General features: G+C 61.3%; 30 protein-coding genes and 3 rRNA genes (1 of these 33 cut by a window edge). 7 read left to right on the top strand and 26 right to left on the bottom strand.

Features of this window, described 5'->3' with window-relative positions; genetic code table 11:
- Both ACEN83_RS00180 and ACEN83_RS00175 read left to right on the top strand, forming a co-directional pair.
- Nucleotides 1-107, top strand: partial view of an antitoxin of toxin-antitoxin stability system gene (locus ACEN83_RS00180; protein WP_102702591.1) — the 3' end only. The gene continues 172 nt to the left of window position 1, outside the view; only the last 107 of its 279 coding nucleotides appear in the window; its start codon lies off the left edge, out of view; the stop codon is at nucleotides 105-107.
- Nucleotides 104-385 carry a type II toxin-antitoxin system RelE/ParE family toxin gene (locus tag ACEN83_RS00175; RefSeq protein ID WP_495579187.1) on the top strand — a complete coding sequence of 94 codons (282 nt, stop codon included), beginning with the start codon at nucleotides 104-106 and terminating at the stop codon, nucleotides 383-385. Before ACEN83_RS00180 ends, ACEN83_RS00175 begins: the two co-directional genes overlap by 4 nt.
- 4 nt (nucleotides 386-389) lie before the next feature.
- Here the strand turns inward: ACEN83_RS00175 and ACEN83_RS00170 are convergent, their stop codons facing one another.
- Nucleotides 390-635: a DUF2789 domain-containing protein gene (locus ACEN83_RS00170; protein ID WP_007975644.1), complete on the bottom strand. Its 246-nt coding sequence runs from the start codon at nucleotides 633-635 to the stop codon at nucleotides 390-392.
- A gap of 138 nt (nucleotides 636-773) precedes the next feature.
- Nucleotides 774-1,235 carry an aminoacyl-tRNA deacylase gene (locus ACEN83_RS00165; protein WP_104451600.1) on the bottom strand — a complete coding sequence of 154 codons (462 nt, stop codon included), beginning with the start codon at nucleotides 1,233-1,235 and terminating at the stop codon, nucleotides 774-776.
- A gap of 199 nt (nucleotides 1,236-1,434) precedes the next feature.
- Here ACEN83_RS00165 and ACEN83_RS00160 point away from each other — a divergent pair, with 199 nt between their 5' ends.
- Both ACEN83_RS00160 and ACEN83_RS00155 read left to right on the top strand, forming a co-directional pair.
- Nucleotides 1,435-1,968 (top strand): NfeD family protein, encoded by a 534-nt coding sequence (locus ACEN83_RS00160; RefSeq protein WP_116582505.1) that lies wholly within the window; start codon nucleotides 1,435-1,437, stop codon nucleotides 1,966-1,968.
- A gap of 2 nt (nucleotides 1,969-1,970) precedes the next feature.
- On the top strand, nucleotides 1,971-2,729 hold the full coding sequence (locus ACEN83_RS00155; RefSeq protein ID WP_116582504.1) for a slipin family protein: 759 nt from the start codon (nucleotides 1,971-1,973) through the stop codon (nucleotides 2,727-2,729).
- Between the two features lie 11 nt (nucleotides 2,730-2,740).
- Here ACEN83_RS00155 and cysC read toward each other — a convergent pair whose 3' ends face one another.
- From cysC to ACEN83_RS00060, 19 genes are all read right to left on the bottom strand, one after another.
- Nucleotides 2,741-3,346: an adenylyl-sulfate kinase gene (cysC, locus tag ACEN83_RS00150; RefSeq protein WP_116582503.1), complete on the bottom strand. Its 606-nt coding sequence runs from the start codon at nucleotides 3,344-3,346 to the stop codon at nucleotides 2,741-2,743.
- Nucleotides 3,330-4,844: a TolC family protein gene (locus ACEN83_RS00145; protein WP_116582502.1), complete on the bottom strand. Its 1,515-nt coding sequence runs from the start codon at nucleotides 4,842-4,844 to the stop codon at nucleotides 3,330-3,332. The genes cysC and ACEN83_RS00145 overlap by 17 nt, the downstream gene beginning before the upstream one ends.
- A 44-nt stretch (nucleotides 4,845-4,888) precedes the next feature.
- A complete protein-coding gene (locus ACEN83_RS00140) occupies nucleotides 4,889-14,044 on the bottom strand; it encodes an Ig-like domain-containing protein (RefSeq protein WP_495579186.1) in 9,156 nt (3,051 codons plus the stop codon).
- A gap of 56 nt (nucleotides 14,045-14,100) precedes the next feature.
- On the bottom strand, nucleotides 14,101-14,946 hold the full coding sequence (locus ACEN83_RS00135) for a sulfotransferase family protein (RefSeq protein WP_495580831.1): 846 nt from the start codon (nucleotides 14,944-14,946) through the stop codon (nucleotides 14,101-14,103).
- A 152-nt stretch (nucleotides 14,947-15,098) separates the two neighbouring features.
- Nucleotides 15,099-16,682 carry a glycosyltransferase family 39 protein gene (locus ACEN83_RS00130; protein WP_495579185.1) on the bottom strand — a complete coding sequence of 528 codons (1,584 nt, stop codon included), beginning with the start codon at nucleotides 16,680-16,682 and terminating at the stop codon, nucleotides 15,099-15,101.
- A gap of 119 nt (nucleotides 16,683-16,801) precedes the next feature.
- A complete protein-coding gene (locus tag ACEN83_RS00125; RefSeq protein WP_495579184.1) occupies nucleotides 16,802-18,898 on the bottom strand; it encodes an efflux RND transporter periplasmic adaptor subunit in 2,097 nt (698 codons plus the stop codon).
- Nucleotides 18,899-20,218, bottom strand: coding sequence for an efflux RND transporter periplasmic adaptor subunit (locus tag ACEN83_RS00120; RefSeq protein ID WP_495579183.1), 1,320 nt, complete (start codon nucleotides 20,216-20,218; stop codon nucleotides 18,899-18,901).
- The gene (locus ACEN83_RS00115) at nucleotides 20,215-20,994 is read right to left on the bottom strand and encodes an efflux RND transporter periplasmic adaptor subunit (RefSeq protein ID WP_495579182.1); all 780 of its coding nucleotides are present in this window, start codon (nucleotides 20,992-20,994) and stop codon (nucleotides 20,215-20,217) included. The genes ACEN83_RS00120 and ACEN83_RS00115 overlap by 4 nt, the downstream gene beginning before the upstream one ends.
- A 79-nt stretch (nucleotides 20,995-21,073) precedes the next feature.
- Nucleotides 21,074-22,621 carry an efflux transporter outer membrane subunit gene (locus ACEN83_RS00110; RefSeq protein WP_495579181.1) on the bottom strand — a complete coding sequence of 516 codons (1,548 nt, stop codon included), beginning with the start codon at nucleotides 22,619-22,621 and terminating at the stop codon, nucleotides 21,074-21,076.
- Entirely contained in the window at nucleotides 22,618-23,682 is a 1,065-nt protein-coding gene (locus ACEN83_RS00105) for an HlyD family secretion protein (RefSeq protein WP_495579180.1), read from the bottom strand. The genes ACEN83_RS00110 and ACEN83_RS00105 overlap by 4 nt, the downstream gene beginning before the upstream one ends.
- Nucleotides 23,683-23,708: 26 nt before the next feature.
- Nucleotides 23,709-25,229: an MFS transporter gene (locus ACEN83_RS00100; protein WP_495579179.1), complete on the bottom strand. Its 1,521-nt coding sequence runs from the start codon at nucleotides 25,227-25,229 to the stop codon at nucleotides 23,709-23,711.
- Nucleotides 25,230-25,453: 224 nt separating this feature from the next.
- Nucleotides 25,454-26,383: a LysR family transcriptional regulator gene (locus tag ACEN83_RS00095; RefSeq protein WP_007977618.1), complete on the bottom strand. Its 930-nt coding sequence runs from the start codon at nucleotides 26,381-26,383 to the stop codon at nucleotides 25,454-25,456.
- Nucleotides 26,384-26,491: 108 nt separating this feature from the next.
- Nucleotides 26,492-27,358, bottom strand: coding sequence for an ABC transporter permease (locus tag ACEN83_RS00090; protein ID WP_495579178.1), 867 nt, complete (start codon nucleotides 27,356-27,358; stop codon nucleotides 26,492-26,494).
- A 21-nt stretch (nucleotides 27,359-27,379) separates the two neighbouring features.
- Nucleotides 27,380-28,240 (bottom strand): ABC transporter ATP-binding protein, encoded by an 861-nt coding sequence (locus tag ACEN83_RS00085; protein ID WP_102675794.1) that lies wholly within the window; start codon nucleotides 28,238-28,240, stop codon nucleotides 27,380-27,382.
- A 5-nt stretch (nucleotides 28,241-28,245) separates the two neighbouring features.
- Nucleotides 28,246-29,271, bottom strand: coding sequence for an ABC transporter substrate-binding protein (locus ACEN83_RS00080; protein ID WP_015092949.1), 1,026 nt, complete (start codon nucleotides 29,269-29,271; stop codon nucleotides 28,246-28,248).
- A gap of 18 nt (nucleotides 29,272-29,289) precedes the next feature.
- Nucleotides 29,290-30,177, bottom strand: a complete 888-nt coding sequence (locus ACEN83_RS00075) for a TauD/TfdA dioxygenase family protein (RefSeq protein WP_104451591.1) — start codon at nucleotides 30,175-30,177, stop codon at nucleotides 29,290-29,292.
- Between the two features lie 395 nt (nucleotides 30,178-30,572).
- Nucleotides 30,573-31,937: an HlyD family type I secretion periplasmic adaptor subunit gene (locus ACEN83_RS00070; RefSeq protein WP_116582491.1), complete on the bottom strand. Its 1,365-nt coding sequence runs from the start codon at nucleotides 31,935-31,937 to the stop codon at nucleotides 30,573-30,575.
- Nucleotides 31,927-34,083 (bottom strand): type I secretion system permease/ATPase, encoded by a 2,157-nt coding sequence (locus tag ACEN83_RS00065; RefSeq protein WP_116582490.1) that lies wholly within the window; start codon nucleotides 34,081-34,083, stop codon nucleotides 31,927-31,929. The genes ACEN83_RS00070 and ACEN83_RS00065 overlap by 11 nt, the downstream gene beginning before the upstream one ends.
- A gap of 42 nt (nucleotides 34,084-34,125) precedes the next feature.
- Nucleotides 34,126-35,478: a TolC family outer membrane protein gene (locus ACEN83_RS00060; protein ID WP_116582489.1), complete on the bottom strand. Its 1,353-nt coding sequence runs from the start codon at nucleotides 35,476-35,478 to the stop codon at nucleotides 34,126-34,128.
- Between the two features lie 357 nt (nucleotides 35,479-35,835).
- Here ACEN83_RS00060 and ACEN83_RS00055 point away from each other — a divergent pair, with 357 nt between their 5' ends.
- Entirely contained in the window at nucleotides 35,836-50,040 is a 14,205-nt protein-coding gene (locus ACEN83_RS00055; RefSeq protein ID WP_495579177.1) for a retention module-containing protein, read from the top strand.
- Between the two features lie 146 nt (nucleotides 50,041-50,186).
- Nucleotides 50,187-50,525, top strand: a complete 339-nt coding sequence (locus ACEN83_RS00050) for a hypothetical protein (protein ID WP_015092944.1) — start codon at nucleotides 50,187-50,189, stop codon at nucleotides 50,523-50,525.
- A gap of 44 nt (nucleotides 50,526-50,569) precedes the next feature.
- On the opposite strand, the gene lapD is transcribed toward ACEN83_RS00050, so the two are convergent.
- Both lapD and lapG read right to left on the bottom strand, forming a co-directional pair.
- Entirely contained in the window at nucleotides 50,570-52,516 is a 1,947-nt protein-coding gene (lapD, locus tag ACEN83_RS00045; RefSeq protein ID WP_495579176.1) for a cyclic di-GMP receptor LapD, read from the bottom strand.
- Nucleotides 52,517-52,530: 14 nt separating this feature from the next.
- Nucleotides 52,531-53,223 (bottom strand): cysteine protease LapG, encoded by a 693-nt coding sequence (gene lapG, locus ACEN83_RS00040; protein ID WP_007978958.1) that lies wholly within the window; start codon nucleotides 53,221-53,223, stop codon nucleotides 52,531-52,533.
- Between the two features lie 194 nt (nucleotides 53,224-53,417).
- On the opposite strand from lapG, the gene ACEN83_RS00035 reads away from it, so the two are divergent.
- A complete protein-coding gene (locus tag ACEN83_RS00035) occupies nucleotides 53,418-54,128 on the top strand; it encodes a GntR family transcriptional regulator (protein WP_495579175.1) in 711 nt (236 codons plus the stop codon).
- Nucleotides 54,129-54,253: 125 nt separating this feature from the next.
- On the opposite strand, the gene rrf (ACEN83_RS00030) is transcribed toward ACEN83_RS00035, so the two are convergent.
- The 3 genes from rrf (ACEN83_RS00030) to ACEN83_RS00020 form a co-directional block, all read right to left on the bottom strand.
- Nucleotides 54,254-54,369 (bottom strand): 5S ribosomal RNA (gene rrf / locus ACEN83_RS00030).
- Between the two features lie 107 nt (nucleotides 54,370-54,476).
- Nucleotides 54,477-54,592, bottom strand: a 5S ribosomal RNA gene (gene rrf / locus ACEN83_RS00025).
- A gap of 156 nt (nucleotides 54,593-54,748) precedes the next feature.
- Nucleotides 54,749-57,642: ribosomal RNA gene (locus ACEN83_RS00020) — 23S ribosomal RNA — on the bottom strand.
- Between the last annotated feature and the right edge of the window lie 29 nt (nucleotides 57,643-57,671).

The following is a 57,671-nucleotide window of genomic DNA, read 5'->3' as shown; positions in this document are numbered from 1 at the left end:
AGGTCGACACCGCACGTGCTTCGATGCGCGCCGGCGACGGGCTGACAAATGATGAAATCGAGGCAGAGTTCGCTGCCAGGCGCAGGCGGGCCGAGCGACAAGAATGAAAATAATATGGACGAAAGAAGCAGCACAGGACCGTGCAGACATTTGGGATTACCTGCATGACGTTAACCCGAAGGCAGCCATCGACATGGACAACCGGTTCAGTGTTGCACTATCCCGACTGGCCCAACACCCGGAAAGCGGCCCTGCCGGGATCATTTCAGGCACTCGCGAGCTGATTCCACATCAGAGTTACCGCATTGTTTATGAACAGGGACTGGACGCCATCTGGATACTCGCCCTGGTCCATACCTCCCGGCAGTGGCCGCCCGGACGATGACGGCTCACACCCCCCGCCCCTTCCTCAACATCACATCCAGTTGATCCACCACCTCCGCCCAATCCGCGTCATCGAGAATCTCGTCTCGCAGAAGCTCCGCCTGGCTCGGGCTCCAGAAAAATGCATCCGCAAGGTGCAGTTCCGGTTTGAGCGGTGAATGGGTGGCGATGAATTTATCGATGCTTTCGGCGTCGTCCGGTAGGCCGAGTTGTTTGAACAGGGATGGCAGGTTGTGGGTCGGGCTTTCCATGTTGAACTCCGGTGAGTTTATTAGGGGACCGCTGCGCGGTCATCGCGAGCAAGCCCGCTCCCACAAGTATCTGTGTCGATCACAAAACCTGTGGGAGCGAGCCTGCTCGCGAAGACGTCAGCATTGACGAAACAAAACTCAATGACTCAACTCCCGCACCTCCGCATGCGGCACCATTTTCAGGAACTCGGGCATGTCCATGCGCACCAGGTTGACGTGGTTGCCCGCCTCCAGATAGATGTCTTTTTGCCGGGTCAGCAGCGGGTCGATGATCACCTCCAACCCATAGGACTCACCCAGCGCCGGTACGGCACCGCGTTCGCAATCGTCGAACAGGTGCGCCAGGTTGCTTTCCCGGGAAACCTGCCACTCACCGCTGCTGCGGACCTTGCTCAGGTCAAGGTGACGGCTGGCGGGCAGCACGGCCATCAGGTAGTGCCCATGGTGATCGTCGAGGATCACCGATTTGGCCACCCGTTCGGCAGGAATACCGGCGACCCGCGCCGTTTCGAGGCTGCTGGCCGAGTGGGGGTGGCTGACGATGTCATATTCGCATTGAGCCTTTTCCAGGCTTCGCTGCACGGTTCTTGCCATACGCATGATGCACCTCGGTGTCCGCCGTGATCGCTGGCAGACGATGGTTAACGCGTTGCTTGCGTAGTAAAAGTCTAGGCCCGCCGGCGTGATCCGGCGGGAAATCCGCCCATCGGCCGACGACGACAATTGAGCAAAATTCATACAGGCCGAGGCTCAACTAAACTGTACTCAGAGCCACTCCACGACTCTCCCGGAGGGTCAAGTGAACACGCGTTGTTGTGCAGTTGCGTTGCTGTTGGCGTTGAGCGGATCGATCTTCGCTGCCGACACGGTGGTGTTGCTGGTGCCCAACCCCGTGGGGATCTGGCTGATCACCTTCGGCATCGCGTTCCTGATCGCCGAGGCGGCCCTGCCCAATTACGGCGTGATCGGCCTGGGCGGCATCGTGATGTTCGTGATCGGCGCGGTGATCCTGTCCAACACCGAAGTGCCCGTGCCGTTGATGATCGGCCTGGCAGTGGTCAGCGCGCTGCTACTGATCTACCTGGTGATTCACGCCTTGAAAACCCGACCCCGCCACACGGTCAGCGGTGATGCCGGGCTGCTCGGCAGCGTGACGGCAGTGACGTCATTGCAGGCCGGCAACGCCTATGGCGGCTGGGTGCATCTGCAAGGAGAACAATGGCAGGTACTCAGCGCGACGCCGCTGCAACCCGGGCAACGGGTGCGGGTGGTGGGGCGCAAGGGCTTGCTGCTGCAAGTGGCCGCGGCTGACGCGGCGCCGGGCGGAGAATAGTCATGGGTTTGCAATTGGGTCTTGTCGCGCTGCTGCTGTTGCTCATCGCACTGGCGGGGTCGACGTTCCGCATCCTGCGCGAGTACGAGCGCGGGGTGGTATTCCAGCTCGGACGCTTCTGGCAGGTCAAGGGCCCCGGCCTGATCCTGCTGATTCCGGTGGTCCAGCAAATGGTCAGGGTCGACTTGAGGACCGTGGTGCTGGACGTGCCGCCGCAAGACGTGATCACCCGCGACAACGTGTCGGTCAAGGTCAACGCGGTGCTGTATTTCCGCGTGCTCGATCCGCAGAAGGCCATCATCCAGGTCGAGGATTTCCTGGCCGCCACCAGCCAATTGGCGCAAACCACGTTGCGGGCGGTGCTGGGCAAACACGAACTGGACGAACTGCTGGCCGAACGCGAACGGTTGAACCTGGACATCCAGCAAGTGCTCGACGCCCAGACCGACGCCTGGGGCATCAAGGTCGCCAACGTCGAGATCAAGCACGTGGACCTCAACGAATCGATGGTCCGTGCCATCGCCAAGCAGGCCGAAGCCGAGCGGGAACGGCGCGCCAAGGTGATCCACGCCGAAGGCGAATTGCAGGCCTCGGAAAAACTCATGCAGGCCGCCGAAATGCTGGGCCGCCAACCGGGGGCCATGCAACTGCGCTACATGCAGACCCTGAGTTCGATTGCCGGCGACAAGAGCTCGACCATCGTCTTTCCGTTGCCGATCGAGTTGCTCAAGGGCATGGCTGACTTGTCGCCAAAACCCTGAACGCCGATCGGTCAGGACCTGGGCAGCACTTCGGATTCAGCGAGCCAGGTCAGCAGTCGATCAAGGCAGGCCTCGACCGTTTGTACCCCGGTGTCGAGCACCAGCGCCGCATCGACCGGCGCCTGATACGGCGCAGAGACCCCGGTAAAGCCGGTCAACTCACCCCGTCGGGCACGGGCATAGTGACCTTTCGGATCGCGTTGCTCGCACACCGCCAGGGCCGCGCTGCACCAGACTTCCCGGTAGTCGTCACCGAGTCGCCGGGCGAACACATCACGCAACTCCACCAAGGGCGCGATCATCGCCAGGATCACGATGTGTCCGTTCTCCACCAGCAACGATGCCAGTTCGCTGGCGCGGCGGATGTTCTCTTGACGATCGCTGTCGCCAAAGCCCAGGTCTCGGTTGAGCCCCACCCGCAGCCCGTCACCATCGAGCACCACGCTTTGCAGTCCGCGAGCAAACAACTCGGCGTGCAGCGCTTGCGCAAGGGTCGACTTGCCTGCCGCCGGCAGGCCGGTCAGCAGGATCGCCGCGCCGCGATGACCGTTGCGTCGCTCTCGCTGAGCCCGGCTGACGCTGGCGGTCGGGGCCTTCACGTCAGCGCACCGGGGCATGCGTCACCGGCACCGTAATATCACCTGCCGCCCAGGCCGCTTCGCGGTTGGCCAGGGCCGTGGCGATGGACTGGACTTGTGTCGATTGCACTTGATCCGGCAGCGGGTCGAGACCGGCGCTGGCGAAAATCTGCCCATAGGCGTTGCGCAGGTCAGCGTAAGACAGGTCACGACGCAGATCGGCCTGCAAGGTGTTGAGTTCCCCCTGGATCAGATCGAGCTCGCCGATACCGTCCGCCTGGTGACGATTGCGCAACTGACCGACGATTTGCCCGTCGATGTCCGACAATTGCTGATTGGTCTTGAACTGGCGCAAGGCCTCGCGGTAGTTGGCATTGGCCACATACAGCTGCGCCAGCACCGCAATCGACATCGCCTGACGGCGCGCCGTGGCGACTTCTTCACCAGCCTTGGCTACGTCGATCGCCGCTGGAGCCGAGATCACGTTGAACAGGTTCCAGGTGACCTTGACGCCATAATCGGCCCAGCCTTGCTCCACCAGGAACGAGTTGCTGTCGTAATGCCCGCCGGCGGAGAATTCCAGGCCCGGCAGCAGGCGCAGCATGGCCTTGCGGGTTTCGGCCGCGCTGATGCGGGTCTGATAGTCCTGTTCACGCAGTTCCGGACGGCTGGTCAGGGCTTCCTGTTCGAGACTGGCCAGGTCGACCTTGAGCTCGGGAATCTCATAACCGTTATCGGTCGCCAGGGTCAGCTCCGTGCCCATCGGCAGGTTGATCAGGGTTGCCAGTTCGGTCTTGGCCAGTGACAACGCACGGCGCTGCTCTTCCAGTTGCCGGGTCGCCTCGATCAGCGAGCGCTGATAACCGAGGGCCTGTACCGGGTCGCCAATGCGCTGCTGGCTCATGCTCTGGCTGTTGTTGCGCGCGGTTTCAACCCGCGCCATCAGGCTGTCGATCTGTGTGAGCAGGCGTTCGGCAGCCATCGCCCGCCAGTACGCCGAACGCACGTCCTGGACGATGGTGTTGATCACCTTGCGCCGACGCTCCTGAACGATCAGGCGCTGGTCGCCCTGCTGCTTGGCGCTGATGTAGCTGACACCAAAATCGAGCACGTTCCAGACCATGGTCAGGTCCGCTACATCACGGTCGCGGTCCTGGGAGGTCGAAGGTTCCAGGGACTGCGTGCCGGTGCGCACACTCTGGCTGCTGGAGGCGTTGACGTTGTTGCGCCCCACGTATCCGGCGTCCAGCGCCATGCGCGGCAGCATGTCGAAACTGGCGAGGTCGAGCTGACGCTTGGCCAGGGCCTCTTCCATGATTTTCAACCGGCCTTCGAGGTTGTACTTCACCGCTCGGGCCATGGCCTGGTGCAGGGTCAACGGGCCGCCAAGGGGCTCCTGCCCCTTGTACATGGCTTGCAGGTCACTTTTGGCCCGCTGCTCACTGACACTGCGTTCGATCGGCTCACTGGTGACTGCGCATCCGCTGATCGCCAGTGCCAGCAGGCTGGCGCCGAACAACTTATGACTTTTTTTCATCCTTGCATCGCCCCTGGGTGCCGCATCAAAAGTGAAAGTTTTCATCAGGCCTGCATTTCGCTGATGCCGGCCAGCTTCAGAGCGGCGGCCAGCTTGTCGACCTGCTGCTGCTCGTTGTCTTTGAGTTGTTGCAATTGCTGACCCAGGGTCGGCGCGCCAAATACCCCGCGCAGGCCTTGGGAAACATCGCCGGACTTGATCGACTGACTGCCAAAGGCGTTCAACGAATCGCGCTCTGCACTGCTGTCCTGATTGAACAGGCTCGACAGCGTGCTGGTGCTGAATACGCCGCCATCGCCGCCACCGAAACCGAGGAAACCATGCCCCGAACCATCGCCACCGCTGTCATTGCTGCTGAAAACCTGCGCGATGAAACTCGGGGTCAATGCGCCGTGGTTCATGAAAATATCGCCCAACGGCCGGATGCCGTTGCCGATCACCCGTTGCTCGAACAACGGTTGGAAGGTCAGCGGTGAAGCGAGATTGCCCACCGGTGGCGTGAAAACGAACGGTTGCAGCGGCACGTTGGGCACATCGGGCAATGTCACCGGGGTGCTGGTGCGGAACGCCGGGTCTGGTGAAACGACCACGACCGACGAGGTCGGCACCGTGTTGATGACAAAATTGTCGGACTGGCTCACGCCGCTGCCACTGTTGCCGGCCATGTCGCTGATACCGGCGCGGTTGATGATGATCGCGTTGCTGGCGATATTGACGTTGGCGGTCGGCGTCAGCATCGCCGTCCAGGTCTTGCCGCCGTCGCTGCTGCTCAGATCGGACAAGGTGCCGTTGGCAATACTGATGTCGGACAAATCAAAACCGCTGACTGCTTCGCTGAAGGTGATGGTCACCTGCGAGGTCTGGCCCACACCCAGGTCTGGATTGGCGACTACCACGGTGGCGGTCGGCAGCTCGCTGTCGAGTGTGTAATTGTTCGACACCGCGACCGTGTTGCCGGTATTGCCCACCAGATCGGTGACGTTGCCGGTGTCCAGCGCGATGAAGTTGCTTGGGTCGGTGACATTGGCCGTCGGCGTGAACGTCGCGGTCCAGGTCTTGCCGCCATCGCTGCTGGCGAGATTGCTCAGGTCGCCGTTGGTCACGCTCAAATCAGTCAGATCGAAGTTGCTGACGGCCTCGCTGAAGGTGAAGGTCACCGTAGTGGTCTGACCGATACCGAGGTTCGGGTTGGCAACCACGATGTTCACCGTCGGCCGGGTCGCATCGAGCGCGTAGTTGTTGGAGATGGCGATACTTGCGCCGAGGTTGCCGGCGGCATCCTGCACGCGACCGGTGTCGAGCACGATCAGGTTGGTTGCATCGCTGACATTGGCGGTCGGCGTCAGGGTCGCGGTCCAGGTCACGCCGCCATCGCGGCTGCTCAGGTTCGACAGCGTGCCATTGGCAACACTGATGTCCGACAGGTCGAAACCGCTCACCGCTTCGCTGAAGGTGATGGTCACAGTGGTCGTTTCGCCGATGCCGAGCTGCGTGTCGGCGACCACGATGGTCGCTGTCGGCAGCACGGTATCGATGGCGAAGTTGTTCGAGTCGGTGGTGCCCGCTCCCGTATTGCCCGACGCATTGGCCACGCCGCTATTGTCGAGCGTGATCAGGTTGCTGGCGTCGGTCACGTTCGAGGCTGGCGTAAAGGCTGCCGTCCAGGTGATACCGCCGTCACTGCTGCTGACATTGCTTAATGTACCGTTGGCGACGCTCAGGTCCGCATTGCTGAAACCGTTGACTGCCTCGCTGAAGGTGATGGTCACCAGGGTCGTTTCGCCGGCCTTGAGCGACGTGTCGGCGATCACGATGTTGGCGGTCGGCACACTGGTTTGCACCAGGTAATTCGCCGAGTTGGTCACCCCGCTCCCGGCGTTGCCTGCCGCGTCGGTGACACCGGTGTTGTCCAGGGTAATGAGGTTGGTGGTGTCGGTGATGCTGGCGGTCGGCGTGAACGTCGCGGTCCAGGTAACACCACCGTCGCTGCTGCTCAACCCGCTCAAGGTACCGTTGGCGACGCTCAGATCTGAACTGTCCAGACCGCTGACCGCTTCGCTGAAGGTGATGGTCACCAGGGTCGTTTCGCCGGGTCGCAGGTCGGTGTCGGCCATGATGATGGTCGCGGTCGGGCGCTGACTGTCGATGGCGTAGTTGTTCGAGTCCGTGGTGCCGCTGCCGGTGTTGCCCGCCGCATCCTGAACACCGCTGTTATCGAGCTGGATGAGGTTGCTGGTGTCGGTGATAGCCGCCAACGGTGTCAGGGTGGCCGTCCAGGTGATGCCGCCGTCGCTGCTGCTCACCGCGCTCAGGGTGCCATTGTCGATGGTCAGGTCGGCGTTGCTGAAACCGCTGACCGCTTCGCTGAAGGTGATGGTCACCAGCGAGGTTTCGCCGACGTTCAGAGCAGTGTCGGCGACCACGATAGTGGCGGTCGGGCGCTGGGTGTCGATGGCGTAGTTGTTCGAATCGGTGCTGCCGCTGCCCGCATTGCCGGAAGCGTTCTGCACGCCGCTGTTGTCCAGGATGATCAGGTTGCTGGCGTCGGTGATGTTGGCAGTGGGTGTAAAGGTCGCCGTCCAGGTGATGCCGCCATCGCTGCTGCTCACCGCGCTCAAGGTGCCATTGGCAATGCTCAGGTCGGCATTGCTGAAGCCGCTGACCGCTTCGCTGAAGGTGATGGTCACCAGCGAGGTTTCGCCGACGTTCAGGGCAGTGTCGGCGACCACGATGGTAGCCGTCGGCAACACGGTATCGATGGTGAAATTCGCGGAGTTGGTCGTGCCGTTGCCGGCATTGCCTGCCAGGTCGACGACCCCAGTGTTGTCCAGGGTGATCAGGTTGGACGTGTCGTTGATCCCGACGTTCGGCGTGAAGGTCGCCGTCCAGGTGATGCCGCCATCGCTGCTGCTGACCGCGCTCAAGGTGCCGTTTGGAACAGACAGGTCCGCGTTGGTGAAACCGCTCACCGGTTCGCTGAAAGTAATGGTCACCAGGGTGGTTTCACCGGCGCTCAGGGTCGGGTCGGCGACCACGATAGTCGCGGTTGGACGCTGAGTGTCGATGCTGAAATTATTCGAATCGGTGGTGCCGCTGCCGGCGTTACCCGCCAGGTCGGCGATCCCGCTGTTGTCCAGGGTGATCAGGTTGGACGTGTCGTTGATCGCGGTGTTCGGCGTGAAGGTTACCGTCCAGGTGATGCCGCCATCGCTGCTGCTCAAGCCGCTCAAGGTGCCATTGGCCACGGTCAGGTCGGCGGTCGTGAAACCCGTCACCGCTTCATTGAACGTGATTGTCACCAGCGAGGTTTCACCGATGGCCAGTGTGTTGTCGGCCACGACTATGGTCGCAGTCGGACGCTGGGTGTCGATGGCGTAGTTGTTGGAATCGGTGGTGCCGCTGCCGGCGTTGCCGGAGGCGTTCTGCACACCACTGTTGTCCAGGGTGATCAGGTTGCTTGCGTCGGTGATGTTGGCGATCGGCGTGAAGGTTGCCGTCCAGGTAATGCCGCCATCGCTGCTGCTCACCGCACTCAACGTGCCGTTGGCGATGCTCAGGTCGGCGTTGGTGAAACCGGTCACCGCTTCGCTGAACGTGATGGTCACTACCGTACTTTCGCCAATGTTCAGGGCGTTGTCGGCGACCACGATGGTGGCCGTCGGCAACACGGTGTCGATGGTGAAATTGGCGGAGTTGGTCGTACCGGTGCCAGCGTTGCCCGCCAGGTCGGCGATGCCGGTGTTGTCCAGGGCGATGAGGTTGGACGTGTCGTTGATCGCGGCGTTCGGTGTGAAGGTCGCCGTCCAGGTGATGCCGCCGTCGCTGCTGCTCACGGCGCTCAACGTGCCGTTGGGCACAGACAGGTCAGCGTTGGTGAAACCGCTCACCGACTCACTGAAGGTAATAGTCACCAGGGTCGTTTCACCGGCGCTCAGCGTCGGGTCCGCCATGACAATGGTCGCGGTCGGACGCAGGGTATCAACGGTGTAGTTGTTCGAGTCGGTGGTACCGCTACCGGCGTTGCCCGCCAGATCAGCGATCCCGCTGTTGTCCAGTGTGATGACGTTGCTGGTATCAGTGATGCTGGCGCTCGGCGTAAAGGTCGCTGTCCAGGTGATGCCGTCTCCAGTGCTCAAGCCGCTCAAAGTGCCATTGGCCACGGTCAGGTCGGCGGTCGTGAAACCCGTCACCGCTTCATCGAACGTGATCGTCACCAGCGAGGTTTCACCAATGGCCAGTGCGGTGTCGGCCACGACGATGGTCGCCGTCGGGCGCACGGTATCGATGGCGTAGTTGTTGGAATCGGTGGTGCCGCTGCCGGCGTTGCCGGAGGCGTTCTGCACGCCGCTGTTGTCCAGGGTGATCAGGTTGCTGGCGTCGGTGATGTTGGCGGTGGGTGTAAAGGTCGCCGTCCAGGTAATGCCGCCATCACTGCTGCTCACCGCACTCAAGGTGCCGTTGGCGATGCTCAGGTCGGCATTGCTGAAGCCGGTCACCGCTTCGCTGAAGGTGATGGTCACCAGCGAGGTTTCGCCGACGGCCAGGCCAGTGTCGGCGACCACGATGGTGGCGGTCGGCAGCACGGTGTCGATCGTGAAGTTGGCGGAGTTGGTGCTACCGCTGCCCGTATTGCCCGCGATGTCGGTGATCCCGGCGTTGTTCAGGGAGATCAGGTTGGTCAAATCAACGATCCCTACGGTCGGCGTGTAGGTCGCCGTCCAGGTGATGCCGCCGTCACTGCTGCTCACTGCACTCAACGTGCCGTTGGGAACGGACAGGTCGGCGTTGTCGAAACCGCTCACCGCCTCGGAGAAGGTGATGGTTACCAACGAGGTTTCACCGGCGCTCAGCGTCGGGTCGGCCATGACAATGGTCGCGGTCGGGCGCTGGCTGTCGACGGCGTAATTGTTCGAGTCCGTGGTGCCGCTACCGCTGTTGCCCGCCCCGTCGGTCACACCAGTGTTGTCCAGGGTAATCAAGTTGCTGGTGTCGGTGATGCCCGCCACCGGAGTCAATGTCGCGGTATAGGTGATGTTGTCCGATGTGGACAAGCCGCTGAGCGTGCCGTTGCTTACTGTCAGATCGGCCAGGGTTAAACCGGTCACTGCTTCGCTGAACGTGATGGTGACCGTGGTTGTCTGGCCCACGCCCAGAGCAGCGTCGGTGACCACGATGGTCGCCGTAGGGCGCACGGTGTCGATGGCGTAGTTGTTGGAATCGGTGGTGCCGCTGCCGGCGTTGCCCGAGGCGTTCTGCACGCCGCTGTTATCCAGTGTGATCAGGTTGGTGGCGTCGGTGATCGCGTTACTCGGCGTAAAGGTGGCCGTCCAGGTGATACCGCCATCGCTGCTGCTCACCGCGCTCAAGGTGCCATTGGCGATGCTCAGGTCGGCATTGCTGAAACCGGTCACCGCTTCGCTGAAGGTGATGGTCACTACCGTGCTTTCGCCAATGTTCAGGGCGTTGTCGGCGACCACGATGGTGGCCGTCGGCAACACGGTGTCGATGGTGAAATTGGCGGAGTTGGTCGTGCCGGTGCCGGCGTTGCCAGCCAGGTCGGCGATGCCGGTGTTGTCCAGGGTGATCAGGTTGGTCGAATCAGCGATCCCGACACTCGGCGTGTAGGTCGCCGTCCAGGTGATGCCGCCGTCGCTGCTGCTCACGGCGCTCAACGTGCCGTTGGGCACGGACAGGTCAGCGTTGGTGAAACCGGTCACTGCCTCGGAGAAGGTGATGGTCACCAACGAAGTTTCACCGGCACTCAGGGTCGAGTCGGCGACCACGATGGTCGCGGTTGGACGCAGGGTGTCGATGCTGTAATTGTTCGAATCGGTGGTGCCGCTGCCCGCATTGCCCGACAGGTCGGCAATACCGGTGTTGTCCAGGGTGATCAGGTTGGACGTGTCGTTGATCGCGGCGTTCGGTGTGAAGGTCGCCGTCCAGGTGGTGCCACCGTCGCTGCTGCTCACCGCGCTCAGGGCGCCGTTGGCGATGGTCAGGTCGGCGTTGGTGAAACCACTCACCGCTTCGCTGAAGGTGACGGTCACCAGCGAGGTTTCACCGACGACCAGCGTGTTGTCGGCCACGACTATGGTCGCCGTGGGACGCACGGTGTCGACGGCGTAGTTGTTCGAGTCAGTGGTTCCGCTGCCGATGTTGCCCGACAGATCAGCGACACCGGTGTTGTCCAGTGTGATGACGTTGGTGGCGTCGGTGATGCTCGCGCTCGGGGTGAACGTCGCCGTCCAGGTGATGCCGCCGTCGCTGCTGCTCAGGCCGGTCACGGTGCCGTTGGCCACGCTCAGGTCGGCCGTGGTGAAGCCGGTCACCGCTTCGTTGAAGGTGATGGTGACCAGTGAGGTCTCACCGATTTTCAGCGCAGTGTCGGCCACCACGATGGTGGCGGTCGGGCGCCGGGTGTCGATGGCGTAGTTGTTCGAATCAGTGGTGCCGCTGCCGAAGTTGCCCGACAGGTCAGCGACTCCGGTGTTGTCCAGTGTGATGACGTTGGTGGTGTCGGTGATGTTGGCGGTCGGCGTGAACGTCGCCGTCCAGGTGATGCCGCCGTCGCCGCTACTCAGGCCGGTTACGGTGCCGTTGGCTACCGTCAGGTCGGCGGTAGTGAATGCAGTCACAGCCTCATTGAACGTGATCGTCACCAACGACGTTTCGCCCACAGACAGCGCAGTGTCGGCCACAACGATCGTCGCCGTCGCACGCAGCGTGTCGATGGCGAAGTTGTTCGAGTCGGTCGTGCCGGAGCCCGCGTTACCTGCCGCATCACTGACGCCGGTGTTGTCCAGGGTGATCAGGTTGCTGGTGTCAGTGATGCTGGCGGTCGGTGTGAAGGTTGCCGTCCAGGTAATGCCACCGTTGCTGGAGGCGACATTGCTCAGGGTGCCATTGGCAATGGTGAGGTCGGCATTGGTGAAGCCTGTCACGGCCTCGCTGAAGGTGATGGTCACCAGCGACGTTTCGTCGGCTTTGAGCGCGGTGTCGGTCACGGCAATGGTGGCGGTCGGACGCAGGGTGTCGATGGCGTAGTTATTGGAGTCGGTGGTGCCGACGCCCGCTACGCTGCCTGTGACCGTTTGTACGCCGGTGTTGTCCAGGGTGATGATGTTGGTGGTGTCGCTGATGGAGGCACTTGGCGTGAACGTCGCGGTCCAGGTGACGCCGCCGTCACTGCTGCTCACCGTGCTCAGGGTGCCGTTGGCGATGCTCAGGTCGGCATTGGTGAAGCCGGTCACCGCGGCACTGAAGGTAATGGTCACCAGCGAGGTCTCGCCAATGCTCAGTGCCGTGTCGGCGACCACGATGGTGGCGGTGGGTGGTTCGACGTAATCGTTGATGAGAATGCTGTCGTTGCGCAGGTTGGTGACGGCTGTCGGGCTGCCGCCACTGAAGCCACCACCCGCCGCGCTGCCCGCCGTGCCGCTGGCGCCGACGTTGCCGCTCAAGGCCGCGAAATTCGCCGCTGTCATTACCAGCGTGCCCTTGTTCCAGATCCCGCCGATGCCCTGGCCAGCAGCACCGCCGTTATCCACAGAGCCACCGTAGCCGGCATTCCCGCCACCGCCACCACCGCCGCCACCGGCAGCAATATTGCCACTGATATGCGAAGTGCCGATGACAGTCAGGGTGCCGGAGTTGTAGATACCGCCTGCGGCCGAACCGCCGATGCCACCGACCTTGTTAAAACCGGAGCCGCCGCCGCCGCCCCCGACGGCAATCGTGCCATTGCTTGCCGAACCACCGGCACCCCCAACGCTGTAACCCGTTATGGCCGGAGCGATGCTGCCGGCACCACCACTGCCGTCAAGATTGCCACCACGGCCATTGAGGTGGATGTTGTCATAACTGCCACCCGCCCCGCCCCTGCCTGAACCGCCCACGCCACCGGCATAGGTAGGTACCGCGTAGATCGAATGCGCACTGCCGCCAGAGCCGCCTCCCGAACCGCCGACCCCGCCGCCACCACCGCCGCCGCCGCCCGCATAAACCGGTGTCACACCGCCACCGCCACCACCGCCAGACGCGGCGTTGGCGGTCACACTGACATTTTTCAGGGTCAGGTTGCCGGCGTTCAGGATGCCACCACCCAAGGCATCTGCGGCGGCGAAACCACCGTTGCCACCGTCTCCGGCGGCCAGGCCTTTGGTGATGACCAGCCCATCAAGTTGCACGGTGCTGCCCGCTGCAACCTCGATGACACGGGTCTTGTATTGGCCACTGAGGGTGATGTCGGCCACGCCGTCGTTGTTCAGGTCGCCATCGACGGTAATGTTCTTGTTGATCAACAACTCGGTGTTCAAACCAATGGTCGTGCCGGTCAGACTGGAGTTGAAGGTGACGAGGTCGCCGTTCTGCGCCTTCACCAGTTCCCCGCGCAACGAACCTACGCCCGAATCGAAGTTGTTGGTGGCTGTCCAGGTGGCCAGGCCCCATTGGTAATCACTCATGGCCTGCGCCGACAGCACGCTGGCGCTTTCGATGTTGCCGGTGGCGATTTCCAGATCCCAGTCACCGCCCACTCCGGTGCGGTTGTTCGAAGCTGCCACATCGCGGCCGGTCATTTGCGCCAGCGAATCGACGAAGCTCAGGCCACGCTCGCCTTCGGCGGTGTAGCAGCCGTAGATCAGGATGTCGCCGCCGATGTTGATGTCCTTACCGATTTCCGCCAACACCGCACTGCGGGCGGCGACGTTGTCGGCCGACAGATAGCTGTCGCCAAGCCACAGGTCGCCGGCGTTGCCGTGGGCGATGATCTGCACCGAGCTGATGCCCTGATGCTGATCCAGGTATTGGGCAATCTGTTGCAGCCCATCCTTGCCCGCGTCCAGTTTCACAACCTGGGTCCCGGGGGCGATGCCTGTGAGCAGGCTGTCGGCATCTTTCACCCGGGAGTCGACGAACACCACGCTCTGCCCCGGCACCGCAACGGGACTGGCCGCCGGCGTGGCATCGGCCTGGCCGTGGGTATCCTTGCTCGCCGTCGGGTGATCGGCAGTCGGTGCCTTGGTGGTATCGGCTGTGGAATGGTTGTCCGCCTGGGCGGCGGTATCGGCCACGGTGGCGGCAACAGCACCGTCGAACAACATGCGCGGTTCCAGGGACATGATCATGGGCGCCGCTGGCGTCCGCTGGCCTTCGGTTACCCGTGACTTTGCCTTTGCTCCGCCAAAAATGCTCCACCACATGCTGCTCACCCGAATTCGAACGAATGTACGTAACGCATCAATGAAAAACGCCGCGATCAAATGTTCGCGGCGTCGGACTTCATACGAATGACATTGGCGGCGCTGGCAGAGCCATCGAGCCAAAAGGACAAGTCTGAGTATTGCTTGAACAGATCCGGCGGCAGGATGGTGCGCCGGGCCTGTGCGGCAACCTTGGGTTTGACCTTGTGCAGGCCGGTTACCCCGAGGGCTTGATCGAATTCCGGGGCGTCGTACGCCAGGTGCTCGAAGTCGTGTTCGAACCAGGGTTCGTCGATGAATTCGTAGACCAGCCGCATCACTCGATCAGGCGCTTGCGTCAGCAGGTCATAGTCGATAATCAACAGGGAATCGGCATGCTCGCCGTAATAGGCTTCCTTGAGCGCCGCCCAGGCAAAACCCACCAGGCGATTGCGCTGGGCCAGGGTTTCGCAACGACTGTAGACGGTGTTGCGCTCGACGGCATCGCCGAAGAGCTTGGTGTTTTCATAGGGATTGGCGCGGTAAAGACGCTCGATGCTGTCCATGATCCAGGCGACGTTGCGCACACAGGCAATCACCTTGGCCTTGGGAAACAGGTCGTTGATGGCCGGCAGGCGCGAGCTCCAAAACCGATTGGTGTCGAACACCACCGGTGTGTCGGCCTTGTCGGCATAGAAGGAATCAAACAGACCGCGCAACAGGCGGCGGCGCATGTCGGTGTCGATCACCGCGCCGAACTCGCTGCCAGCGCTGCACTGGTCCAGAACACCGGAAAACAGGGAACCCACGGGGCTGGTCATTCCGGCGTGGAAACGCGGGTTCTGCAAAAGAATGGCAGAAAGCAGCGTCGAGCCTGAGCGCGGCAAGCCGGAGATAAAATGAAACTGATGCAATCCCTTCACCATTAGCCGCAAGTCCCTTTTGTAGGACAAAGCGTAACCGAAGGTAAAGTCCGCGCCTAGTGGTGTTTTGATATCAATTCGGAGTCAAATCCACTGGAAACCGGCTATTTAATCTCCATCGAATGGCTGAACCGTTTTAGCCTCGACGCTGCTTATTTCCCAGCCAACGGGGACACATACAGCCTGGCGACAACGCCACCGGCCTTGACCTGTCGGTCCAGCCGCCATTGCGCCGGCACGGGGGCAAACTCATCCGGCACGTCGGCGGTGCTGATCAACCAGATTCGCCGGGTGCCCTTGGGCAAATCGCCGAGGCTGTCGAGGTACTCGTCCGGTTCCGTCAGGGTGCCGAAACCATAGTCATTCGGACGGCCCGAGGTTCCGTCGGCATGTGGCGGGGTGTACAGCAGCGGCTTGGCACCGGTACGGTTGTAGTAGACGTAGCTCAAGTACCAGAGCATGTCGCTGGTGACGATTTGATCGCCGGGCTGGAAGTGCTGGTTGACGTCATCGACCAGGACATTGATCTGGTCATGGATGTCGACCGTGGCGTTGTTGTTCAAGCCCACCAGTTCGACACCGACAAACAGCACCAGCACCGTCAACGCCACCACGCGGGAGCCGCTGTACAGGCGGTCGATCGCCAACGCCGCCAGCATCGGCAGGCCCAGGGCATAGGCGGTGAGATAACGTTCGATGAACATCGGTGAAATGAACGACACCGCAAACACCAGCAATATCGGAACCAGGGTGTAGACCGCCAGCAACGCGCTGCCCCGGAACACGCTTCGGTCCCGCACCAGCGCCACCCCCGCCAATATCGGCAAGGCCAGCGGCAGGGCGGCAAACACCAGTGGCGGCAGGTTTTCGCCATCGTCCTGGATCAATAGCGACCACACCATGGACGGCAGGGAGTCGAAAGTGACCGGTGTTTCCCAGCCGACATCCCCGTTGGCCTTGAGTTGATCGATGTGCTTCAACAGATCGACCAGCCCCGGTATCCACGGCAGGTAAAGCGCGACAATGGCCAGGTTCGCCAGCCACCAGTCGCCACGCTGGATGCATCGCAGGCGATACCCCGGCTGCACGCGGATGATGCCCAGGTACAACCAATGACAAAGCACGCACAGTGCAGTGAAGTAATGGGTGTAGAACGCCGCACTCATGAGCAGGACGTAAATCGCCAGATAACGTCGGCGGTGCGGTTTGCGGATCCAGTACACCAGGGCAATCGTCGCCCCCAGTAACCACATCCCCAACAGCGAATACATGCGCACTTCCTGGCTGTAGCGAACCGCCGTGGGCAGCAGCGCCAGCAGAAAGCCGGCGAGTATCGCGGCGCGGCGGGTAGCCAGTCGATCCACCAGCCACACGCCGAGCCCGACCGAGGCGATGCCCGGCAGGGCGCTGAGACAGCGGATCGAAAATATGCCGTCGCCGAAGACGGCCATCCAACTGTGCAGCAGCATGAAATACAGCGGCGGATGCACGTCGTAGGCAGCGTGAAGCCAGATGTCCGGCAATGAATAACGCGCCAGCAACAGGCTGGAACCCTCGTCGCCCCAGATCGCAGCCGCCGTCAGATCGTAGAAGCGCACCAGCGCCGCCAGGACCAGGATCGGCACCAGCCAATGCTCCCGCGCCCAGCGAATAATCAGTTGCGCCCCCCTGGCGAAACCAGGATTTGCGCGTGGCCCCTGCGTGTCGCCCATCGGCGTCTCTCTGCGCGCCTCCATCGCCTCCCCTTGCAACGCTCAGTGACAGGTTACTCGCGATTCACTTTAGACCTTCAGCCCGAGCATCGTCGATGCTGGCCCGCAGACCAAACGACCTGCGGCGAGGAGAGCCGGTCGAGCTAAAATCCGCTTTCCCTGACACCCAGCGCCGCCAGCCGTCGCCAGGCAACGCCCAGCACCGACTCACCACGGCCTTGCAACACCGCCACGCCGCGTAACGGCTGCACGGGCGCCGGGGCCGGATCGAGCGGCGTCAAGCGCGCGCCGTACTGCGCCTGTACCGGCTCGGCCCGTTGAGACTGATCGCGGCGCACGGCAATCGGCCCGTGGTGATCGGATGTCAGCGCTTCCTGATCGACAAACGCCGCACCATTGGTATCGATTTCGCTCAGTTGCACGGCAATCGCCGGGTGCATCGGATCATCCGCGATAAACCGCCCGGTGGCACCCGGTGCCACGCGCCAGAGCTCCGCCTCGGCCAGATAGCCGCGCAAGCGCACACCCCGCTCGACAACCCGAGCCAGCGGCTCCCGGGTCGACAGCCAGCGCCCCACCGCCCATTGCGGCAGCAGGTCGCGCACCGTGCCGGCATGGGGGGCGCGCAATAGCAAACGCTCGCGCTGAGCCGCCAGCCCCCGGTATTGCGCGACCGCTTCGGCCAGGCGCTGCTCGACGATCCCGGCATCGGAAGCCGTTTCGCTGCGGCCGGCCTGACGACGCATCTGCAACTGCTGAATCTCGATCTCACGGCGCGCGATGGCCTGGCGCGAATCGAGATCAGGAGACTCCAGTTCGATCAGGACATCGCCCTGGGCCACCGACTGCCCGTCCTGCACATTCACCGTTTTGATCCGTGCCGCCACTGGCGCATGCAAGGTGCTGACCCGCCCCGCTTCGAGCATGGCCGGCACCTCGACGGCACTGCGCCACGGCAGGATCAGCAGCAACAACAGCACGAGCACCGCCAGACTGCTGAGCAGTACCCGCGGCCCATGCGCCTGCTCGCGGCGGCTCCACCACTGGCGCCATTCACTCATGATGGGCAGAAAGATGAACCACACCAGTTCCACCAGCATCAGGAATATCCCCAACACCTTGAAGAACAGGTGGTAGACCGCCAGAGCGATCCCGAAAAACAATGCCGCGCGCCATAACCACGAGCCATACCCCCAGATCAGCAAACGCCGTTGCATTGTCGGCGACCAAGGCTCCGGCGCGGTGGCACCGTAGCCGAACAAAAACTCGCGAAGGCGCCAGCGACACAAGGCAAACGCCCGACCTTGCAGGTTATCGACCTGCCAGAAATCGCTGAGCAAAAAATAACCGTCAAAGCGCATGAACGGGTTGAGGTTGACCACCAGCGTCGTGATCCACGTAGCACTGGCGAGCATGAACGCCGCGGTGCGAGCCGGCCCGTCGGGCAGCAACGACCACGCCAGCAAGGCCACGCACGCCAACAGCAACTCGGCCAGCACCCCGCCCGCGCCAATCAGCAACCGGGCCTTGCGATCATTGACCCGCCAGGCATCGCTGACATCGGTATAGAACATCGGCAGCAGCACCATGAACGCCACGCCCATGCTCTGTACCCGGCACCCGGCGCGCTTGGCCATGAACGCATGACCGAATTCGTGGCAGAGCTTGGCGAAGAACAGGGCCACGCCAAACGCCAATGCGCCGCCAAGGCTGAACAAATGCGGAAAGGTCGCGATAAACCGCTGCCAGTCCCGCGACACCAGAAACACCCCCAACCCCAGCACAGTGGGCAAGCCGTAGCGCAGCACCCGCGGGCCAAAGCGCTCCAGCCATGGCCAGGCACGGTTGAGAAAACGCTCGGGACGCCACAGCGGAATACGAAAAAACAGGTATTGATGCAGCAACTGCTGCCACAGGCTCTGGTGTTGCGCAGCCGCTTTAAGGCTGTAACTGGCCCGCTGCTGGGGATCGAGGGCGGTAATCAGGTCGTGGCTGCGCAAGAACACCAGCAACTGCTCAAGATCCGCAGCACCCAGCGCCAGTCCCGGCTCACGATTGGCCGCTTGCAGGACTTGCTCGGGTTCACCCAGCGACCAGTGACGCAACAATCGCATGGCCGTGGTACCGAGCTTGAAGTAACGCCCCCGCACCGGGTCGGCCAGCGTCCAGCAGGGTGCGCCGTCCAGCGCCGGCGCTGCAGGGGATAATTGCAGGTCGGCACGCAGGCCGGGCAGGCTCATTTACAGGCCCACGCTCTGACGCAAACCGGCCAGCGGCCGACGCAGCAGGTACAACGCCAGCGGCGCCCGGTCACCGAAGATTTTCGCCGTACCGCGCAAACCGATGCGCGGGGGTGCCGCGTCGAAATTCGCATCCAGGCGATAGGCCAACTGCCCGCCTGCCGTGGGCTGCGCTTCATAAGCCGAACGTTCGAGCCTGGCCAGATGCCGTTGCAGCGGGTCACTGTCGAGGAACAAGGCGACCTCGGCGCCGGGCTCCAGGGAAATCGCATCGCCCACGGCCAGTTCGATACGCAATTGCGCCTGAGCCGGATCGGCGATTTCCATCAGTCGCTCGCCCGTCTGCACGGGCTTGCCGGTCCAGCGCTCGGCATCGGCAAATACCGCGATGCCATCGCGCTCGGCGCGCACTTCGCTGCGTTTGAGCAGCTCACGGGCGTAGTCACGCTCGGCGCGTTTCTGTTCGACCCGGGCGGCCAGCAAATCCAGTTTCGAGCTGGACTCGGCATCGGCGAACGAGCGCTGGGAGTTGGCCTTGAGTTCCGCCTCGGCAACCCCGAGGGCGCGTTCGGCAACATCGGCCTGAGCCTTGAGCGTGGTGCTTTCGAAGCGCAGCAGCAGATCGCCGGTCTTCACCGTCTGGTTGGGTTTGACCAGGAATTCGGCAATCACACCGTCCAGCGGCGCCGCCACCACCCGACCGCCCAGCGGCACCACTTCGGCCGGTGCCAAAACGGATTGGCGCACCGGGATCAACAGCCCGAGCAATACCATTGCCACCAGCAATGCCTGGCGTTTGCGCGTCCAGCGCAGGCGCCACGGCTTGCGCGGTTGCAACGCCAGCCAGGCGTGGCTGTAGGTATCGCCCAATTGCGACAGCAGCACTTGTTCGGCAGGGTTCCACGGAACATCCCGGGCCAGCCACAACCCGCCGAACACTTCGCCTTGGCGATCGATCAGCGGTAGCCAGAACACCTGCGCCGCCGACAGGCTTTGCCATTCCGCCTGCAGCGATTCGCTGATGACATCGGCGGCAATGACCCGCGCCTGCTGCAACTGCTCGCCCTTGAACAACTGCGCCACCGCCTGCTCGACGAACGCGACAAACGGCGAATTCGGCTCCACCGCGCTGACACCGGTCACGGCCTGCACCTTCCCGGCGATCAACAGGGCCGCATGGCGAAAGCCAAACAGTGCCTGGCCATCATTGACCAGGCTGTAGGCCAATTGGGCGGGCGTTCGGGCTGCGCGGGTCTGGCGCTCCAGATCTAGAAAGCGTGCGAACACCTGTTCGGCACCGCCGCTCACCGGCGCGTTCACTTGAACTCCGCGAAATGCGCCGTGCCGCTCATGCCCGCCAGCAACCCGCTGGCATCGGGCACGCTGGCCACCAGCAGCAAGGTCTGACTGCCTTCATCGATGCGCGCGCCCAGGCGCTTGACCGTCGCGTCCAACGGCTTTCCGGTTTCATCGGGAACAAAACTGAAGGTCTGGCCGGGCTTGAGTCGGGCCATCCAGCGCGAGGGCACCAGCAGATGGATTTCCAGGGTGCGATTATCGACCACGTCCAGCAATGGCGCGCCGGCAGGAACGCTTTCATAGCGCTGTACCTTGCGCTCGACGACCTGGCCATCGAACGGCGCCAGCACGCTGCAACGCTTGACCTGCACTTGATACACCTGGGACTGCGCCTGGGTTTCACTGACCTTGGCCTCGGCACGTGCCACTTCGAAACGCCCGACCGAATTCAGCGCGGCCAGTTGCCGGTTGTGCGCCAGTTCTTCACCTGCGCCACGGCTGGCCGCTTGAGCGGCATTGAGCTGCGCCTGATAGGCCGAGCAGTCGAACCGCGCCAGGGTATCGCCCTTCTTGAACGATTCCCCCTCGCTGAACGGCAATTCGACAATCCGCCCGGGGACCTCACTGGCCAGTACGGCCTGGTCCCTGGCGCGCAATACACCACGGGCCTCGGTGCTGGTTGCAGCACTGGCGCTCGCATCCATTTGCGCAAGCGGGTCGTCTGCCCCGGGCGTTTGCGCCAGGACAACGCTCGCAACGAAGAAAAAACCCAACCCCAACACACAGAAACACCGCATGACCGTTCTCCCTTTCGGATCAACGGAGTCTACGGCAGCGGCGATGAGCGTCAAGCAGATGGCCACCATTACCTGTGTATCAGCGCTGCGCCGTCTCGGCCAACGGATAGACCGACTCCCAACCCCCACCCAACGCCTTGTACAACCCGACGGCCGCCAGCGACACGCCGGTCGAGCTCTCGACCCACTGCTCCTGCGTGGCCAGCAACGCCCCTTGCACGGTGAGTACGGTGACGAAATCCACCACGCCCTCCACGTACTGCTGTTGCGCGGTGTCCAGCGCAATGCGGTTCTGCCGCACGGCTCCGGCCAGGCTGTCGCGGCGTAACTGGCTGGCGTTGTAGGCGGTCAGTTGGTCATCGATTTCATGCCAGGCGCGCAACACGGTTTGCTGATAGGCAATGGCCGCTTCCTGTTGTTGTGCTTCGCGCAATTGGAGTACGCCGCGCAAACGGCCACCGTCGAACAACGGCAAGCTGAACTGCGGGCCGATCCCGAACGAACGCGAACCCCAGGAGCCGAAATCGCTCAGCTGCATGGCCTGGGACCCGATGTTCCCCGACAGGGTGATTCGCGGATAGAAATCCCTCTTGGCCACGCCAATGCTGGCCGTGGCGGCATGCAGTCGCGCTTCGGCCTGGCGAATGTCCGGTCGACGCTCAGCCAGTTGCGAGGGCAAGCCAATGGCGACCTGGCGCGGCGTTTGTGGCACCGGGGCGTCTGTGGATAACTGCGCCGCCAATGCCTGGGGCGCTTCGCCCATCAACAGGCTCAAGGCATTGATCAGTTGCCACTGGCGCTGCTCCAGCGCGGGCAGGCGCGATTCGATGGCCGACACCTGCGCGGCGGCTTCGGCGACATCCAGATCCGTCGCGACGCCGTCGGCCAGGCGCAGTTGCGAGAGCTTCAGGCTATGGCGGGCGACGTCGAGGTTCTGTTCGGTGACAAGCCGGGTGTTCTGCACACCGCGCAATTGAATGTAGTCCTGGGCGGTTTCGGCCAGCACCGACAGCAGCACACCACGCCGGTCGTTCTCGGCGACCTCCAAAGTGGCGTCGGCCGCTTCGGTTTCCCGACGCACGCGGCCCCAGAAGTCCAGCTCCCAGGAAGCGGAGAAGCCGGCATTCCACAGGTTGAAAGCTGACTGGCCATTGTGTCCTGACGGGTCGTTCAATCCTTCAGCGCTGTTGCGATTGCGCCCGTAACTGCCACTGACGGCCGTGTTGGGGTAGCGGTTGGCAGTAATCACCTGGCGCACCGCACGACTTTGCTGCAAGCGGCTGCCGGCCAGCTTCAGGTCGAGGTTGTCGGTCAGGGCGCGCTGGCTCAAGGCCGAGAGTTTCGGGTCATGGAACACTTCCCACCAGCGCTCGGCCATTGTTTCGGCGATGGCCTGGCTGGTGGCTGCCTTTGATGGTTTTGCCCATTCGGTGATCTGCTGTGCATCAGGCTTCTGGAAGTCCGGGCCAACGGTGCAGGCTGACAGGCTCAGCACAAGCAAGGCAGAAAAAGTCAGGCGAGGCTGATGACCTCTTCGCGAGCAAGCCCGCTCCCACAGGGGAATGCGGTCAACTGTGGGAGCGGGCTTGCTCGCGAAGGCGCCAGCGCGATCAACGAAAATCTTCATCGCTGAACAACCTCTTTCGCCTTGGCGATGGCCGTATCGATACTCGCCTCCACCGACATCCCCACCCGCAAGCGCTCGGCCAGCGGTTGTCCCGGCTCCAGCACGATCTTCACCGGTATCCGCTGCACCACCTTGGTGAAGTTGCCAGTGGCATTGTCCGGTTTGATCGCGGCAAACGTCACCCCGGTGGCCGGTGCGATGCTTTCGACACGACCGTTGAGTGCCGCACCGCCCAGGCTGTCGACGCGCACTTGCACCGCCTGCCCCGGCTGCACATCCGTCAGTTGCGTTTCCTGGAAATTGGCCATCACATAAGCCTGCGCCAGCGGCACCACGGCGAGGATCTTGCTGCCCGGCGTGACGTAGGCGCCGACCCGCACCGCGCGTTCTCCGACCATACCGTCCTGTGGCGCCACGATCCTTGTATAGGACAATTCGTAGCTGGCCATTTCCAGCTTCGCTTGCGCCCGTTTCAGCCCGCCCTCGGCTGCATCGCGCTGGGCCGTCAGGATCTCCACCTGCTTGCGCTCCGCCGCCAGTACCGCCGTGGCATTGGCCAGCCGCGCGCCAGCCTGGTCGATACGCGATTGCGCCTGTTGCGCATTTTGTACCGTGCCGGCGCCCACCCCGGCGAGGTGCTTGTAGCGGTTCAACTCATGCTCGGCAAAGGCCATTTCCGCCTTGGCCGAAACCACCGAAGATTGCGCCTGGGCAATCACCGATGCCTGGCGCTCCAGGGTCGCCCGGGCATTTTGCAGTTGCGCCCTGGCCACCAGCGTTTCGGCGTCGGCGGCCTGGGCGGCGGCGCGCAAATCCCGGTCGTCGATCAGCGCCAGCAACTGCCCTGCCTTGACCTGCTGGTTGTCCTCGACCAGCACTTCCTTGATAAACCCGGCGACCCGCGGCACGACCAGGGTGAAATCCGCCGAGACGTAAGCATCGTTGGTGTTCTGCTGGGTACGCTTGCCGAACAGGCCGGGCATTGCCAGGTACAGCGCCCCACCGACGGCCAATGCGACGGCCACGGCCACCGCGACTTTCTGCTTTGCTTGGGTGTTCATAAAAACCTTCTGTTTCAGTGGAGCATTCAGGTCGGTGTGCGCGGCGGATAGATCCGCGTCGGCAGCCAGAAAATCAGCAGGATCAAGGTCACGGCGAGACCGGCCATGCACAGGTAAAGATCAGAGGACGTGAGCACCAGCGCTTGCTCATGCAGACGATGAGCGAGACTTGCGCTGTCGCGCTCGGCCAGCGGCGAGTTGCCGAGACGATCGACCAGCATGGTCGAGTGAAAATGCAGACGGGCCGTAGTCAGCGCTTCGATCACCCCGGTGGCGATGACTGCCGACAGGCCTTTGACGGTGTTGAACCAGGCCGATGCGAACGGCCCTTCCATTGGGTTGATGCTACCAGTGGACAACATCAGCAGCGGCAATACCGCCATGGGCTGACCGAAAATCTGCAGCCATTGCAGCACATAGAAATCGTCGCGAATCCACGCGGACGTCAGTTGTGAGCCGCCGACGCACGACAACGCCAGCATGCCCAGGCCGATACCCAACACCCAGCGGCAATCAACCCAGCGAAAGTTGCACAGGGCCGCCACCAACGGCAGTGCGATCAATTGCGGCAGCGCCGCCAGCAGCATGATCGGTGCGGTCTGTACCGGGCGATAACCCTGGACCTGCGCCAGGTAGCTGGACGGAATGATGATCACCGCCTGCAACACCACCAGCACACCCGCCAGGGTCAGCAGGGCGAAAGACAGGTTACGGATGCCGAGCATCTGCATCTTGAAAAACGGCATCGGCTGCGACCACTCGCCGCCCAAAAACAGCACCAGCAGCAACAGCCCGCCACCGAGCAATCCGCAGATCAGGTTCGACTCGAACCAGTCCAGGCGGTTGCCCTGCAGGATGCCGATCACCAGCATGCAGATGGCGGGAAAGCCCAACAGCAATCCGCGCCAGTTGAAGGATTTGAAGCGCTCCAGGCGCAGCGGGTCCTGGGGCAAGCCGTACGCTACCGCGGCCATGGCAATCAGGCACGGTGCGATGATTTGCCAGAAGGTCCATTGCCAGCCGACGTATTCGGTCCACAGCCCGGCCAATGGAGTACCCAGGCCCGGACCGAATGTCGCCGTCAGGGCATAACCGGCCAGACCATACAACTTCACGTTGGCGGGCAGAAACCGCAGGGCCACGGTCATCAACATGGGGGGCAGTGCGCCGCCCGCCAGGCCTTGCAAGGTGCGCAGCAACAGCAGGCTTTCGTAATTCGGGGCGAAGGGGCACAACACACCCAACAGGGTGAACAGGCTGATGGCGCACAGGGTGAAGCGCCGCAACGAGAACGTCACCGCACACCAGGGCGCAAACGCCATGGCCGCCACCGACGTCGCGGTGTAACAGGCGACCAGCCAGGTGCCTTCGTCGTAGCCGATGGCCAATGCACCGCGAATGTCGGCGAGCGCGACCTTGGTCACCATCTCGTTCAGGCCCGACACCAGCACCGCCAGCAGAACGCCCACCAGACCGATGATGATCCGTGGGCCGAAGACCGGCGGTGCGGCTGCAGCGACAGGTGCCGTGACCGTAAGGGAAGTCATGTACTGCGAGCTCCGGCGTGGAAAGACCGAAGCATTTTAAAAAGCGTGATGCCTTACGAAAATCAACTTATCGGCAGGTTATAAGTGCGCCAGACGCAACAATACAAAACCCCTTGTGGGAGCGGCGGTGCGGCGATCCGACTTGCTCGCGAATGCGGTTCATCATTCAACATTGATACTGGCTGACCCAACGCCTTCGCGAGCAAGCCCGCTCCCACAGGGGTTCAGCGGTGACTTTCAGGTTGAGCCGCCAGCCACGTTTCATCGCAGCAGGTTTTCAGGGTTTCACGCAGCCAGCGGTGCGCCGGGTCCTTGTCGAAGCGCGGGTGCCAGGCCTGGGTCAGCATCAGGGTCGGCAACGGAATCGGCAGGTTGAACGAGCGCAGTTTCAACCCCAGCCGCCGCACACTCAGCAAGGCTTCCTTGGGCACCGGCAGGATCAGGTCGGAATCGGGCAAGGCAAACATCGCCGCATGAAAACTTGGCGCGATCACCGCCACCCTCCGCTCCAGGCCCAGGGCATTGAGCGCGGTATCGATCGGCCCCCGGGCAATGCCGCGCCGGGACATGCTGATATGGGAATAACCGGCATAGCGCTCTGCCGTGATCTCTTCGTCCAGCAGCGGATGATCCTCGCGCACCAGGCCGACGAAGTGGGTGGAAAACAGGTTCTGAACCTTCACTTCCGGGGTCAGCGGCCGTGTGTTGCTGACGCTCAGATCGATCCGCCCTTCGCGCAAGGCCTCATCATCGCCATCGCCTTCCGGGACGAAACGCAATTCGCAGTGCGGCGCCTGCCGGTCGAGGGTGTCGAACAACCTGCCGCCGTAGACACCGACAAAAAAGTCGTTGGCCCGAATACTGAACCGCCGCCGCAGCGAACTCAGCTCCACCGCATCGGCCGACCGAAACAGCAACCCGGCCTGTTCCACCACGCTGCGCACTTGCTCGCGCAATTCCAGCGCCTTGGGGGTCGGCACCAGGCCACGGCCGGCGCGCACCAGGATCGGGTCGCCAATGGCTTCGCGGATGCGCGTCAACGTCCGGCTCATGGCCGCCGGGCTCAGGTTCATCCGCCGCGCCGCCCCCACCACACTGCCCTCGTCGAGCAAGGCGTCGAGGGCGACCAGCAGGTTCATGTCCGGGAGTTGCATGCAGGGCACTCATGGCCGATCAGGATTGATCCAGGTGCAATGCTAGCAGATCAAAAGATCGCAGCCTTCGGCAGCTCCTACAGAGGCATGGGATCTTTTGATTTGCGATCAGCGCTGCATGCCCCAGCGCTTCACCGTCACCCGCTCCAACGAATCAAACACCAGGTTCTCCACCAGCAACCCAATCAGAATCACCACCGCCAGGCCGGCAAACACCTTGTCGGTGTACAGCTCATTGCGATTCTGAAAGATGTACCACCCCAACCCACCCTTGCCGCTGGTCGCGCCAAACACCAACTCGGCAGCAATCAACGTCCGCCAGGCAAAAGCCCAGCCGATTTTCAACCCGGCGAGGATCGACGGCAGCGCCGCCGGGATCAGGATGAACAGCACAAAACGCATGCCCTTGAGGCCATAGTTGCGCCCGGCCATGCGCAGTGTTTCCGAGACGCCGAGAAACCCGGCGTAGGTATTCAGCGCCAAGGCCCAAAGCACCGAGTGCACCAGTACGAAAATCAGGCTGTTCTGCCCCAGGCCGAACCACAACAGTGCCAGCGGCAATAGCGCGATGGCGGGCAACGGGTTGAACATCGAAGTCAGGGTACTGAGCAAGTCGCGGCCGAATTGCGTCGACACCGCCAGCGTCGTCAGGCCAAACGCCAGAACGATGCCGATCAGGTAACCCTTGAGCAACACCACCAACGAGATCCACACCTTGCCCAGCAGCTCGCCACTGAGCAGGCCGTCGTACAGCGCGTGAGCGGTCTGCAAGAAGCTCGGCAGCAGCAGGTCGTTGTTCTGATAGCGCGCAACGGCTTCCCAGAGCACGGCGAGCAACACCAGGATCAGGCTTTTACGCAACCAGCCCTGTTGCCACAGGCGTTGGCCAAGGGGTAGTTCACGTTCCAGCGCCACGCTGGTCAGTGGTTGCAAAACCGTTTCGAACGCTTCACGCGGGGATGATAAATGGCTCATCGGGTCCTCCTCTCAACTGGCTCAATAAGCAATGCGGATATCAGCGAAATCCAGCTCATGCTCGGCTTGCGGCGATTGACCTTCGTCGAACAACAGCCGGTGAATGCGGCGCGCCGATTCCTGAAACGCCACACCGCCGAGGCTGTGCAAATCGTATTGGTGGCTGTGCACTTCCGCCCGCACTCGCCCCGGGTGCGGTGACAGCAACAGAATGCGGTTACCCACCACCAGCGCCTCTTCGATGGAGTGCGTGACGAACAGCAGCGTGAAGCGCACTTCCTCCCAGAGCAGCAGCAGCTCCTCCTGCATCTTGCGTCGGGTCAGCGCGTCGAGGGCGGCGAAGGGTTCGTCCATCAGGAGGATTTTCGGCTGCATCGCCAGCGCCCGGGCGATGGCAACCCGAGCCTTCATGCCACCGGACAAGGTGTGCGGATAGGCATCGGCAAACGCCGCCAGACCGACCTTCTCCAGATAGTGCAACGCCCGCGCTTCAGCCTCTTTACGCTTGAGGGTTTTCGAGGCCAGCAGCGGAAACATCACGTTCTGTTTGACGGTTTTCCACGGCGGCAGTTGATCGAACTCCTGGAACACCACGATCCGGTCCGGCCCGGGCGCATCAACGCGCTGGCCTTGCAGACGGATCTCGCCTTCCACAGGCTGGATGAAGCCGGCAGCGGCCTTGAGCAAGGTCGACTTACCGCAACCGGACGGCCCGAGCAGGACAAAACGGTCCGCCGGGTCGATCTCGAAGCTGACTTGATGGGTCGCCCGCACCACCCGCTGCGGCGTGCGGTATTCGAGGCTGACGTTATCGACCGAGAGCAGCGCCTGGGCTGCCGCGATCGGATTGCTGACCGTGTGGCCTTGCAAAGGGGCGTTCATTTCGGTCAGCTCCCTTGCAGCGGCTTGGCGTCCTGGAAGAAATAATCCTTCCACGAGTCCGGTTTGTTTTTGATCGCGCCGACACGGTAGAGAAACTCGGCCAACGGGTAAGTGTTTTTCGGCGTGACGCTGAATTCGAATTGCGGGTTATCGATGATTTTCAGCAACGCAGCGCGGTCGATTTTGGCCTTGGTCACGCGGATGTAAGTGTCCGCCGCCGCGCCTTTATCGTTCTGTGCGAACTGTGCGGCTTCGGTCAGCGCTTCGATGAAGGCTTTGTAGGTTTTCGGGTTCTCGTTGCGGAACTTCTCGGTGGCGAACAGCACGGTCGGCGAGTTCGGGCCGAGCAGGTCATAGGTGTTCAGCACCACGTGGACATTGGGATTTTCCAGCGCCTGGTCCTGGAATGGTGGGTTGGAAAAGTGCCCGGTCAACTCGGTGCCACCGGCTACCAGCGCCGCTGTCGCGTCGGGGTGCGGAACAGCGATGGTGTACTTGTCGAGGCGATTGAATTCCTTGTCACCCCACTGCCTGGCGGCCGCGTATTGCAGGAAGCGTGACTGCACCGAAACCCCCACGGCCGGCACCGCGATGCGGTCCTTCTCGGTGAAATCGGCAATGGTCTTGACCTTAGGGTTGTTGCTCACCAGGTAGTACGGGAAATTACCGAGGGAAGCCACGGCCTTGACGTTCTGCTTGCCATGGGTGCGGTCCCAGATGGTCAGCAGCGGGCCGACACCGGCACCGGCGATGTCGATCGAGCCGGACAGCAGCGCATCGTTGACCGCCGCGCCACCGGAGAGCTGGGTCCAGTCGACCTTGATGTCGATACCTTCCTGCTTGCCGTACTTCTCGATCAGGTTCTGATCACGCACCACGTTGAGCAGCAGGTAGACGATGCCGAACTGTTCGGCGATGCGGATTTCACCTTCGGCGTGGGCCACGGTTGGCGCCACCAGGCTGCCGGCGATCAGGCTGAAACCCAGGCCGATGGCGGCGGCCAGGGGTGCAAAGGGCAGACGTTTGGACATGATCAAATCTCCGGCAATTCAGAAAGGCGCGTCGCCCTGGATGGTGGTGCGATACAGCTTGCGGCGCAGATGGCTGGGGCAGCCGGCGGCGAGGTGGATCAGCGAACGGTTGTCCCAGAACACCAGGTCATGGGGCTGCCATTGATGGCGGTAGATGTTTTGCGGCAGCACGCTGTGGGCGTAGAGCTCGGCCAACAGTTGCTGGCTCTCGTCCTCCGGCAGGCCAACGATGCGGGTGGTGAAACCCTCGCTGACGAACAACGCCTTGCGGCCGTTTTCCGGGTGGGTACGCACGACCGGGTGGACGACTTCGGCGACCTGGGCCAGTTGCTCCGGGGTCAGGGTCGGGCGCCAGTTGCCTTCGAATTTGGTCTCGCTGTAACGCGCCGTGTAGGAGTGCGCGGCCGAGCGGCCTTCCACCGCTTTGCGCAGCGCCTCGGGCAGGTTGTCCCAGGCCTTGTGCATGTCGGCGAACAAGGTGTCGCCGCCTTCCGCTGGCAGCTCCTGGGCGTGCAGCATCGAGCCCAGGCTCGGCAGTTGTTTGTAGGAGAGATCGGAATGCCAGAACTTGCCGGCATCACCCAGGCCGATGTTCTGGCCGTTTTCGACGATGTTGGAAACGATGAGGATTTCCGGATGCCCTGCCAGCAGGAACTGCTTGAGCACGTGAATCTGCAACACGCCAAAACGACGGCTGAAGTCGATGTGCTGTTGCGGGGTGATGCGCTGGTCGCGGAACACCACCACATGATGGTCCAGGTGCGCGCGGTGAATGCGGGCAAAGTCCTGATCATTGATCGGGCGGGACAAATCGAGGCCGAGGATTTCGGCGCCCACCGCTCCGCTGAAAGGGCGGATTTCAAAGAATTGTGGCGCGATGCTTGGCGAAGCTGAGGCTGCAGACATAAATCACTCCCACGCACGGCACGCTCAATGGCGCGCGCGTCGATCAGAAACTCACGGAGGTCCCGTGTTGGTTCGTGTCGTGCGGCGCGCCGATTGGTCGGCAGGTACGCAGGAGATTGACTTTATAGATATAAGAATTGAAATTTAAATACCGTTAATGAATAACGATATGGCGATTGAAAAGGGACTGCATGGATTGCGGAGTGACGTTATTTGTCACTTTCTGACAGGGTTGTGGTGTTTTGACTGACCCCATCGCGGGCAAGCCCGGCTCCCACAAGGTTCTTTGTTGAAACACGATCATGTGTTTGACACAAAAACCTGTGGGAGCCGGGCTTGCCCGCGATGGGGCCAGTGAATCCACTAAAGATCTAGAGATCTAGAGATCTAGAGATCTAGCGCTCGTGCAGTGCCTCGGCCCGCGCGCGGATGATCGGCTTGAGCAAGTAGCTGAGGATGGTCTTCTTGCCGGTAATGATGTCCACGGAAGCCACCATCCCCGGAATGATCAACAAGGGCTTTTCGTCGGTGCCCAAGTGGCTGCGTTCTGTGCGCAGCTTGATGATGTAGTAGGTGGTTTTCTTGTCATCGTCGGTAATGGTGTCGGCACCGATCTGTTCCAGCTTGGCCTTCAGCCCACCGTAGATGGTGTAGTCATAGGCGGTGAATTTCACCGTCGCTTCCTGCCCCGGGTGCAGGAACGCGATGTCCTGCGGGCGGATCTTCGCCTCGACCAGCAAGGTGTCGTCCAGTGGCACGATTTCCACCAGGTCGCTGCCTGGCTGGATAACCCCGCCGATGGTATTGACCAGCAACTTGTTGACGATACCCCGCACCGGCGAGGTGACCAGTGTCCGGCTGACCCGGTCTTCCAGGGCCTTGCCAGTGGCTTGGGCCTTGTTCAGATCGGTGCGTGCTTCATTGAGCTGGGTCAGGGCTTCGCTACGGAACTTGCCGCGAGTTTCGTCAATTTTGCGCTGTACTTCCTTGATCGCCGACTCGGCTCGCGGAATAGCCAGGGTGGTGGCGTCGAGCTGGCCACGGGTCTCCGCTTCGGCACGCCTGAGTCGCAGGACTTCCACCGGCGATACCGCGCCCTGGGCCACCAATGGCTCGGACATGCTGATTTCCTGACGCTGGAAGCCCAATTGCTGGCGGTACTGCGCCTGCTTGGAGGTGAATTCGCGCAGCTCTTGCTGGCGCTGGATCAACTGCTCCTGCAAGCCGCCAATCTCGTCGAGCAACTGCTGGCGGCGACTCATATAGAGCGACTCTTCGTTCTTGGCCTGACCCGGCACGGCCTTGAGTACATCCTCGGGGAAGTTCAGGGGACGATCTTCGAGCTCGGCGCTCAGACGCTCGACCCGCAACACCATCGACAACCGATCGGCTTCGGTTTCACCGACGTTAGAGGCAAATCGCGTGTCGTCCAGGCGAAGCAGCGGGGCACCGGCGTCGACGATCTGGCCTTCCTTGACGAACAGCTCGGAAACGATACCGCCCTCAAGGTTCTGGATTTTCTGGATCTTCGACGACGGAATCGCCTTGCCATCACCCTTGGTCACTTCGTCGATGACCGCGAAGTTGGCCCAGAGCATCAGGAATACGAAGAACGAGATGATCGCCCAGATCGTCAGCCGCACCACACGCGGCGCGTCTTCGATCAACGCCTTGTTGACCTCCGGCAGCGGCTGGCCCTGAAGCGAAGCAGAGCCTTTGAAGTAGCGAAGGATCGAACCCTTACCCGACTTAAGCAACACTGATCTGCCCCTTCTTCAACGCTTCCATCACCGCGGCTTTCGGGCCGTCGGCGAGTATCTGCCCGCGGTCGATCACGATCAGCCGATCCACCAGCGACAACAGCGATGCCCGGTGAGTCACCAGCACCACGGTCTTGTTTTCGATCACGGCTGCCAGGCGCTGCTTGAGGCGCTCTTCACCGGTGTTATCCATGGCACTGGTCGGTTCGTCGAGCAGCAGGATCGGCGGATTGAGCAGTAATGCACGGGCCAGGGCCACGTTTTGCCGTTGGCCGCCGGAGAGGTTCTGCCCGCGTTCGCCCACTTGCAGCTCATAACCCTGCGGATGCAGGCGCGCATATTCGTGGACACCGGCCAGCTCAGCCGCTTGCAACACCAGTTCATCCTCGACATAACGCGCACCGGAAACCAGGTTGTCGCGCAAGGTACCGGCGAGCAGCTGAATGTCCTGGGGCACGTAGCCGATGTTGTAGCGCAACTCGCTGACGTCGATCTGGCGGATATCCACGCCATCGACCAACAACGAGCCGTCATCCGGCTGATAGAGCCCTACCAGCAGTTTTGCCAGCGAGCTCTTGCCCGAGCCGCTTCGGCCAATGATGCCGATCTTCTCGCCGGGACGAATCACCAGATTGATGTTCTTCAGCGCCAGGTTCTGCTGTTGGGGGTACGTGAAATTGAGCTGGCGGCATTCAATGGCGCCCTGCAGCACCTTGCGGCTGAGCGGGCGCTCTTCGAAATTGCGCTCCTGGGGCAGCTCCATCATTTGATCGACCGACGTCATGGTCACCCGTGCCTGCTGATAGCGCGTCAGCAACCCGGAGAGCGACGCCAGCGGGCTGAGCGCACGGCCACTGAGCATATAGCAGGCAATCAGGCCACCCATGCTCAGGTGACCGTCGATGATCTGGTACACACCGAAGACAATCATGATCACCCCGGCCAGTTGCTGGATCAGCAAGGTGATGTTCATCGCCAGGCCGGACAGCATCTTCACCCGCAACTCAAGGCGACTGAGGGTGCCGATGGTCTGTTCCCACTGATACTGGCGTTCGCTTTCGGCGTTGTTGACCTTTACCGCATCCAGCCCGGCCAGGGTTTCGATCAGGCTCGACTGACGCTCGGCTCCCAGCGCCATGGTCCGCTCCATGGTCGCTACCAGGGGTTTCTGCAACGCATAACCGATGGCCAGGGCGATCGGGAAGGCCAGCACCGGTATCCACACCAGATGGCCGCCGAGGATCGCGATAACCATGAAAATCAGCAGGGTGAACGGCAGGTCGATCAGGCTGGTAAGGGTCAGCGAGGCGAGGAAATCGCGCAGACTCTGAAATTCATGGATGTTCTGGGCAAAACTGCCGACCCGTGCCGGCCGGTACTTCATGGTCATGCCGACGATGCGCTCGAACAGCGTGGCCGAGATGATCAGGTCGGTTTTCTTGCCGGCCAGGTCCAGGCACAGGCTGCGCAGGCTTTTCAGGATCAGGTCGAAGAGGTAGGCGCCAGAGATGCCGACAGCCAGCACCCATAGCGTCGCTTCGGCCTGGTTTGGCACGACACGGTCGTAGACGTTCATCACGAACAACGGCGCGGCCATGGCAATGATGTTGATCAGGAAACTGGCGGCGATGGCGTCGGCGTACAACCAGCGCGAACGCTTGAGGGTGTCACGGAACCACGAGCGCGCACGCGGAATCAGCGTGCCGTGATTGACGTCGAATTTGTGCTGCGGCTGGGCAAAAAAGACTTTACCGGTGTAATCGTCAGCCAGTAGCTCGCGGCTGACCAGGGACTCACCGCCATCGCTTTCGCTGAGCAGCACCCGCACCTGATCTTCGCCTTGCCAGCCAAGCAGGACGGCGCTGCGACCGTCCTTGAGCAGCAACAATGCCGGCATGGCAATCGCCGGAATGTCCCCCAGCTTGCGCTGCAACACCCGACCTTGCAGCCCCGCACGAGCCGCCGCACGTGGCAGCAGCTCGACACTCAAACGCTGCTCGGGCAGTGGCAGGCCGGTGGTGAGCATGGCCGCGCTGGCCGGTTTCTGGTGCAGCATGCAAAGAGCGAGCAGACCATCCAGCAACGGATCGTCATGCAACGCGCGCGGATCATGAATGAGTTGAACCCGACTGACTTCTGATTCCACGCTCGGCACTCTTGGCTAACAATTGAACAATGAAGGTCCTGCTCAATTCATACCGGGCAATTGGACCTTCGGCTTCACGTCGTTCTGCACAACGGATGCCAATGGTGCGACCACTCCCTGGCTCTTGAGCAACTCGCCCATGGTCGCCTTGATTCGGTACTGAGTAAATAACTGAATGTTCTTGATCTCCACCAGACGGTGAGAAGAGGTGAACAACTCGTTCTCGCTGTCGAGCAAATCGAGCAGAGTGCGCTCGCCGAGGCTGAACTGACGCTGGTAAGCGGTTCGCACGGCGGTGCTGTGATCAACGTACTGCTGGGCGATCGGCACCTGGGCATTGGCGTTGTTCAGGGCGTTCCAGGCCAGGCCAAGTTCTTCATTCAATTGGCGCAGGGCGTTGTTGCGGATGTCCAGCGCCTGGTTCGACAGGTAGGCCTTGGATTCCAGGTCGGCCTTGTTGCTGCCGCCGGCATACAGGTTGAAGCGCATGCGCAGCATGGCCTGCCATTCGTTGTTATGGCCGTTCTGACCATCGATATCGTTGTCTGCGGTGCGACCCAGTTCAGCATCGAAGCGCGGGTAGAAGGTCGACTTGGCCGTGTCGTACTGCTTTTCGGCGGCGGCGATGTCGGATTCGGCCGAGCGCAGGATCGGGCTGTTTTCCAGCATCTGCGCGCGGGCTTCATTCAGGTTGGCCGGCATCAGCGCCAGGAAACTCGCCGGGCGCTCCAGTTGATCGGGCATCTGGCCGACAGCGGACAGGTAGTTGGTTTCGGCATCAGCCAGGTTGGTCTGCTCGGTGATCAGGTTGTTGCGCGCCTGGGCCATCCGCGCCTCTGCCTGATCGAGGTCGGCGCCGCTGCCGACGCCACGCTGGGTGCGCAGCTGGATCTGGTCGTAAATGCGTTGGTGGCTCTTGAGGTTGTCCTCGGCCAGGCGCACGAATTCGCGACGGGTCAGCACGTCGAGATAGACCTGGGCCACGGTCAGCCCGGTACGCTCGGAAGTACTCAGCAGCGAATAGGCGCGGGAGTTGACGGTGGCTTGTTGACGCCCTACTTCGCTGGTCGTCGCAAAACCGTCAAAAACCATTTGGGTCAGTCGCAAGCTCGATTCACTGCGGTTCAGATTTTCCCAGTGGTTGTTGCTGCCGTCCCCGCGTGTGGTGACGCTGTCAGTGCCTTCGCGGCCATAACCACCCAGCAAGTCCACCCGTGGGAGGTATCCCCCTTGCGCTGCCTTTAACTGATAGTCCGCAGCCAAACGACTGTTTACCCCTGCCTGGACTTCCGGATGGACATCCAATGCCTGTTGCATGGCTTCGGGTAAGGATTGCGCTTGTACGAAAGACGCGGCGAGCGCGAAGGGTATAGCCATGAACAAAGGCGAACGCATTGTAGGAATTTCCCAGGACTTCTTGTCTTGAATCACGACTGAAAAACGCGCCGTGTCGGAAGATGGCGAGCGGAATGACCGTATGTCGGAAAGTTCGAAAGCGGAACTGGATCACATACCAAGGACAGGTCACAGCTCAAATATCAATGTGACATTACTGGGGCGATTGTTTAGGATGGCTCCAAGAAGGTCAATAGTTTGGCATAAAGTTAATAGCGAAAAAATATAGCCAAAATATTGACGAATTGAAGCGTCAAACTTGTGCATCTATTTTGCAATGTAACGTCCAGACTGGTCGGCGCAGACGCCATCAGGTCTATGGAAGTCAACTGAACGTGACACCCCGGAGAGTCTTCAATGAGCAGTGTTGTTGCCATCGTCAAAAGCATTGTCGGTCAAGTTTTCGTGGTGTCCCCAGAGGGCATCCGCCGCGTTCTCGTTGAAGGCGACAAACTGTTCGCCGGGGACCAGATCGACACTGGCCTGTCCGGTGCCGTGTCCCTGGAACTGGCCGATGGCCGCACCCTCGACCTGGGCCGCGACACTCAGTGGAGTGCTGAAGCGCCGGACTCCAGTGCTGACCTGGCAGCGGCCACCGCACAAGCCGCGCCGTCCGTTGAAGAGCTGCAACAAGCCATTGCCGCCGGTGCCGACCCGACCAAAGACCTTGAAGCCACCGCCGCGGGCCCGACCGCCTCAGGTTCGGGTGGTGCCGCCGGGGGCGGTCACAGCTTCGTGATGCTCGACGCCACGGCAGGCCGCGTCGACCCGACCATCGGCTTCCCAACCGCCGGTCCTGAATCCACGGCCACTCCCACTACACTCGATACTGGCAACCAGAACACCACGACCATCACGACCCTCAACGCTCCGAGCGTATTGACCGCGGATACGGGCACTCTGGCCGAAGACAGCGTCGCGACGGGCAACGTACTGAACAACGATAGCGATGCCGAGACACCGCTCAGCGTCGCCAGCTTCACCATCGCCGGCGTCACCGGCAGTTTCAGCGCAGGCCAGACAGCGACCATCGTCGGTGTCGGTACGTTGACCATCGGCGCCAATGGCAACTACACCTTTACTCCGGACGCCAACTACAACGGTGCCGTACCGCAAATCACGTACACCACCAGCACCGGCTCGAGCAGCACTCTGGATCTCACCGTGACCGCGGTCGATGATCCGAGCGTTTTGACTGCCGACACCCAAACCATTGCTGAAGACACCGCCGCGATCGGCAACGTGCTGAACAATGACAGCGACATCGATAACGCCCTGAGCGTGGTCACCTTCACCATCGACGGTGTTCCTGGCACCTTCACCGCGGGCCAGACGGCGACCATCGCCAACGTCGGCACCCTGGTCATCGGGGCCGACGGCGCCTACACCTTCACACCGGCCGAGAATTACAACGGCACAGTGCCAACCGTGAGCTACACCGTCACCGACGGTTCCACCTCGACGCTGAACATCGGTGTTACGCCGGTTGATGACAGCTTTATCGATGCCAGCGAAAGCGTGACCACCGCTGAAGATGCCCCGGTGACCGGCAGCGTCCTCACCGGCACTTCGAGCGTCGATGGCCCGGTCAGCGTGGTGAACTTCACCATTGGTGATACCACCTACGTCGCCGGCCAGACCGCGACCATCGCCAACGTCGGCACCCTGGTGATCGGGGCCAACGGCGCCTACACCTTTACGCCGGACGCCAATTACAACGGCAGCGTGCCAACGGTGAGCTACACCGTCACCGACGGTTCCGGCACGGACGTCACCTCGACCCTGAACATCAGCGTCACCCCGGTCGACGACAGCTTCACCGACCTCAGCGAAAACGTGACCACCGCTGAAGACACCGCCGTGACTGGCAGCGTCCTCACCGGCACCTCAAGCGTCGACGGTCCGGTCAGCGTGGTCAACTTCACCATCGGTGATACCACCTACGCCGCCGGCAGCACCGCGACCATCGCCAATGTCGGCACCCTGGTGATCGGGGCCAACGGCACCTACACCTTTACCCCGGACGCCAATTACAACGGCAGCGTGCCAACCGTGAGCTACACCGTCACCGATGGCTCCGGCAGCAATGTCACCTCGACCCTGACCATCGACGTGACCCCGGTCGACGACAGCTTCACCGACCTCAGTGAAAACGTGACCACCGCTGAAGATGCCCCGGTGACCGGCAGTGTGTTGACGGGCACTTCGAGCGTCGACGGCCCGGTCAGCGTGGTGAACTTCACCATTGGTGATACCACCTACGTCGCCGGCCAGACCGCGACCATCGCCAACGTCGGCACCCTGGTGATCGGGGCCAACGGCGCCTACACCTTTACTCCGGACGCCAATTACAACGGCAGCGTGCCAACGGTGAGCTACACCGTCACCGACGGTTCCGGCAGCAATGTCACCTCGACCCTGAACATCAGCGTGACCCCGGTCGACGACAGCTTCACCGACCTCAGCGAAACGGTCTCCACTCAAGAAGACACCGCCGTGACTGGCAGCGTCCTCACCGGCACTTCGAGCGTCGATGGCCCGGTCAGCGTGGTGAACTTCACCATCGGTGATACCACCTACGTCGCCGGCCAGACCGCGACCATCGCCAATGTCGGCACCCTGGTGATCGGGGCCAACGGCACCTACACCTTTACCCCGGACGCCAATTACAACGGCAGCGTGCCAACCGTGAGCTACACCGTCACCGATGGCTCCGGCAGCAATGTCACCTCGACCCTGACCATCGACGTGACCCCGGTCGACGACAGCTTCACCGACCTCAGTGAAAACGTGACCACCGCTGAAGATGCCCCGGTGACCGGCAGTGTGTTGACGGGCACTTCGAGCGTCGACGGCCCGGTCAGCGTGGTGAACTTCACCATTGGTGATACCACCTACGTCGCCGGCCAGACCGCGACCATCGCCAACGTCGGCACCCTGGTGATCGGGGCCAACGGCGCCTACACCTTTACTCCGGACGCCAATTACAACGGCAGCGTGCCAACGGTGAGCTACACCGTCACCGACGGTTCCGGCAGCAATGTCACCTCGACCCTGAACATCAGCGTGACCCCGGTCGACGACAGCTTCACCGACCTCAGCGAAACGGTCTCCACTCAAGAAGACACCGCCGTGACTGGCAGCGTCCTCACCGGCACTTCGAGCGTCGATGGCCCGGTCAGCGTGGTGAACTTCACCATCGGTGATACCACCTACGTCGCCGGCCAGACCGCGACCATCGCCAATGTCGGCACCCTGGTGATCGGGGCCAACGGCACCTACACCTTTACCCCGGACGCCAATTACAACGGCAGCGTGCCAACCGTGAGCTACACCGTCACCGATGGCTCCGGCAGCAATGTCACCTCGACCCTGACCATCGACGTGACCCCGGTCGACGACAGCTTCACCGACCTCAGTGAAAACGTGACCACCGCTGAAGATGCCCCGGTGACCGGCAGTGTGTTGACGGGCACTTCGAGCGTCGACGGCCCGGTCAGCGTGGTGAACTTCACCATTGGTGATACCACCTACGTCGCCGGCCAGACCGCGACCATCGCCAACGTCGGTACCCTGGTGATCGGGGCCAACGGCACCTACACCTTCACTCCGGATGCCAACTACAACGGCAGCGTGCCAACGGTGAGCTACACCGTCACCGATGGCTCCGGCACGGACGTCACCTCGACCCTGAACATCAGCGTCACCCCGGTTGACGACAGCTTCACCGACCTCAGCGAAACGGTCTCCACTCAAGAAGACACCGCCGTGACTGGCAGCGTCCTCACCGGCACTTCGAGCGTCGATGGCCCGGTCAGCGTGGTGAACTTCACCATTGGTGATACCACCTACGTCGCCGGCCAGACCGCGACCATCGCCAACGTCGGTACCCTGGTGATCGGGGCCAACGGCACCTACACCTTCACTCCGGATGCCAACTACAACGGCAGCGTGCCAACGGTGAGCTACACCGTCACCGATGGCTCCGGCAGCAATGTCACCTCGACCCTGAACATCGACGTGACCCCGGTCGACGACAGCTTCACCGACCTCAGCGAAAGTGTGACCACCACTGAAGATGCCCCGGTGACCGGTAGCGTCCTTACTGGCACAAGCAGCGTCGACGGCCCGGTCAGCGTGGTGAACTTCACCATCGGTGATACCACCTACGTCGCCGGCCAGACCGCGACCATCGCCAACGTCGGCACCCTGGTGATCGGCGCCAACGGCGCCTACACCTTTACTCCGGACGCCAATTACAACGGCAGCGTGCCAACGGTGAGCTACACCGTCACCGACGGTTCCGGCACGGACGTCACCTCGACCCTGAACATCAGCGTCACCCCGGTTGACGACAGCTTCACCGACCTCAGCGAAAACGTGACCACCGCTGAAGACACCGCCGTGACCGGCAGCGTCCTTACTGGCACGAGCAGCGTCGACGGCCCGGTCAGCGTGCTTAACTTCACCATCGGTGAAACCACCTACGCCGCCGGCAGCACCGCAACCATCGCCAACGTTGGCACCCTGGTGATCGGGGCCAATGGCGCCTACACCTTCACCCCGGCCGATAACTACAACGGCGCGGTGCCGACCGTCAGCTACACCGTCACTGACGGCTCCGGCAGCAATGTCACCTCGACCCTGACCATCAACGTCACCCCGGTCGACGACAACTTCACCGACGCGAGCGAAAACGTGACCACCGCTGAGGACACCGCCGTCACCGGCAGCGTCCTCACCGGTACCTCGAGCGTCGACGGTCCGGTCAGCGTGGTGAGTTTCGCCATCGACGGCGTTCCTGGCACTTTCAACGCCGGCCAGACCGCAACCATCGCCAATGTCGGCACCCTGGTGATCGGCGCCAATGGCGCCTACATCTTCACCCCGGCCGATAACTACAACGGCGCGGTGCCGACCGTCAGCTACACCGTCACCGATGGCTCCGGCAGCGATGTCACCTCGACCCTGGCCATCAACGTGACGCCGGTCGACGACAGCTTTATCGATGCCAGCGAAAGTGTGACCACCACTGAAGATGCCCCGGTGACCGGTAGCCTTCTCACTGGCACCTCGAGCGTCGACGGCCCGGTCAGCGTGGTCAATTTCACCATTGGTGATACCACCTACGTCGCCGGCCAGACCGCGACCATCGCCAATGTCGGTACCCTGGTGATCGGGGCCAACGGCGCCTACACCTTTACCCCGGACGCCAACTACAACGGCACAGTGCCAACCGTGAGCTACACCGTCACCGACGGTTCCGGCACGGACGTCACTTCGACCCTGAACATCAGCGTCACCCCGGTCGACGACAGCTTCACCGACCTCAGCGAAAACGTGACCACCGCTGAAGACACCGCCGTGACTGGCAGCGTCCTCACCGGCACCTCGAGCGTCGACGGCCCGGTCAGCGTGGTGAACTTCACCATCGGTGATACCACCTACGTCGCCGGCCAGACCGCGACCATCGCCAACGTCGGCACCCTGGTGATCGGCGCCAACGGCGCCTACACCTTTACTCCGGACGCCAATTACAACGGCAGCGTGCCAACGGTGAGCTACACCGTCACCGACGGTTCCGGCACGGACGTCACCTCGACCCTGAACATCAGCGTCACCCCGGTTGACGACAGCTTCACCGACCTCAGCGAAAACGTGACCACCGCTGAAGACACCGCCGTCACTGGCAGCGTCCTCACCGGCACCTCAAGCGTCGACGGTCCGGTCAGCGTGGTCAACTTCACCATCGGTGATACCACCTACGCCGCCGGCAGCACCGCGACCATCGCCAATGTCGGCACCCTGGTGATCGGGGCCAACGGCACCTACACCTTTACCCCGGACGCCAATTACAACGGCAGCGTGCCAACCGTGAGCTACACCGTCACCGATGGCTCCGGCAGCAATGTCACCTCGACCCTGACCATCGACGTGACCCCGGTCGACGACAGCTTCACCGACCTCAGCGAAACGGTCTCTACCCAGGAAGACACTGCCGTCAGCGGCAGCGTCCTCACTGGCACGAGCAGCGTCGACGGTCCTGTCAGCGTGGTTAATTTCTCCATCGACGGCGTTCCTGGCACTTTCAACGCCGGCCAGACCGCGACCATCGCCAATGTCGGCACCCTGGTGATCGGGGCAAATGGCGCCTACACCTTCACCCCGGCCGATAACTACAATGGCGCGGTGCCAACCGTCAGCTACACCGTCACTGACGGTTCCGGCACGGACGTCACCTCGACCCTGACCATCAACGTCACCCCGGTCGACGACAGCTTCACCGACCTCAGCGAAAACGTGACCACCACTGAAGACACCGCCGTCACCGGCAGCGTCCTCACCGGCACCTCGAGCGTCGACGGCCCGGTCAGCGTGGTGAATTTCACCATCGGTGAGACCACCTACGTCGCCGGCCAGACCGCAACCATCGCCAACGTCGGCACCCTGGTCATCGGGGCCAACGGCGCCTACGCCTTCACCCCGGCCGCCAATTACAACGGCACGGTACCCACGGTCAGCTACACCGTCACCGACGGTTCCGGCAGCAATGTCACCTCGACCCTGAATATCAGCGTCACCCCGGTCGATGACCCGAGCGTCCTGATTGCAGATACCAAGACCGTCGATGAAGACCACGCGGCAACGGGCAACGTGCTTGGCAATGACATCGATGTCGACAACACTCTGAGTGTCGCGACATTCACCATACAAGGCGTTCCCGGTTCCTTTACCGCGGGTCAAGTCGCGACTATCACCGGCGTCGGTACTGTGACTATCGCCACCAACGGCGATTACAGTTTCACCCCTGCAGCGAACTGGAACGGAACGGTTCCACAGATCAGCTACACCACCAACACCAACTCCACCAGCACGCTGGACATCACGGTCAATCCGGTCAACGACGCTCCGACCGTTAACACCACCTCGGCCAGTGGTGATGAAGATCATTTGATCGCCGTGCAACTCGGCGGCAATGACATTGACGGCAGCGTCAATCACTTCACCCTGACCAGCCTGCCGGCCAATGGCAAGTTTTACGCAGACGCCGCCGGGACCATCGAGCTGACCACCAGCAGCGTAATCTCCGCAACGGCCAATGGTGCAACGGTTTACTTCAAACCCACCGGCGACTGGAGTGGCACCACCAATTTCACCTACAGCGCGACCGACAACGGTGGCATGCCTTCTGCCATTTCGGCGACCGGCACCATCGTCGTCGCGCCAGTCACCGATACCCCGAGCCTGTCGCTGACCGGTGGCGGTATCGTTGCCTCGACCGACTTCCAGGAAGTCGCTACGAGTATCGACGTCGATGTCAGCAAGCTCGGCAACGGCGCCTGGCACACTGACAACCGCGGGGGCATGGTCGAAATCGGCAAAGCCAGCGTCTACGGTGCCGGCGGCGATAACCAGGTCATCGAACTCGAGCGCAATACCGGTGATGCGAGCAACCTCTACACCACTATCGATGCGAAGGCCGGCACCACGTACAACGTATCGTTCGACTATGCACCGCGCGCCGGTGTAGATAATTCGCTCATCAACGTGTACTGGGGCGGTCAACTCATTGGCTCCCTGAACACCTCGACCACGGGCATGCAGCACTACAGCTTCGACATTCCGGTCACTGCCGATGGCAACCAGAAACTCGAGTTCCGTGCTGGGGACAGCAACAGCCTGGGCGGCCTGCTGGACAACATCAATGTCACTCAGGTGCTCAACTCGGGCCTTGAAGACAACGCGATCCTGTTGTCCACCATCCAGGCCCACACCAATGACGCCGACGGCTCGGAAACGCTCGCCCTCACACTGAGCGGCTTGCCAGCGGGCTCCAGCCTCTCCGATGGCACCCACACCTTCAATGCTGCCAACGGCTCGACGTCGGTGGACATTACGGGCTGGAACCTGTCTACGCTCAAGCTGACACCGCCGACGAACTTCAATGGCGACATCCCCCTGACCGTAACGGCCACCGCCAAAGACGGCGATGCCCCAAGCGCGAGCACCTCGCTGCCACTGGTAGTGCACGTGGCTGCCGTCGATGACGCCAGCGTGCTGCAGTCGGACCAGATCACCGTCGAAGAGGATCACAACGCGATCGGCAACGTGCTGACCAACGACCACGATGTCGATAATGCCCTGAGCGTCGCAAGCTTCAGTGTGAACGGGGTCAACGGCAGTTTCACGGCGGGCCAGACCGCAACCATCACGGGTGTCGGTACGCTGATCATTTCCAGCAACGGCGACTACACCTTCAAGCCGGCTGCCGACTGGAATGGCAACGTTCCACAGGTGACATACACCACCAATACTGGCTCGAGCAGTACGCTGAACATCAGCGTTACGCCGGTCAACGACAACTTCACCGATGCCAACGAAACGCTGTCCACCCCGGAAGACACCGCCTTGACCGGCAGCGTCCTCTCCGGCACGAGCAGCGTCGACGGCCCGGTCAGCGTGGTCAACTTCACCATCGGTGATACCACCTACGCCGCGGGCAGCACGGCGACCATCGCCAACGTCGGTACCCTGGTGATCGGTGCCAATGGGGCTTACACCTTCACCCCGGCCGCCAACTACAATGGTACGGTACCGACCGTCACCTATACCGTCACTGACGGTTCGGGACCCAACGACACCTCGACCCTGAACATCAGTGTTACGCCGGTCAACGACAACTTCACCGACGCCAGCGAAACGGTCTCGACCCTGGAAGACACTGCCCTCAGCGGCAGCGTGCTCACCGGCACGAGCAGCGTTGACGGTCCGGTCAGCGTGGTCAACTTCACCATTGGTTCGACCACTTACACGGCCGGCACCACGGCGACCATCGCCAACGTCGGTACCCTGGTGATCGCGGCGAACGGGACCTACACCTTCACCCCGGCCGCCAACTACAACGGCACCGTGCCAACCGTTACCTACACCGTCACCGACGGTTTGGGACCTAACGACACTTCCACCCTGAACATCAGCGTCACGCCGGTCGACGACAGCTTCACCGACGCCAACGAATCAGTCTCCACCCTGGAAGACACTGCCTTGACCGGCAGCGTCCTCTCCGGCACGAGCAGCGTCGACGGCCCGGTCAGCGTGGTCAACTTCAGCATCGACGGCGTGACGGGTACTTTCAACGCCGGCCAGAGCGCGACCATCGCCAACGTCGGCACCCTGGTGATTGGTGCCAATGGGGCTTACACCTTCACCCCGGCCGCCAACTACAACGGCACAGTGCCGACTGTTACCTACACCGTCACCGACGGTTCGGGAACAAACGACACTTCGACCCTGAACATCAGCGTCACACCGGTCAACGACAGCTTCACCGACGCCAACGAAAGCGTGACCACCGCTGAAGACACCGCCCTCAACGGCAGCGTCCTCACTGGCACGAGCAGCGTCGATGGCCCGGTCAGCGTGGTCAATTTCACCATCGGTGATACCACCTACGCCGCCGGCAGCACGGCGACCATCGCCAACGTCGGTACCCTGGTGATTGGTGCCAACGGTGCCTACACCTTCACCCCGGCCGCCAACTACAACGGCACGGTGCCGACCGTCACCTACACCGTCACCGACGGTTCCGGCACAGACGACACTTCGACCCTGAACATCAGCGTCACGCCGGTCAACGACAACTTCACCGACGCCAGCGAAACGGTCTCGACCCTGGAAGACACCGCCCTCACGGGCAGCGTCCTCACTGGCACGAGCAGCGTCGACGGCCCGGTCAGCGTGGTCAACTTCAGCATCGACGGCGTGACTGGCACCTTCAACGCCGGCCAGACCGCGACCATCGCTAACGTCGGTACCCTGGTGATCGCCGCGAACGGGGCTTACACCTTCACTCCGGCTGCCAACTACAACGGCACGGTGCCGACGGTTACCTATACCGTCACCGACGGTTCGGGCCCCAACGACACTTCGACCCTGAACATCAGCGTTACGCCGGTCAACGACAACTTCACCGACGCCAACGAAAGCGTGACCACCGCTGAAGACACCACCCTCACCGGCAGCGTCCTCAGTGGCACGAGCAGCGTCGATGGCCCGGTCAGTGTGGTCAACTTCACCATCGGTGATACCACCTACGCCGCGGGCAGCACGGCGACCATCGCCAACGTCGGTACCCTGGTGATTGGTGCCAACGGGGCTTACACCTTCACTCCGGCTGCCAACTACAACGGCACGGTGCCAACGGTCACCTACACCGTCACCGACGGTTCCGGCACAGACGACACTTCGACCCTGAACATCAGCGTTACGCCGGTCGACGACAGTTTCACCGACGCCAACGAAACGGTCTCGACCCTGGAAGACACCGCCCTGACCGGCAGCGTCCTCAGCGGCACCTCGAGCGTCGATGGTCCAGTCAGTGTGGTCAACTTCACCATTGGTTCGACCACTTACACGGCCGGCAGCACGGCGACCATTGCCAATGTCGGTACCCTGGTGATTGCGGCGAACGGCGCATACACCTTCACCCCGGCTGCCAACTACAACGGCACGGTGCCGACCGTCACCTACACCGTCACTGACGGTTCGGGAACCAACGACACTTCGACCCTGAACATCAGCGTCACGCCGGTCGACGACAGCTTCACCGATGCCAACGAAACGGTCTCGACCCTGGAAGACACGACCATGACCGGTAGCGTCCTCTCCGGCACGAGCAGCGTCGACGGCCCGGTCAACGTGGTCAACTTCAGCATCGACGGTGTGACTGGCACCTTCAACGCCGGCCAGACCGCGACCATCGCTAACGTCGGCACCCTGGTGATCGGCGCCAACGGCGCTTACACCTTCACCCCGGCCGCCAACTACAACGGCACGGTGCCGACCGTCACCTACACCGTCACTGACGGTTCGGGAACCAACGACACTTCGACCCTGAACATCAGCGTCACGCCGGTCGACGACAGCTTCACCGACGCCAACGAAACGGTCTCGACCCTGGAAGACACCGCCCTGACCGGCAGCGTCCTCTCCGGCACCTCGAGCGTCGATGGCGCGGTCAGCGTGGTCAACTTCACCATTGGTTCGACCACTTACACGGCCGGCAGCACGGCGACCATCGCCAACGTCGGCACCCTGGTGATCGCAGCGAACGGTGCTTACACCTTCACCCCGGCCGCCAACTACAACGGCGCTGTGCCGACCGTCACCTACACCGTCACCGACGGCTCGGGAACCAACGACACTTCGACCCTGAACATCAGTGTCACGCCGGTCGACGACAGCTTCACCGATGCCAACGAAACGGTCTCGACCCTGGAAGACACTGGCCTGACCGGCAGCGTCCTCTCCGGCACCTCGAGCGTCGATGGCGCGGTCAGCGTGGTCAACTTCACCATTGGTTCGACCACCTACACGGCCGGCAGCACGGCGACCATCGCCAATGTCGGTACCCTGGTGATTGCGGCGAACGGCGCTTACACCTTCACCCCGGCCGCCAACTACAACGGCACCGTGCCAACGGTCACCTACACCGTCACCGACGGTTCGGGACCTAACGACACTTCGACCCTGAACATCAGCGTCACGCCGGTCGACGACAGCTTCACCGATGCCAATGAAACGGTCTCGACCCTGGAAGACACTGCCTTGACCGGCAGCGTCCTCAGCGGCACGAGCAGCGTCGACGGCCCGGTCAGCGTGGTCAACTTCAGCATCGACGGCGTTACGGGCACTTTCAACGCCGGCCAGACCGCGACCATCGCCAACGTCGGTACCCTGTTCATCGGGGCCAACGGTGCTTACACCTTCACCCCGGCCGCCAACTACAACGGCACCGTGCCAACCGTCACCTACACCGTCACTGACGGTTCGGGAACCAACGACACTTCGACCCTGAACATCAGCGTTACGCCGGTCAACGACAGCTTCACAGACGCCAGCGAAACGGTCTCTACCCTGGAAGACACCGCCCTCAGCGGCAGCGTGCTCACCGGCACGAGCAGCGTCGATGGTCCGGTCAACGTGGTCAACTTCACCATCGGTTCGACCACTTACACGGCCGGCAGCACGGCGACCATCGCCAATGTCGGTACCCTGGTGATCGCAGCCAGTGGGGCCTACACCTTCACCCCGGCCGCCAACTACAACGGCACAGTGCCAACCGTCACCTACACCGTCACCGACGGTTCGGGACCCAACGTCACCTCGACCCTGAATATCGGCGTCACGCCAGTCGATGACCCGAGTGTGCTGGCTGCGGACCTCAAAACCACCCTTGAAGACCAGGTCGCCACCGGTAACGTGCTGACCAACGACCGTGATGTGGACAACGCTCTGAGCGTGACCAAGTTCACTATCGGTGGCATCGAGTACAACGCGGGGGGGACTGCCACCATCGCAAACGTGGGCAGGCTGACAGTCGCTGCCAGCGGTGACTACAGCTTTACCCCTGCCGACAATTGGAGTGGCAAGGTTCCGACTGTGACCTACACCACCAATACCGGTTCAAGCACCACGCTGGACATCAGTGTGACCGCGGTCGCGGATACACCGATCGTGACCGCCACCACGTCTCAGGTGGCCGAGAACAGCAGCATCGCGTTGGGCTTGAAGGTAACGTCGGTGGATACTGATGGCTCTGAAACCCAGACCATTACCTCCATCGGTGGAATCCCGGCGGGTGCGACCCTGACCGATGGCACGCACACCTTTACCGGCACAACCGGTAACGGCGTCGTCAACCTCAGTGGGTGGGATGTGAGCAAGTTGAGCTACACCCCGGCACCGTACGCCACCGGCACCAACACGCTGACCGTGACGGCAGTCTCGACCGAGAGCCAGGGTGATTCGGCCAGCAATACGACGCAGATACCGATCACGATCAATCCAGCGGTCTATAACCCGCTCACTGCCACCGCCGGTAACGACACCGTCACCGGCACCAGTGGCAATGACATCGTGGTGTCGGATATCGGCGGGCTGACGGTCGCACCAGGTCAGAACTACAATATCGCCTTCATGGTCGACAGCTCGGGCAGTATGGGCGACGCCTCCATGTCGGCGGCGAAGAAGTCTCTGGAGGCGGTGTTTACTTCGCTGATCGCCAGTGCGACTTCGAAAGACGCGAATCCGGGTACTGTGAAAGTGTTCCTCGTGGACTTCGACACGACGGTCAAACAGTCGATTTCGATCGACCTGTCCAGCAAGGATGCCCTGGCGAACTTGAAGTCGGTTCTCGACGGCATGAAATCGGGCGGATACACCAACTACGAGGACGTGTTCAAGACCACCGCCAACTGGTTCTACAGTGCTGATGCGAAGAGCAACCCTAATGCGATCAATCTCACCTACTTCATTACCGACGGTGAACCAACCGCTTACACCAGCAATGAACAGACCAACCCGGTCGTCGTCAACTTCAAGTCAAGCAGCTCCCCGGACCTGACCCTGGACAGCCTGTTGAAACTGGGTGACTACAGGCCTGGCACTGCTTTCACCACAGTGATCGGCGGCGCAACTCGTACGTTGGTCGATGCCAATGGCGCCGTTTACAAATGGAGTGAGGACAGCAAGGGTAACTGGAGCTCTTCAAAATACAGTGGCCTGACACTCCATGCGCAGGGTGACGGCACTTATGAGTTGTCGGCCAACGATGGCGATGGCTATGTCGACAGCACCAGCGCCACCAATGCCGCAGCGGCATTTGCCCTGTTGGCGGCGGCCCACTCCACCGTGCAAGCCATCGGCCTGAACGGCGACGTCAAGGAAAGCGACCTGGCGCCGTACAACACCACCGACGGCAAGCCGCTGGCCAATATCAACCCTTCGGATCTGGCCAACGCGATTCTCGGCCACAGCGAGGCCACGCTACCGGGTCACGACACCGTCAACAGCGGTGATGGCAATGACATCATCTTCGGCGACCTGGTGAGCTTCAATAGCGTCACCGGCGAAGGTTACGCTTCGCTGCAGGCTTTTGTAGGCCTGCAAACCGGGGTCGAGACCAATCTGGTCACACCAAGCAATGTGCACCAGTACATCACCGAGCACTACAACGTGTTCGATGTGTCTGGGGCTCAGGATGGTGCCGATACGCTGCTCGGCGCCGCCGGCAATGACATCATCTTTGGCCAGGGTGGCGACGACAAACTCTACGGCGGCACCGGCAATGACATTCTGCTCGGCGGTACCGGAAACGACTTGCTGGACGGTGGCGACGGCAATGACATTCTCTTGGGCGGCAAGGGCAATGACACCCTGACTGGCGGTTTGGGCGGCGACACCTTCGTCTGGAAAGCGGGCGACACCGGCAACGACGTGATCAAGGACTTCAAGGCCAGCGAAGGCGACCGGATCGACCTGCGCGATCTGTTGCAGGGCGAAACCGGGAGCACCATCGACAACTTCCTGAAGATCACCACGGTCGATGGCGTGTCGTCGCTGCAAGTCAGCTCGACCGGTCAGTTCAACTCTGGCAATGCCGCAGCCGCCACGCCGGACGTGACGATCAAGCTGGAGGGCAACAACTGGTCAAGCGCCAACCTGCACAACCTGATTGCCGGTAGCGATCCGACCATCAAAATCGATCACAACAACAGCTGATGCATGAAAACGGCCGCCCCTTCCGGGGCGGTCGTCACGTTTGTGTCCACTGCCCGGTGACGATTTCGTCGCTGCGCCACATACTGGCGCGCAGTTGACCTATGCTGCTGACAGCATGACGCTGGTTCAATTCTGAGGGATGCTCAATGTTTTACGTGCAACGCGATGCGCAGGGCCTGTTGGTACGCGTGGAACCCGCCGCCTATGCCGAGGCCACGGAAACGCTGCCGGCCGACAATCATGAAATCCAGGCCTGGTTTGCCAATGCGGCGGTGGAGAACAGCCTCAAACAGCTCAAGCAAAGCGACTTGGAAATGATCCGGGTACTCGATGACTTAATTCAGGTGCTGACCCAGAAAGGCGTGATCCGCGTCACCGACCTGCCGACGGCGGCCCAGGCCAAACTCATGGACCGAAACCAGGCCCGTGAAGCCTTGGGTGGCTTGAGCCAATTGATCGATGATGAAGAGACCGGGCTGATCTGACGCCCCCTCCGATCACTCCCGCGCCCTGCGTGGGAGCGATCGAATCAGCGCCAGGGCTTGGGCTCGCCGAACAACTGGCCCTGCACACCGTATAGCCCCATCTCGCGAATCACCGACAACTCGCCTTCCGTCTCGACCCGCTCGGCAATCAGCGGCAAATCAATGCTGTGTGCCGCTCGCTGGATCGCCTCGATGAACAGGCGTTTGTCACTCTCCAGGTCAATCGAGCGAATGTAGCTGCCATCGATCTTGAGGTACGCCAGCCCCAGCCGCGCCAGGTTGCCGATCATGCTGAAGCGTCCGCCAAAACGTTGCAGGCTCAGTGAGAAGCCGAGTTCGCGCAGGCGCCGGGTCAACTGCTCCAACACGGCCTGATCAGGCAGTTGCTCTTCGCCAATCTCCAGGGTCAGACGCGGGCCAAGGTTGGAGTGCGCACGCAGTAGCTCGAAGATTTTGTTTTGCGCCTGCGGGTCGCCCAGGGTCGCCGACGACAGATTCAGCGCCAGCGACTCCTCATGTTCGCTCATTTGCGCCAACACTCGTTCGAGCATCAGCCGGTCCAGGCGCGCGGTCCAGCCGAAGCGCTCCAGCCAAGGCAGAAAACGCCCGGCGGGGATGGTCTGGCCGCGCTCGTCGAGCAGTCGCGACAGCACTTTGTAATGCAGTACCAGTTGCGTGTCCTGGGCGGCCACTACCGGCTGGAAATACAGCTCGAAGCGCCGCTGTGTCAGCGCCTGGTCGAGCATCTGATGCCAGGCGTGGTGATCGTCGCCGACACTGGCCGAGAGGCTGTGTTCGAGGCAGGCCCAATTCTGCTCGCCCTGACCTTCGGCCTGGGCCAGCGCCTGATCACCGAGGCTGAGCACGGCTTGCGGCGAGTCACCGTGAGCAAAAGGCGCCAGGCCGATAGACGCCACGGCAGCCACATCAGTGGCGCCGGTAGCGTGCAGACTGGCCAGGGCGCCGTCGAGATTTTGCGCCAATTGCAGCGCTTCTTCGCGCACCAGCCCCGGCGCCAGCACGGCAAATTCGCCACCACGAATACGGGTCACCAGGTTCTGGGTTTCCGGGTACTTGGCGCACTCGCGAGTCAGTTGCTCACCGACGGCCTTGAGCACTTCATCGGTGCGCTGGCCACCGAGGCGCTGGTTGAGGCCGGCCAGATCCTTGACCCGCAACAGCAGCAGATAACCGGAGCTGGCCTGCTCCGGGTTGCTCACCCGGGCATTCAGTTGCATCTCGAAATAGCGCCGGTTGGCCAACCCGGTCAACGAATCCTGATAGGACTCGACCCGCAGTTTTTCACTACGCTCGGCCTGTTCCTGGAACAGCGCCTTGAGCTTCTCGACCATCTGGTTCATGGCCTGCACGACCCGGCGAAGCTCGGGAGTGCGCGGCAGTTCCGGCAGGCTGAGGAACTCCCGTCGGGCGATGGCGTGGGATTGCTTGACCATGTAATCCAGCGGTCGCAATTGCTGGCGCAGCAACAGCGCGCCGAGCACCGCACTGACGGCGCCGCATAGCAGCAACCAGCCCAGGCTGCCCAAGGCGCTTTGCCACAACTTGGCCAGCGCGAACATCGGATGGCTGACGACCTCGACCCGGGCAGCCTGCTCCCAGCCGCGGCTGACGATCGCATCACCACCGGCGGGCTCCAGACCGATCAGTTTGACGAACCAGTCCGGAACGTTGTTGACCGCCGGAATGCCCGTGCGCTCAACCAGGGGCTGATCGGTCTTCAGATCGACCACGCGGATACTCGCGTAGTAGCCACTGTCGAAGATCGAGCTGACCAGCAACTCGACCATCGCCGGGTCGTCGATATTCGGGGTCAGGGAAAGCGCCAGCGCGGTCGCAGCGTCCTGGGCATGGGAGCGCAACTGGTTGACGTACTGAGTGCGCGAGCTCTCCAGGCTGACCATGAAACTGCCGGTGAAGGCGACCACCAGGAACAGACAGATAGCAATCAACAGCTGTTTGAACAAAGACATCTGAGCACGTGCTCCTAGTTAGTCGTCTCGACCGGGAATCCTTCGGCCTGCATTTTCTTCAACACATCCTGCCAGCGCGACAGACGCTTGGTATCGCCGACCTTTTTGTTGCCTTTGGCACCCGGCAACCACAATCCCTCTGCGTTGAAAGAGTAGACCGGCAGCAAATCCTTTCGTTGGCTGGCCGGCTTGATTGCATCGATCAGGCTGTCGAGCACCAGGGGCTCGGCCTCCGGACTCGAGTAGTAGGTCAGCACCATGTGCGCGCGGTTCTGGGTCAGTGCCTTGACGTAGGTAATACGCAGCTTTTCACTGGCTACACCGAGGTGACGCAGGCTGAAGTACTTGGCAATAGCGTAGTCCTCACAGTCGCCGGCGCCTTTCCACAGGGCTTCGATCGGGGTTTCCCAGTAATCGACTTCATGCCAAAGGTCGATGTCTTCAACGTATCGCACCTGCTTGTTGAAGAAGCGATTGACCACATTGAGTTGTTCCGACTCGCTGATCTGCTTCTGACTGGCCAACAAGTATTGCCAATCATTAATGCGTTGCTGGCCCTCTCCCAAAGGTCCGTACAATGCCTGCGCCCGCCGGCTGATCAGGGAGAAGTCCCAATCGGCACTCAAGCTGCCCAGCATCACGCCAGCCAGCAGCAATGCGCTGCACAGCCAGCGTAAAATCCGGGGGATCGTTAAACATGCCGCCAATGCGAGGCATCCTGGGTAGGCAGGAGAGAATTGTTCGAATGGTGAAGGTTAGTCCGGAAAAAGACAATGGCACGGTGAGATCACTGGTGGCGCGCTAAACTGAAACAAAGGCATTCGTTCACTTGTTTGACAAGCTGTCAGGCAGTCACTAGTGTCATTTGGATCCAAAAAATTCATTATTCAGGGTGCGTTTAGTGACACAAAAGCCCAACCCTCTGAGCAGTATCAAGGTCAACGGGCCGATTCCCGCACATCTGGCTCGCTCGGTGATCGAAGAAACCCTGCGCGCGGCGATACTTGACGGGCGCATCCCTTGCGGCGCGGCCCTGCGCCAGCAGGACCTCGCCGATCTGTTCGGCGTCAGCCGCATGCCCGTACGGGAAGCCTTGCGCCAGCTCGAAGCACAGTCGTTGCTCAACGTGGTGGCCCATAAAGGCGCCGTGGTCGCGCCGCTGGTCCAGGGAGACGCCGTTGAAACCTACGCGCTGCGCATCCTGCTGGAGTCCGAGGCCCTGCGTCTCTCGGTGCCATTGCTCCAGGACGAAGATCTCGAGCAGGCTGCCCGCTACATCGACGAACTCGAAACGCAAAGCGACTACAGCGAAATCGGCCGGCTCAACCGCTTGTTCCACATGACGCTTTACTGCCGAGCACCCAATCGCCGGCTGTTGAAACTGGTTGAAGACGGCCTGAATGAGGAAGAGCGGTTCCTGCGTTTCAACCTGGAAGCCATGGGCCTGGGCAAACTGTCCCAGGACGACCACCAGGCACTGTTGCGCGCCGCCAAGGACCGGGACGTGGGACACTCCGTGAAGTTGCTCGAGCATCACCTGAACCGAGCGGTCGAGGTCATTACGCGCTACCTCAACAGCCCTGAAGTCCAGACCAGAAACACACCGAAGTAACCCCCCAGCGGCAAGTACAAGACGTGAGAAAGCCCGTTGTGGAGAGACTCCACAACGGGCTTTTCAGTACCCCTGAAACGACAAAACCCCTGTCTGCGTTAGCAGACAGGGGTTTTGGAATTCAATCTTGACGATGACCTACTCTCACATGGGGAAACCCCACACTACCATCGGCGATGCATCGTTTCACTTCTGAGTTCGGGATGGGATCAGGTGGTTCCAACGCTCTATGGTCGTCAAGAAATTCTGTGACCAGCCCGTTAGAACATCAACGTGCCGGTGAAAATGGGTGACTTCTACTAAAAACAAAACCCCAACTGCTTTCGCAATTGGGGTTTCGGAATTTAATCTTGACGATGACCTACTCTCACATGGGGAAACCCCACACTACCATCGGCGATGCATCGTTTCACTTCTGAGTTCGGGATGGGATCAGGTGGTTCCAACGCTCTATGGTCGTCAAGAAATTCGGGTACCGAGTCGTGGCCAGTTGGCCTCGCTTCAGCAAATTGGGTATGTGACAGCGGGTGTTTTGTGAGTCTCTCGAACTTTCGGTTCGTTTCGTCTTCACACACCGCAATCTGGTGCCTTTTCAGGTCAGCAAATTGCTTGGGTGTTATATGGTCAAGCCTCACGGGCAATTAGTATTGGTTAGCTCAACGCCTCACAGCGCTTACACACCCAACCTATCAACGTCGTAGTCTTCGACGGCCCTTCAGGGGACTCAAGGTCCCAGTGAGATCTCATCTTGAGGCAAGTTTCCCGCTTAGATGCTTTCAGCGGTTATCTTTTCCGAACATAGCTACCCGGCAATGCCACTGGCGTGACAACCGGAACACCAGAGGTTCGTCCACTCCGGTCCTCTCGTACTAGGAGCAGCCCCTCTCAAATCTCAAACGTCCACGGCAGATAGGGACCGAACTGTCTCACGACGTTCTAAACCCAGCTCGCGTACCACTTTAAATGGCGAACAGCCATACCCTTGGGACCGGCTTCAGCCCCAGGATGTGATGAGCCGACATCGAGGTGCCAAACACCGCCGTCGATATGAACTCTTGGGCGGTATCAGCCTGTTATCCCCGGAGTACCTTTTATCCGTTGAGCGATGGCCCTTCCATACAGAACCACCGGATCACTAAGACCTACTTTCGTACCTGCTCGACGTGTCTGTCTCGCAGTCAAGCGCGCTTTTGCCTTTATACTCTACGACCGATTTCCGACCGGTCTGAGCGCACCTTCGTACTCCTCCGTTACTCTTTAGGAGGAGACCGCCCCAGTCAAACTACCCACCATACACTGTCCTCGATCCGGATAACGGACCTGAGTTAGAACCTCAAAGTTGCCAGGGTGGTATTTCAAGGATGGCTCCACGCGAACTGGCGTCCACGCTTCAAAGCCTCCCACCTATCCTACACAAGCAAATTCAAAGTCCAGTGCAAAGCTATAGTAAAGGTTCACGGGGTCTTTCCGTCTAGCCGCGGATACACTGCATCTTCACAGCGATTTCAATTTCACTGAGTCTCGGGTGGAGACAGCGCCGCCATCGTTACGCCATTCGTGCAGGTCGGAACTTACCCGACAAGGAATTTCGCTACCTTAGGACCGTTATAGTTACGGCCGCCGTTTACCGGGGCTTCGATCAAGAGCTTCGCGTTAGCTAACCCCATCAATTAACCTTCCGGCACCGGGCAGGCGTCACACCCTATACGTCCACTTTCGTGTTTGCAGAGTGCTGTGTTTTTAATAAACAGTCGCAGCGGCCTGGTATCTTCGACCGGCGTGGGCTTACGGAGCAAGTCCTTCACCCTCACCGGCGCACCTTCTCCCGAAGTTACGGTGCCATTTTGCCTAGTTCCTTCACCCGAGTTCTCTCAAGCGCCTTGGTATTCTCTACCCAACCACCTGTGTCGGTTTGGGGTACGGTTCCTGGTTATCTGAAGCTTAGAAGCTTTTCTTGGAAGCATGGCATCAACCACTTCGTCACCCAAAGGGTAACTCGTCATCAGCTCTCGGCCTTAGAATCCCGGATTTACCTAAGATTCCAGCCTACCACCTTAAACTTGGACAACCAACGCCAAGCTGGCCTAGCCTTCTCCGTCCCTCCATCGCAATAACCAGAAGTACAGGAATATTAACCTGTTTTCCATCGACTACGCTTTTCAGCCTCGCCTTAGGGACCGACTAACCCTGCGTCGATTAACGTTGCGCAGGAAACCTTGGTCTTTCGGCGTGGGTGTTTTTCACACCCATTGTCGTTACTCATGTCAGCATTCGCACTTCTGATACCTCCAGCAAGCTTCTCAACTCACCTTCACAGGCTTACAGAACGCTCCTCTACCGCATCACCCGAAGGTGATACCCGTAGCTTCGGTGTATGGTTTGAGCCCCGTTACATCTTCCGCGCAGGCCGACTCGACTAGTGAGCTATTACGCTTTCTTTAAAGGGTGGCTGCTTCTAAGCCAACCTCCTAGCTGTCTAAGCCTTCCCACATCGTTTCCCACTTAACCATAACTTTGGGACCTTAGCTGACGGTCTGGGTTGTTTCCCTTTTCACGACGGACGTTAGCACCCGCCGTGTGTCTCCCATGCTCGGCACTTGTAGGTATTCGGAGTTTGCATCGGTTTGGTAAGTCGGGATGACCCCCTAGCCGAAACAGTGCTCTACCCCCTACAGTGATACATGAGGCGCTACCTAAATAGCTTTCGAGGAGAACCAGCTATCTCCGAGCTTGATTAGCCTTTCACTCCGATCCACAGGTCATCCGCTAACTTTTCAACGGTAGTCGGTTCGGTCCTCCAGTCAGTGTTACCTAACCTTCAACCTGCCCATGGATAGATCGCCCGGTTTCGGGTCTATTCCCAGCGACTAGACGCCCTATTAAGACTCGCTTTCGCTACGCCTCCCCTATTCGGTTAAGCTCGCCACTGAAAATAAGTCGCTGACCCATTATACAAAAGGTACGCAGTCACCCAACAAAGTGGGCTCCCACTGCTTGTACGCATACGGTTTCAGGATCTATTTCACTCCCCTCTCCGGGGTTCTTTTCGCCTTTCCCTCACGGTACTAGTTCACTATCGGTCAGTCAGTAGTATTTAGCCTTGGAGGATGGTCCCCCCATATTCAGACAAAGTTTCTCGTGCTCCGTCCTACTCGATTTCATGACTAAGAGATTTTCGCGTACAGGGCTATCACCCACTATGGCCGCACTTTCCAGAGCGTTCCGCTAATCTCAAAGCCACTTAAGGGCTAGTCCCCGTTCGCTCGCCACTACTAAGGGAATCTCGGTTGATTTCTTTTCCTCAGGGTACTTAGATGTTTCAGTTCCCCTGGTTCGCCTCTTGCACCTATGTATTCAGTACAAGATAACCATCTTATGATGGCTGGGTTCCCCCATTCAGACATCTCCGGATCAAAGTCTGTTTGCCGACTCCCCGAAGCTTTTCGCAGGCTACCACGTCTTTCATCGCCTCTGACTGCCAAGGCATCCACCGTATGCGCTTCTTCACTTGACCATATAACCCCAAGCAATCTGGTTATACTA

This window comes from Pseudomonas sp. Pseusp49, from assembly GCF_059491875.1.
The sequence above is the reverse complement of the archived record's forward strand: the minus strand, read 5'-3'. Positions and strand labels throughout refer to the sequence as shown.

Bases quoted from the DNA above. Each gene is read 5' to 3' on its own strand.
- ACEN83_RS00175 (WP_495579187.1), top strand. From the start codon at position 104: ATGAAAATAATATGGACGAAAGAAGCAGCACAGGACCGTGCAGACATT.
- ACEN83_RS00170 (WP_007975644.1), bottom strand. From the start codon at position 635: ATGGAAAGCCCGACCCACAACCTGCCATCCCTGTTCAAACAACTCGGC.
- ACEN83_RS00165 (WP_104451600.1), bottom strand. From the start codon at position 1,235: ATGCGTATGGCAAGAACCGTGCAGCGAAGCCTGGAAAAGGCTCAATGC.
- ACEN83_RS00155 (WP_116582504.1), top strand. From the start codon at position 1,971: ATGGGTTTGCAATTGGGTCTTGTCGCGCTGCTGCTGTTGCTCATCGCA.
- cysC (WP_116582503.1), bottom strand. From the start codon at position 3,346: ATGCCCCGGTGCGCTGACGTGAAGGCCCCGACCGCCAGCGTCAGCCGG.
- ACEN83_RS00145 (WP_116582502.1), bottom strand. From the start codon at position 4,844: ATGAAAAAAAGTCATAAGTTGTTCGGCGCCAGCCTGCTGGCACTGGCG.
- ACEN83_RS00140 (WP_495579186.1), bottom strand. From the start codon at position 14,044: ATGTGGTGGAGCATTTTTGGCGGAGCAAAGGCAAAGTCACGGGTAACC.
- ACEN83_RS00130 (WP_495579185.1), bottom strand. From the start codon at position 16,682: ATGGAGGCGCGCAGAGAGACGCCGATGGGCGACACGCAGGGGCCACGC.
- ACEN83_RS00125 (WP_495579184.1), bottom strand. From the start codon at position 18,898: ATGAGCCTGCCCGGCCTGCGTGCCGACCTGCAATTATCCCCTGCAGCG.
- ACEN83_RS00115 (WP_495579182.1), bottom strand. From the start codon at position 20,994: ATGCGGTGTTTCTGTGTGTTGGGGTTGGGTTTTTTCTTCGTTGCGAGC.
- ACEN83_RS00110 (WP_495579181.1), bottom strand. From the start codon at position 22,621: ATGAAGATTTTCGTTGATCGCGCTGGCGCCTTCGCGAGCAAGCCCGCT.
- ACEN83_RS00105 (WP_495579180.1), bottom strand. From the start codon at position 23,682: ATGAACACCCAAGCAAAGCAGAAAGTCGCGGTGGCCGTGGCCGTCGCA.
- ACEN83_RS00100 (WP_495579179.1), bottom strand. From the start codon at position 25,229: ATGACTTCCCTTACGGTCACGGCACCTGTCGCTGCAGCCGCACCGCCG.
- ACEN83_RS00095 (WP_007977618.1), bottom strand. From the start codon at position 26,383: ATGCAACTCCCGGACATGAACCTGCTGGTCGCCCTCGACGCCTTGCTC.
- ACEN83_RS00090 (WP_495579178.1), bottom strand. From the start codon at position 27,358: ATGAGCCATTTATCATCCCCGCGTGAAGCGTTCGAAACGGTTTTGCAA.
- ACEN83_RS00085 (WP_102675794.1), bottom strand. From the start codon at position 28,240: ATGAACGCCCCTTTGCAAGGCCACACGGTCAGCAATCCGATCGCGGCA.
- ACEN83_RS00080 (WP_015092949.1), bottom strand. From the start codon at position 29,271: ATGTCCAAACGTCTGCCCTTTGCACCCCTGGCCGCCGCCATCGGCCTG.
- ACEN83_RS00075 (WP_104451591.1), bottom strand. From the start codon at position 30,177: ATGTCTGCAGCCTCAGCTTCGCCAAGCATCGCGCCACAATTCTTTGAA.
- ACEN83_RS00060 (WP_116582489.1), bottom strand. From the start codon at position 35,478: ATGCGTTCGCCTTTGTTCATGGCTATACCCTTCGCGCTCGCCGCGTCT.
- ACEN83_RS00055 (WP_495579177.1), top strand. From the start codon at position 35,836: ATGAGCAGTGTTGTTGCCATCGTCAAAAGCATTGTCGGTCAAGTTTTC.
- ACEN83_RS00050 (WP_015092944.1), top strand. From the start codon at position 50,187: ATGTTTTACGTGCAACGCGATGCGCAGGGCCTGTTGGTACGCGTGGAA.
- lapD (WP_495579176.1), bottom strand. From the start codon at position 52,516: ATGTCTTTGTTCAAACAGCTGTTGATTGCTATCTGTCTGTTCCTGGTG.